Source organism: Novipirellula artificiosorum, from assembly GCF_007860135.1.
Classification (GTDB): Bacteria; Planctomycetota; Planctomycetia; order Pirellulales; family Pirellulaceae; genus Novipirellula_A; species Novipirellula_A artificiosorum.
This window is the reverse complement of the sequence record NZ_SJPV01000003.1, coordinates 479,744-537,414: the sequence shown is the minus strand read 5'-3', so window position 1 is coordinate 537,414 and position 57,671 is coordinate 479,744. Positions and strand designations below refer to the sequence as shown.

Below are 57,671 nucleotides of genomic sequence, written 5' to 3'. Positions count from 1 at the left end.
CACGCAAATCAACCTACGTGCCCGCGATTGCTCCCGTTCCATCGGGATCGCGCACGACGAGCTTGACTACTACAAGCAAAGCTGCGGCGCAGGACGCGAGATGGCCAAGCTCATCTCCGATCCTTCCGTTGGTCAGCGCTAGGGCGAGAGCCTAAGCATCGCGGGATCAATTACTAACGTAGTGGACGAGGCCACGAGTCCTGTAACACGGGACTCGTGGCCTCGTCCACTACCAAAGTCGTCACTTGTTGTTCACGCGATGCTAAGCATCGAGCTGAAAAACAGGTGCCGCCTTTTGCACGGGACGTTCGATCCTAAAGAAACGATCCTAAAGAAACTTGGTCAAATGGTACTTTCGTGCCAGCTCCTTCCGCTGCTCGTCGGGTAAAGATGTGATGTAGCGTTTCCAACCTGGACAAAAACGAGCGTGAAAACGCCACAGTCGTCCGAGAAGGGAGGCTGGGTTCTTGTCGCACTTTGATCGAAACCAGCAAGTCTCACATTGCGGTAGCGCCATGGGGGATCTCCTGTTAGAGGTCGGGATCGTATTCCGCCGCGTCTATCGATTGTCGTATTCCGGCGTTCCTGCTGCAACCTCGCTGCTGGCCCTGAGGACATTCCACCGGGGGGGATGGGATTGTGATAGACTCACGGGTATCACAGCTTCTGTTTCTCCTCGTCAAGGAACCTCACCATGCTGCTCCCGCAAACCAGGCTGCTCCAACGCTCTGCGATTCTCTCCACTTGCTTGCTCCTAACCGCGGTCTGCTCGGCTCAGTCAAACTCCAGCCGTTCAGGGGTATCGAAGATCGGCAGCGAATACATCCCGACCGACGCGGTGGTGACTGTCGTCATGACGGTTGCGGATACAATCGCCAACCCCGTCGCGGAAATGTATCCGATCGAGGTGGCGGAGGCGTGGTGCAAAGAGCACGTCGGCATCGTACCGAGCAATGTTGACCGGCTGAAGGTCGTTGCGGGGGCACCTGGACCCGGCGGGCCGATGTTGGCAATCATCGTGTCGCTGCGAAACGACGGTTCGATCGACAACGTGAATGCAAATTTGCTCGCGTCAAAAGAGCCGATCGATGTCGACGGGCACAGCGCCTATCGGTTGCGCAACCCTCCGGATACGGCAATGATGTTCCAGGACGCACGGACGCTTGTGATTGCAACGGACAACTACCTCGACGCGGTGCTGCGGGCGGCGAGCCCTGAAAGCCCGAATGGCCCGCTCGCGAAAATGGCAGCTGCGGTCAGCCACACGGGGAACGTAAGCATGTTGATGGCTGTCGAGCCCGTTCGCCCGTTGATCAAGGGGGCACTGCAAAGCAAGGCTGATCAAGTTCCCCCTCCGTTGCAGGAATTTACAAAGATTCCCGATCTGCTCGACGCAGTGCTCGTGCAGATCGACTTGGCCAACGAAGTCGACGGAGCCAAGTTGATCATGTTAGGACGAGATGACGCGTCCGCAGAGCAATTGTCGGCGATCCTTGACCGTGGTTTGCAAATGGGACGCCAGATCGGATTGGCACAAGCGAACCAACAATTGCAGGGTGACGATGCCGTGACCGAGGCTTCGCGTGCCTATGCCGATCGAATGGCCGACCGAATCCTTCAATTGCTAACTCCCGAACGCGACGGACGCAAACTGACGATCAGTGGCCCCGCAACCACAGGCATTGCCACTCAAGGCGTGCTGGTGGGGTTACTCTTGCCAGCCGTTCAAGCCGCCAGAGAAGCGGCGCGGCGTACAACGTCAGCCAACCATATGAAGCAACTTGCCCTGGCCATCCACAACCATCATTCCGTTTACAAGCGGATGCCGGGCACGATCAATGATCCCAACGGCAAGCCGCTACTGAGTTGGCGAGTGGAGATTTTACCATTTCTAGAGCACCAGGCGTTGTATGAACGATTCCATCTTGATGAGGCTTGGGATAGTCCACACAACCGCGAACTGATCACCGAGATGCCTGAAACATTCGTCAACCCTCGTCTTTCTGTCGAACCGGGTTCAACGGTCTATCGGGAACCGTCTGGAGACGAATACGTATTTTCCCCAGGAAAGGAAGTTCGTTTTCGTGACATCATGGACGGCACGGCCAATACCATCCTGTTGCTTGAAACCAATGCCGAACACGCAGCGATTTGGACACAACCGGATGGTCTGGCCATCGACCCTGACAACCCCATGTCGTTTGCAGATGGGCTACCAGGATTTCATGCGTGCCTGGCTGACGGCTCCATCAGACTTCTTACGAACGAACTTGACCCGAAGACCTTCAAAGCGATGTTGACAAAGGCAGGCAAAGAAGTGGTTCGTTTTTAGTGGGCCGTCAAGTTTGTAACGGCGAGTGGGGACGTAGTGAAATCCACTGTCCTATCACTTCGTGTCGACAGTCGACTCGTATTCCGACTCAGCTTGAATTGCGAGTAGGCGTTCGGAGTAGGGCCGGTTCCCACCGGCCAAATCACTTGAGAGTGTGGCCGGTAGGAAGCGGCCCTTCCCGAAAATTGAGCTGCGGCGGAATACTAGCCCGCTTCACGAAGGAGCCCCACGAGCGATTCGCACGATCGCTCGAGGCTAGCTTCGACCTTTGCGGCGACGTGCGGATTCGGTCAGCAGGATTTTTCGCAAACGAATGCTCTCTGGAGTCACTTCGACAAGTTCATCGTCTTCGATGTACTCGAGAGCGGCCTCAAGCGACAACTCGCGAGCCGGCTTTAGGATGACGTTCTCGTCGCTGCCGGCGGCGCGGACGTTGGTCAGTTTCTTTTCACGACAGGGATTTACGATCATGTCGTTGTCGCGAGCATTCTCGCCGACAATCATGCCTTCGTAGACTTCTGTCCCGGGGGGCACAAACATTTCGCTACGGTCTTGCAACAGAAACATTGCGTGAGGCATCGCCTTGCCTGAGGTCATCGAAACCAACACGCCGTTGGCTCGCTTGGGCACTTCCCCTTCAACGGCCCGGTAGCTGTCGAATCGGTGATGGATGATCGCGGTGCCTCGTGTGGCATTCAAAAGTCGCGTTCGCAAACCGATTAAGCCACGAGACGGAATCAGGAATCGAATCAAGCTGTACTCACCTCGTTGTGCAATCTCTTCGACTTGGCCGCGACGGTTGCCGACCAATTCCATCACCGGTCCCATCGCGTCGGTCGGCACCTCGACGCGCAGCGTCTCGAAAGGTTCATGGTTTTTGCCGTCAATCTCTTTGAAAATGACACGTGGTTTCCCAACGCTCAGTTCGAAGCCCTCGCGACGCATCGTCTCGATCAAAATCGCCAAATGCAAAACGCCCCGTCCTTTGACCGCATAGGCTTCGGTCCCCTCGATCATCTCGACGCGAAGCGCCACGTTGCGTTCGAGTTCCTTTTCAAGGCGGGCTTTCAATTGCCGTGTGGTCACGTACTTGCCTTCACGCCCGACCATCGGCGAGTTATTCACGCTGAAGACCATCTCCAACGTGGGTTCGTCGACTTTCAACCGCGGCAAAACTTCCCCTGAGTCGACGGCCGTGATCGTGTCACCAATCTCGACATTCGCCAAACCTTCGATGGCGACAATCTCTCCCGCTTCGGCTGATGCCGCAGCGGTACGGCCCAGCATGTCGAAGACATACAGATTGGCAATCTTCACCTTCTTGACGCTGTCTTTTTGATGCAGGTCAATCATCTGGCCCGCTTCCACCGTTCCGGCGGCAACTCGGCCAATCGCGATCCGCCCCACATACTCGCTCCAATCGAGTGTGGTCACCATCATTTGCAAGGGCGCTTCGTGATCGACTTCTGGCCCCGGCAGCGAATCGACCAACAAATCCAACAACGGGCGCATGTCGGAGGTCGGCTTGCTGGGGTCGGTGGTCGCGTAACCTTCCTTACTGCTGGCGAAGACATAAGCTGCCGCATCAAGTTGCTCTTCCCCCCCCAGTTCGGCCAACAATTCCAGCGCCTCGTCAAGTGCTTCGTGCGGCCGGCCATCGGGCCGATCGACCTTGTTCACCACGACAATGGGACGGCATCCCGCTTGCAGGGCTTTCTCGAGCACAAATCGCGTCTGTGGCATGGGCCCTTCGGCAGCATCGACCAACACCAAGGCGCCATCGGCCATCTTAACAACCCGTTCGACTTCGCCACCAAAATCGGCGTGACCCGGTGTGTCGATCAGGTTGATCTTTACGCCCCGGTAGGGAATGGAGATGTTTTTCGAGAGGATGGTGATCCCACGCTCTCGTTCCAAGTCATTGGAGTCAAGGATCCGCTCGCCTTTGAGCTCCGTATCACGAAATTGCCCACTTTGGCGCAACAAACAATCGACCAGCGTTGTTTTCCCATGGTCAACATGAGCGATGATTACGACGTTTCGAATGTCATCTCGACGCACAGGCTTGGTCTTTGAAGTAGGAGCAGAGAGGAGAGAAGTCGGCATGGATTGGCTTTACAGTTGCTTGCGCGCTTTTTGAAGTAATCGGAACGGTTCTTCACTATTCGATCCGTATCAAACCTGCTTTTGAGCGATTCGTCGAGCCGAAACTTTCCTGCCTCGCCATCGAGCCCCCTTGCAATGCACCTACGGGGAATCGGGACGTCGTTAGCGCCAAACGGCATGCGAATATTTAGAAGTCTTCCGGTGTACCGTTGCCAGCGGCCGTACGCTATGCAATATTCACACCCGCGACAATTCGTCCACTTTGGCACACTCGGCGTTTGATCGGAAATCGACTCCAAACGTCACGTTTGTGTTCCAGCCCTGAGCTTGCGATGGCATTGATGTCCCACCGCAAGCTTTGAACCGAACCGAGTTTGTGATTTTTTTCACAATCTGCGAAATTTGTTGGAGAGTTAGGCAATTTTGCGGTTTTGCGGTTTTGCGGTTTTGGGGGGAAGGACTCGTTGCTGCTTTACGGCTAGTCACTTGCAGACCGTTTCTCGCACTTCAAACATCCCGCGTTTCAAAGCTCATGACAACGATCAAACAGGGTTTGAACTTGCCCATCTCGGGAGCACCCGAGCAGCACGCCGAGGTTGCTAAGCACATCAACCGGGTGGCGTTAGTGGGTGATGATTATGTTGGCATGAAGCCAACGATGTTGGTTTCCGAAGGCGACCATGTTCGTCAAGGCCAAGCGGTCTTTGAGGACAAGAAGACACCGGGAGTGCTGTTTACGGCGCCGGCGTCGGGCAAGGTTGTCGAAGTCAACCGTGGAGCGAAACGCAAATTCGAGTCGATGGTGATCGAGGTCGAAGGAGACGACCGGACCGAATTCGACGGCGCAAAAGGGGCCGATCCGCTGTCTCTTGGTGGTGAACGGGTCGAACGCGAATTGCTGGCCAGCGGGCTATGGACTTCATTGCGAACTCGGCCGTTTGGCAAGGTACCTGCTCCGGCAAGCCGGCCGAATTCGATTTTTGTCCAGGCGATTGATACGAATCCCCTGGCGGCTGACCCCGCGGTCGCGATGAGCAGCCGCAAAGACCAATTCACTCTTGGGCTCCTCGCTCTGACTCAGCTCACCGAGGGCAAGGTGTTTGTCTGCACGGGCGAACAATCCGAAATTCCTGGATCCGGCATCGACGGGGTCCAGGTCGAGACGTTCACCGGCCCTCATCCTGCCGGACTGGTCGGGACGCACATTCATTTTCTCGACCCGGTCGGGCCCCATAAAACCGTTTGGTACATCAACTATCAAGATGTTTGTGCGATCGGATCTCTTTTTCAAGACGGAATCCTCGATACGCGAAGAGTCATTTCCTTGGCGGGGCCGCTTGTCAAGCAGCCGCGGCTACTGGAAACGCAATTGGGCGTCGACGTTGGCCAATTGATCGAGGGCGAAATCGAGCTCCCGGATGATGGAGGTTATCGAGCGATTTCGGGGTCGGTGCTCTACGGGCGTGCTGCGACGGGGCACTACGGGTACTTGGGCCGCTACCACAATCAAATTTCGGTGATTGCAGAAGGGACGCAACGCGAGTTCTTGGGCTGGCAGATGCCTGGCTTTGAAAAGTATTCGACGACTCGCGTCTACGCATCCGCCGCGACGCCGAATAAGAAATTTGCATTCACGACCTCGACGCACGGCAGTGTCCGAGCCATGGTGCCCCTTGGTACCTACGAGAAGGTGATGCCGCTGGACATTTTAGCGACTCAGTTATTGAGATCGTTGATCTATCGTGACACCGACGAAGCTCAGCAGTTGGGCGTCTTGGAGCTTGAAGAAGAAGACCTGTCGTTATGCACGTTCGTTTGTCCCGGGAAGTATGAATATGGTTCGCTGATACGCGAAAGTTTAACGACGATCGAGCGAGAAGGCTAAGCGAGAAGGTTAGAACGTCGCCGGGACAGGCTGTTAGGCTTTCTGGCGAAGCAACAGACAAAGACTCATCCATCCCGATTTTGGGAAAACCAATCATGAAAGCACTCCGCTACGCTCTCGACAAAGCCCATCCTTGGTTCGCCAAGGGCGCTTTACTTGAAAAGGCGTATCCTGTTTACGAAGCGCTCGACACTTTTTTGTACACACCTGGTGAAGTCGCCACGGGAAGCACACATGTTCGAGACGCGATCGATCTGAAACGAATGATGACCACCGTGGTGGTGGCGCTGATCCCTGTGACGCTGTTTGGGATGTGGAACGTGGGCTATCAAGCCAACTACGCGTTCCAAGAAATGGCCGCAGCGGGGATGGAAACGTCGGGCGATTGGCACCATATGATCCATGAAGCGATCGGATTTGGCCACAACCCAAGCAATTTCCTCGATAACTTTGTACTCGGGGCCATTCATTTCTTGCCGATCTACATCGTTTGCATGTTCGTGGGTGGCCACATCGAGATGATTTTCAGTGTCCTTCGCGGCCACGAAATCAACGAGGGCTTTTTGGTGACAGGGTTACTGTTCCCGCTCACCCTGCCACCAACGATCCCGCTTTGGCAAGTCGCCTTGGGGATTGCCTTTGGGGTCATTGTGGCAAAGGAGGTGTTCGGCGGTACCGGACGAAACTTCCTCAACGTGGCACTGACCAGCCGAGCGTTTCTGTACTTCGCCTACTCAGGTGAGATCAGTGGCGACAAGGTCTGGACGGCGATGGATGGGTTCAGCGGTGCAACGGCGCTAGGTCAAATGGCCAACGCCGTCCCCAGTGAAACCATCGCAAATCCGGCGATCGCTTCGCTGGGCTCCATCAGCTACTCCTGGGGTGCATCGGAACCGATTAGTTGGATGAGCGCTTTCTTGGGGACGATCCAAGGATGTGTCGGTGAAACCAGCACGTTGCTCTGTCTTGTCGGGGCTGCCATTTTGATTGCTGCTGGGGTGGGTTCTTGGAAGATCATGCTGGGTGTGCTCGGTGGCGTTTTCGTCACGGCATCGCTGCTGAACGGCGTCAACCCTGGGACCAATCCGATGATGGGTGTTCCGTTCTACTGGCACTTCGTTCTGGGCGGCTTGGCATTTGGATTGGTTTATATGGCAACCGATCCGGTCAGCGCATCGATGACCGAAAAGGGAAAATGGATTTACGGTGGATTGATCGGATTCATGACCATTTTGATCCGCGTGATCAATCCCGCGTTCCCCGAAGGGATCATGTTAGCGATCTTGTTCGGAAATGTATTCGCTCCATTGATCGATTACTTTGTGGTTTACTTTAACGTTCGACGGAGGGTCGCACGCTATGCAACAACGTGATTCAGTTTTCTACACGATTGCCGTCGCTGCGGTCTTGTGCGTGGTCTGCTCCTTAGCGGTTAGCGCTGCGGCGGTTCGGCTGCGACCGAAACAGGAAGCCAACAAGCTGCTCGATCGCCAACGCAACATTCTCGATGCGTCGGGTTTGGCGATGGGCGAGTTTGGGTTGCCCGCAAATCGGCTTTCCCGCGGCCAAGTCGCGGATCTGTATTCGCGAGTTAGCGAAGCATTGGTGGACCTTAGCACCGGTAAATACAACACCGAGTTGAACATCGAAGAGTACGATCCTCGTGAAGCGGTTGATAAACCGGAAATGAGCATTGCGATCGAAGACCCCGAATATGATCTCGGGGAACAACGCCGCGAAAAAGTCGCTCGCGTGTTCTTTGTCAAGAAGCCAGGCGACGATCGAATTCAACAAGTGGTGCTACCGGTTTACGGCAAAGGACTTTGGTCGACGCTTTACGGCTACCTTGCTTTAAAGAGCGATCTAAGAACGATCGAGGGTCTGACTTTTTATGAGCATGGCGAGACCCCGGGTCTTGGCGGCGAAGTGGACAACCCAGCTTGGAAATCCGAATGGTCGGGTCAGAAGCTTTACGACGAGAGCGGCAAACCAGCCTCCTTGGTGTTTAAGGGCCCGGCACCTCCGGAAAACCCCTATGCAGTCGATGGATTGTCCGGTGCAACCATTACCAGTCGTGGGGTCACCAATTTGATTCGCTACTGGGCAAGTGATGATGGATACGGGCCTTTTCTCGGCCAATTGAAAGAGCAAATCGCAGCCGAGTCGGCTGACAGCAAGCCTGATCAGGGAGACAAATAGCCATGGCATCCCCGAAAATCAAACAAGTCCTGTTTGGACCGGTCATCGACAACAATCCAATTGCACTTCAAATCCTGGGGATCTGTAGTGCCTTGGCAGTAACGACGAAGATGGAAACGTCGATCGTGATGGCAGTCGCGGTCATCTTCGTGACCGCATTTAGTAACTTGGCGGTCAGTGCAATTCGCCACTACATTCCCAGCAGCATTCGGATCATCGTACAAATGACGGTGATCGCATCTTTGGTCATCGTGGTTGATCAATTCTTGAAGGCTTACCTGTTCGACATCAGCAAACAATTGTCGGTCTTTGTTGGACTGATCATTACCAACTGCATCGTGATGGGTCGAGCAGAAGGGTTTGCGATGAAGAATGGCCCCGCCATCAGCTTTTTGGATGGGATTGGCAACGGCATCGGATACGGCATGGTATTGCTTGTCGTTGCATTTTTCCGAGAGTTGTTTGGTAGCGGTACCCTGTTCGGAATCGAAATCCTGCCGCTGACGCGGAACGGTGGTTGGTACAACCCGAACAACTTGATGTTACTCCCTCCGAGTGCGTTCTTCCTGATCGGTTTCTTGATCTGGGCCATTCGCGCTTTCAAGCCTGAACAAATCGAAGAGGCTTAATTCCATGGTTGAACACTATCTCAGCATTCTGATCACAGCGATCTTTATTGAGAATCTCGCATTATCGTTTTTTCTCGGCATGTGTACGTTCTTAGCGATCAGCAAGAATGTCAAAACGGCCATCGGGCTCGGCATCGCCGTGATTGTGATCCAAGCCATCACGGTGCCGGCCAATCAGCTGATTTACTCGTTTCTGCTGAAGAAAGGGGCCTTGGTATGGGCGAATAGCCTGATCGATCCGTCAACGATCGATTTTTCCACGGTCAATTTGGAATTCCTCAGTTTCATCAGCTACATCGGAGTCATCGCGGCGATGGTTCAGATTTTGGAGATGACGCTCGATAAGTTCTTCCCACCGCTCTACAACGCCTTAGGGATTTTCTTGCCCCTGATCACGGTGAACTGCGCCATTCTGGGCGGGTCGTTGTTCATGGAGCAGCGGAAATACGACTTTGTTGAAGCCTGTTTCTACGGGCTTGGCAGCGGCGTCGGTTGGGCGCTAGCGATTGCCGCTTTGGCTGGCATTCGTGAGAAGATGAAGTACAGCGACGTGCCTCCGCCACTTCGTGGACTTGGCATTACGTTCATTACCGTCGGCTTGATGGCGTTAGCTTTCATGTCGTTTGGCGGTATACAACTTTAGTGAACCGTTTGGACTTGGTGGCGGCGTTCTGTTGAAGTTTCGCCCGCCCGTCCAACGTTAACCGAACATTTATCCGATTTTCATGACGAGTTTTCACTGATGGGTTCCACCGTCTTCCTTGGCGTCGCGATGTTCACGATTGTGGTGCTCGCACTCGTGTTGGTCATTCTGCTTGCAAAGTCCTTCTTGGTCGCTTCGGGACCGGTCAAGATCATGATCAACCATCAGAAAGAAGTTGAAGTTCCAGCCGGCGGCAAACTGCTTGGGGCGCTCGCCGAAGCGGGTGTGTTTGTTTCGAGTGCATGCGGCGGTGGTGGCACCTGTGCTCAGTGTAAGGTCAAGATCGAATCCGGGGGCGGTGAAATCCTAGCGACCGAGAAAGGCCATATCAGCAAAAAAGAAGCGTCCGAAGGTGAACGGTTGAGCTGTCAAGTTGCAGTCAAACAAGACATGGTCGTCGAAGTGCCACCGGAGGCCTTTGATACACAGAAGTGGGAGTGCACCGTCCGCAGCAATCATAATGTTGCGACGTTCATCAAAGAATTCGTCTTAGAGCTTCCCGAAGGCGCCGAAGTGGACTTCAAAGCAGGTGGCTACATTCAAATTGAATGCCCGCCTCATGTTGTGAACTACAAGGACTTCGTCATCGAGGACCGGTTTCGTGAAGATTGGGACAAATACGACGTCTGGCGTTACGTGTCCAAGGTAGACGAACCGGTCGTGCGTGCCTATTCGATGGCCAACTATCCGGGTGAGAAAGGCATCATCATGCTGAACGTCCGCGTCGCATCACCGCCGCCGCGCGCCCCCGAAGGCATTCCGCCGGGAAAAATGAGCAGTTGGATTTTCGGTTTGAAGCCAGGTGATAAGGCAACGATCAGCGGACCGTATGGCGAGTTCTTCATCAAAGACACCGAATCGGAAATGGTTTACATCGGTGGCGGTGCGGGAATGGCTCCGCTGCGAAGCCACATTTTTGAGCTGTTCAAGCGTCAAAAAACAAATCGTAAAGTGTCTTACTGGTACGGTGGCCGGTCGTCTCGTGAATTGTTCTACGTGGATCATTTCCGCGAAATCGAAAAAGAGTTCCCGAACTTCAAATTCAACATCGCGCTGTCGGAACCTTTGCCCGAAGACAACTGGACCGGATACCGAGGATTCATTCACCAAGTGCTTTTGGAGAACTACCTTAGCACACACCCGGCCCCAGAAGACATTGAGTACTACATTTGTGGTCCACCCATGATGAATCAAGCTGTGTTCAAGATGCTTGATGATCTGGGCGTCGAACCAGAGAACATTGCCTATGACGATTTTGGTGGTTAGACCATGTCCAGCCTAACGGTCGTTCGAAAGCTTTCGTTGGCTGCGTGTTTGCTTCTGTCCCTTGTGACAGCGATTGCCAAGGCCGAGCCGCCAAAAATCTTGACCCTTCGTGGCCGGACCATGGGGACAACCTACATGGTCAAGGTCTTTGACCCGCCGGCATGGAAAGCGGACATCGCCGCAGAGATCGATGCCGAACTGCGATCGGTCAATGCGCAAATGTCGACCTACCTCAAGTCGTCGGAGTTGAGCCGCTTTAATAGCTGGGATTCAACCGATTGGTTCCCAGTGAGTTCGCAGACGGCGGAGGTCGTTGAGGCGGCAATCGACGTATCCAAGGCGACCGAAGGGGCGTTTGATGTGACGGTCGGGCCGCTCGTCAACCTTTGGAGTTTTGGGCCGGACCCCAAGACACGCGCCGTCCCCGACGCTGCGACGATCGCCACGCTTCGTGAATCGGTTGGCTATCAAAACTTATCGGTTCGGACCAATCCGCCCGCATTGAAAAAAGCAACGCCTTCGCTGAAGGTCGATTTGTCGTCGATCGCCAAAGGGCACGGCGTTGACCGAGTCATTAACGTCCTGAAGGATGCTGGAGCAAGGAATGTTTTCGTTGAGATTGGCGGTGAAGTGCGAACCATCGGTGATAAGGGCGGTGTCGCGTGGAAAGTCGGCATCGAAAACCCAGCGACCGCGGGTCTTTCGAACAATGGATTGTCTTTGGCGGCGGCACATCCGTTAACCGATGAAGCAATGGCAACGTCGGGGGATTACCGCATTTTCTTTGAGGTCGAGGGGAAACGCTACTCACACACGATCGACCCTCGGTCCGGCCGACCTATCGAACACGATTTGGCTTCGGTCTCTGTGATCGCTAAAACCTGCATGAAAGCCGATGCCTGGGCCACCGCAATCAATGTTTTGGGCGCGGATGCGGGATTGTCGGCAGCCCAATCGCAGGGTTTGGACGTGTTGATGATCCGCCGTGAGGGTCGTCGGTTTAGTCGCGTCGGCACCGGGTCACTCGCAAAGTACGCTGTCGAAGATCCCGTTTCGGAGATCGAAGATTCCGCCTTGGGAGCCCAGGAAATGAGGCCATGGCTTCAGCGTTTGATGCCAACGTTGATCGTCACGATGATCGGGTTCGGTATCATTATCTCAGCGATGGCAGTCGGTGTAATCTTCGGCGGCAAATCGATCAGCGGATCGTGCGGCGGCCTCGGTGGCAAGAAGAACGAAGACGGCAGCGTCAGTTGTTCGCTTTGCAGCAATCCATCCGATGCCTGCAAGGAACTCCGCGATAAAATGGAAACGGAAACACAAAACGGCTGAGGCGTTTTCCTCAAGACAAGACACGACACGTGAGCAATTTGATCCATGACCTTGAACGTAAACGAATACTTTGACGGCAACGTGAAATCGATCGGTTTTGAAAACTCCGAAGGTCGCGTGACTGCGGGGGTGATGGCAGCCGGCGACTATGAGTTTGGCACCAGCGAGAAGGAACGCATGAAGGTCGTTTGCGGAGAACTGGGGGTCAAATTGCCGGGCGAAGCCGGTTTTAAGTCCTTTCCGACGGGAACGGAATTCCGAGTTGCCGCGAACCAGAAGTTTCAACTGCAAGTGAAGCAACCCACCGCCTACTTGTGCTTCTACGGCTAGCTCGCGGCGAAAAAATCCGTCGCTGCTGCCTTGAGAAACGGTTCACTCGATCGCCGCGAGGACCTCGGATGCCGCGATGATCGTCTGATCGATCATCGCCTCGGTGTGCGTTTGGCTGAAGAACAGGGCTTCAAATTGGCTGCAGGGCATGTAGATTCCCCTCTCGATCATGCCCCAAAAATACTGTGCGAACTTGGCTCGATCGCTGCGATCCGCATCGTCCCAGTTGTTGATGGGATGCTTGTTAAAGAACAAGGTCATCATGCTGCCGACCTGTTGCACCTGGTGCTCGATCCCGGCGTCGCTAGCCGCCTTGCCTAAGCCCTCGGCCAATCGGTTTCCGAGTCGCTCGAGTTGCTCGTAAGGCGGGTTCTGTTTCAACAGCCGCAAGGTCGTGCTTCCGGCCGCAACCGCAACAGGGTTGCCACTCAGCGTGCCAGCTTGAAAGATCTTTCCGGCCGGAAGGACTTGGTCCATGATCGACGCACGGCCACCGTAAGCCCCAAGCGGCATCCCACCACCAACGATCTTTCCAAGGGTGGTCATGTCCGGCGTGATCCCAAAACGCTGCTGCGCCCCGCCATAGGCAACACGAAATCCGGTCATCACCTCGTCAAAGATCAACACGGTCCCAGCGGTTTCGGTCAAAGATCTCGCTGCAGCCAGAAAGTCTTGCGTCGGGATCACACAGCCCATGTTGCCGACCACCGGTTCCAAGATCAGCGCCGCGATGTTTTGGCCGTGTTGCTGGAAGGTTTCCGTTAGTCCTTGAACATCGTTGTAGGACAACAAAATGGTATCCCGTGTGGCGCCGTCGGTCACACCGGGCGAATCGGGAACGCCAAGGGTCGCAGCACTGCTGCCAGCCGCCACCAATAAGCTGTCGACATGGCCGTGGTAGTTTCCAGCGAACTTGATGATCTTCTCTCTTCCCGTCACCCCCCGCGCCACTCGGATAGCACTCATCGTTGCCTCGGTGCCACTGTTGACCAAACGGACTCGTTCAATACTCGGCACCGCTTCGATAATTTGCTCAGCCAGCCCCGATTCGGCCTCCGTCGGCGCCCCATAGCTGGTCCCGCGCCTTGTGGCCGCCACAATCGCCTCAACCACTTCCGGATGAGCGTGACCGAGAATCATGGGGCCCCAGGAACCGATGTAATCGAGGTAGCGTCGTCCATCGAGATCGAACAAATGGGGGCCCGCAGCACGTTCGATGAACAGTGGCGACCCCCCCACCGCTCCAAAAGCTCGAGCCGGGCTGTTGACGCCGCCGGGCATCAACGAGCAAGCACGCTCGAATGCGGCGACGCTTTTCGGGCCGATTGCGGGTTGGACGTTCGGTGTGGATTTTGAAGCGGACAAGGTGGCAGTGATCCAAATTAAGTTTGACGCAAAGACGACACAACCAAATAGCCTACGAAAAACGACGACGATCGCAAAGACGGACGCACCTTGACGTGCCGAGGACGAATTCTCTATATCCATCGTCGGACAAATTCTTGCTAACCGGCGATCCTTTTGTCTGCGAGCGTCAACTTGCTCCATGCTGCGATGACGCTCCGTAAATCGTTGCTTATTTTACCCTCCAATAGGATTCTCTATGTTTCGAGTCTTACTATTTTCTGCCATCGTTGCCCTCTCGCCCGCATTGGCTCCCGCGGTGTCCGCAGCGGACGAGGTTGTTCGCTATCAGTTGACCGAGTGGAAAGCCAAGCACATTCACGATGAAAAGAAAGCGGACACGATCGCGAAAACACTTAAAAAACTCGGCTGCGAATTAAAACGCGAGGAGCACAGTGGCCACATTGACGTCAAGTATCGATGCCCTAAATGGCACGAATTGAAGTTGGACACGCACGACGAAGCTCACAAGTGGGAAACCTGGCTGAAAGAATATGGGTTCAAAACTGAGCACCAACATTGACCTCTGCATTCACCACCGCCCGATTGGCACTCAAAGCCGCATCCGTCGCAACCCGATTCGCGGGCGAATTGGCTCAAAATGTCCAACACGCAACGGGTTTCGACGACCTGCTTCGAGCTCCGTCGTCGGAACCGGTCAGTGAGGGCAAATTGCAAACGATGATCGAGAATGTCGGCAACACGATTCGATCGTGTTTGTCGGCAGCCGGAATCGACGTGAACCCACCGGTCGAGGTCAGTGTCGGCGAAGATGCGAAGTTGCGAGTTTCCAACGGTCACCCAAGGGCGGCGGAAATCGAGAAGCTATTGACGGAGGAACCAAGGATCGCGGACCAGCTTCGACAGATTCAAGCGGTTTCGAGCGTCGATCGGATCGTCGTCGCACCAGCGAATTTGCCCCACTCTTGACGGCAACGCCCCATCAAGCGAATATAAAGGTTGAGTTCGGAGGATAAGCGAATTGGCAAGCAGGTTGATTCGAAATCAATTGCCCCTTATGGGGTTGCGGGTTCGAGTCCCGTGTCCTCCGCTACAACAAAAACACCTTCAAAAACTTCGTGTTTTTGGAGGTGTTTTTTCGTTGGCTCCTTGCTGCCTGCGACGATGGTGCCGAAACGAGACTCTTGGCACCGATTGGAAGGTTGGTTAATCCGTTGGGGCGTGCGTCAAATAAGTTTCGGCACTCCGTTTACCGCGAGGGACGTTCGGTAAATAAGTTTCGGAATTCTATTTACCGCGAAGCGGTTAAATTCCAGAGCCCAGGGTCGACGCGCAGCGGCGCACTCTGGGGGCCACTGTCGACATCGCAGACCGAGAGATTCCCAGCCCGAATTGCTCCTTAGCCGGATTTCGAACCTTTATTGCTTCGCCGTCGTCCTGAGGTGCCTCAGCACCTCCTTGCGGCCACGCTGGATTTGCTGGCTCATCAGCTTCCGGGCTTTCTCGTGATTTCGTTGTCGGAGCGCATCAATGAGTTGGCGTTTCCCTGAAATCGTCGTCAGCGCCACATCAGATGTCAAAAGCTGAGGGTCATCGCGCTGGGCGTCGAAAATCTGACCGATTGCCCGCTGCTCTCGAGCAACTTTCGCCAGTAGTTGATTTCGAGCAGCCTCAAACACGAGCTGGTGGAAACTTCGCTCGGTGTCCAACCACGCGTTCATTTGTATTTTGGTTGCGTGCTGCTTTGGCCTCTTGGAGATTTGTTGGGCGATCTCTTCGGCTTTGCTCAGAATTGACTCCAATTCGTCCAGCTGATGGTCGGTGATGTACCGCGCGGCCTCGCCAGCTGCACAGCTTTCCAGTGCGTCGCGCAAAACGTAGAGATCGTCGATATCCTGAGGATCGGTCTTTCGGACGAACGCGCCGCTGCCCGGGACATGGTCGACAAATCCTTCGCTGGCCAAACGATGAATGGCCTCACGAACGGGTATCACGCTAACGCCAATCTCGCTGGCCAGAACACGATTGACCAATCGCTTCCCCGGCGGCAGGTCGTGGCTCGCGAGTTTACCCCGGATGTAATCGTACGATTTTTCGGCGAGTGTTTGTTCCATGTCGAATTCGTTGAAGGCTTGCAAGGCGGACTGGGCACCTTTATGTTATAACATCGGATAACACGGATCGCAATTGGGTTCGCTTCAGTCGGCGAACTGGGCCACGTAAATCTTAGGATCCTAACCCATGAAACGCCTTTATCTTCTGGCCTTCACCGGCCTTGCATGTTGTTGCATCAATGGATCAGCTGATGAACCAACTTCCACGCGAATCGTTTTCCAGATGCGAGTCATCCCTGAGGGTGTTCCTCTCGAAGGTCATGCGAAAGACGCGAAGGCGTACGGATATCGAATTCCGTCTTTGGTGGTCACGAAAAAGGGAAGCATTTTAGCGTTCACGGAACGGCGACTCGGCCTGCACGATCATGCTCAAAATGACATCGTCCTGAAACGCAGCACCGACAACGGCAAGTCATGGAGCGATGAGATCGTTGCCTTTGAAGATGGCATGCATTCGATCAACGATCCGTTGACGGTGCAACTTGACAATGGTCGCATTTTATTGATGTTCGCCCGTTTTCCTTACGGCAGGCACGCGAGAAACGCAGGTTGGATCAAGGTGGCTGATCTCGGATACGACGACCCGACGACGAACGTCCTGACCTTCCTTTGTCACAGCGACGACGATGGTTTGACTTGGAGCAAGCCAGTTGACATCAGTCGACAAGTCAAACCACCGCACCTCGTCAATGTGAACACTCCCGGCGCGATGATTCAATTGTCGAAAGGGCCACACAAGGGCAGAGTGATTACGGGACTTTGGGGAGCGTTGCCAGAAGAAATCGACGGAGAGCGTCAGTGGCAGGTTGTCGTCGCGTACAGCGATGACAACGGGGAAACGTGGAAGCGAACCGAACCGCTAAAGGACGAAAGTGGCAAAGGATTTCCGAACGAATGTCAGGTCGCCGAAGCCGCCAATGGCGATATCGTTTTGATCAGTCGCAATCAGGAGGGCGTGAATTTTCGCAAAAAGGCAATCAGTCGTGACGGCGGCGCAACATGGGGCCCACTGAACATCGATCAAGGCTTGCCCTCGGTCGCGTGTATGGGTTCTGTGGTTAAGGGGCCCGTGAAGGCGGACGGATCCTGGGATTTGTGGGCGTCGTTCCCCTCGAACACGGGTCGCGAAAACGGACAGATCGTGGTCTCGAAGGACAACGGCCAGACTTGGCAGATCGTGAAGGTCATTCCTGGAGCATTTGCCTATTCGGTTCTGCAGGTCTCAGCAGATCAAACCTGTCTGCTCTGCTTTTACGAAGCTGCCAACAGGGAAGAAAGACTGATTGTCATTCCCTTCAGTGTATTGATGTAGCACAGGCTGCCAGCCTGTGATTGCTAACAGTTGTTTCAGTAGTATGATGCACTCTTGCAGCCTGCACTACGAGGTAAAACCATGGAGATCATTCACAAGCGAGCGTTGCCGCATTGGTATGTCTCCGGTGCGGCTTATTTCGTTACCTATCGAATTGCGGGCACGCTTCCGATCTCCGTGATTAAGGAATTGAGAGAACGTAAACAGCAACTCCTCGCTAGGCCACCGGATTGCCCCGACGACGGATACCGCGGGTACGTTAACAAACTCCTGTTCGCTGCATACGAAAAACATCTGGATCAGATGTCGGATATCGACTGGCTACGAGATCCCCGAATCGCTTCGATACTGCGACAAAATCTGTACCATCACGATAGCAGCAAATACCATCTTCACGCCTACTGTATTATGCCTAACCACGTCCACGTCTTGTTCACGCCGTGTCCGCTCGAATTAGTGAAGCATTCTAATGAAGAAGAACACACGGTCGGGGAGACTCCCGACGCCGGCAGCCCCTTGTCGAGAATCATGCACAGTCTGAAAAGCTATACAGCAAATCAAGCCAACAAAGTGATGAAACGTACCGGCACGTTCTGGCAACCGGAATCCTACGATCATTGGGTCCGAGATGACGAGGAATTGGAACGGATTGTGTTTTACATTCGCGGCAATCCCGTGAGTGCCGGCTTGGTGACTCGTCACCAGGACTGGTATTGGAGTTCATGTCACGACCGATTGCTGCTCGATGGCGACACATCGGCATGGCTTCCGTAGCACAGGCTGCCAGCCTGTGATTGCAGGCTGGCAGCCTGCACTACGATACTCGTCTACAACTTGAGACCAACCCATCACATGCTGAATTCACTCGCAATTCAAGGACTCCGATGACGACAACCACTTTAAGCGGACTCATCGCAGCAACCTATACGCCACTTAATGATGGGGGTGACGTAAACCTTAGCGCCATCCCACAGATGGTCGACTATTTGCTTTCCCAAGGAGTCTCGGGTCTGTACGTCTGCGGAAGCACGGGCGAAGGAATGTCGCTAACGAGTGATGAGCGCCGAGCCGTGGCAAGTGCGTACGTGGAAGCGACAGCGAAACATATCCCCGTGATTGTGCAAGTGGGGCACAACAGTGTGCATGAGGCGTGTCAGCTTGCCGAACACGCTCAGGCAATTGGTGCGGACGTGATCTCGGCAACCTGTCCGTCCTACTTTAAAGTTGCTGACGTGGCGATGCTTGTTGAGACGATGGCCGAAGTCGCGGGAGGCGCACCCGACCTGCCGTTTTACTACTATCACATTCCCGCATTGACGGGATCGGCGATTGATATGGGCGAGTTCCTGTTGAAGGGGGGCGAGCGAATCCCAAACTTAGCCGGCTTGAAATACACCGATACCAAACTGTTCGAGTTTCAGCATTGCCTTGAACTCCAGGATGGGCGTTTCGATGTGGTTTGGGGATGTGACGAAATGTTGCTGGGAGCGCTCGCGACAGGGGCTCGCGCGGGCATTGGCAGCACGTACAACATCGCGGCACCTCTGTACCGCCGAATCATCGAAGCATTCAATCAAGGCGATATCGAGCGAGCGAGGCATTGGCAATCACGATCGATCGAGATGATTCGGGCAATCGGCCGGTATCCGTTTCATCCAGCGATGAAGGCCATTCTTGAAATGCGTGGATTGAGCGTCGGTGGATGTCGATTGCCACAAGGACGTTTGTCCATGGCGGAAACAAAGTCGTTGCGGGCTGATTTGGAAGCGATTGGGTTCAACGAACTTCAGGCCGCCAACCTGCCACTGGCCGAATGACCACAACGACTTGCAGGCTGGCAGCCTGCGCTACGATCGAAAAGACCATGAAACGTTTTGTGCCTATCTTGTTGCTGCTGACAGCCGTCATCTCGTCGCCAATCGCGACGGCTCAAGAATTGCTGTCATGGAGCGAGCTTCCGCCAGTACCGGATGAGCTTGGTTTTGCCGGTCCGTTTGTCGGTGTTCACAACGACGCCTTGATCGTCGCTGGCGGAGCGAACTTCCCCAAGCCGGTCTGGGACAACGAAAAAGTTTGGCATGATCGTGTCTTTGTCCTCACAAGAAGTGGGGACGGCTACGCATGGAAAGATGGCGGCACGCTCGGCCGTGCGGTCGCTTATGGGGCCTCCGTCTCGACCAATGACGGTGTGGTTTGCATCGGTGGGAACGACTCCCAGGAAACCTGTGATGACGTGTTCATGCTCAGTTGGGATGCCGAGTCCGAGCGAATCATGACGACAGAGTATCCTTCGTTGCCATCGCCGTGCGCGTTTTCAGCCGCGACGATGATCGGTGATGTGATCTATGTGGCAGGCGGTCAAAGCGGTCCGTCACTCGAAACAGCGATGACGAATTTTTGGTCCCTTGACCTCTCGCAAATGGCAAGCAAACGTGAATTCGTCTGGAAGGAGTTGCCGACTTGGCCGGGACCGACGCGGGCGTTGAACCTGACCGTCAGCCAGCACAATGGGTACAACGACTGCGTGTACGTCATCAGTGGCAGGCGCCAGGAGGGGCCGGCGGTGGAGCAATCCAGCTTCGAGTTTCTGCGTGACGTCTGGGAGTTCAATCCGAATACGGGCCAATGGCGACAACGAAGCGACGCTCCGCGATGCGTGATGGCGGGTACGAGTATCAAGTTCGGCCAAAGTCACGTCTTTGTGCTCGGCGGGGCGACGGAAGAACGGTTCTTCCAAAGCGACGAACTGAAGGACAACCATCCGGGCTTTGTCAAAGAATCGCTCGCCTACCACACCATCACCGACACTTGGGCTGCAGCTGGCGCGATTCCCGCCAACCACGTTACGACCACCGCTGTGCAGTGGGGTGACGACATCATCGTCCCGACCGGCGAAGTCCGGCCGCGCGTCCGCACGCCGAACGTGTACCGCGTTTTGGTCAATCGAGCAGAACGAGATTTTGGGAAGGTCAACTATGTCGTGTTGTTCGCCTACCTGCTGTCGATGGTCGGCGTCGGAGCTTACGTGGCAAGAAAGAATAAGAATACCGACGACTACTTTCGCGGTGGCGGTCACCTGCCCTGGTGGGCGGCCGGGTGCAGCATCTTCGCAACGATGCTCAGTTCGCTGACCTTCACTGGCATTCCGTCAAAAGCGTATGCACAGGATTGGGTGTACTCCATCGGCAACTTCACGATTCCGCTGGTTGCCATCATCGCGGTTTACGTCGCCATGCCGTTCTTTCGCCGCATCGACGCCACCAGTGCGTATGAGTATCTGGAGAAACGATTTAGTCGACCGGTAAGGCTGTTCGGAAGTGCCAGCTTCACGCTATTTCATCTCTTCCGCATGGCGGTCGTCATGTCGCTTACCGGATTAGCGTTGTCGGTCGCGACGCCGCTGACACCGAGTCAATCGGTTCTACTGATGGGCGTTCTAAGCATCTTGTACTGCACGATGGGCGGTGTCGAGGCGGTGATCTGGACCGACACGATTCAGACGTTCGTGCTACTTGGCGGAGCCGTCGTTGCGTTTGTCTTACTCGTGATGGGGACGGACGGCGGTGCAAGCGGGTTTGTGTCCGCAGCGAACGCGTCCGACAAGTTCCAGATCGCAAACCATCATCTGAGTCCAACCAGTGCGCAAATCGCATTGTGGGTGATCGTCGTCGGCGCGATTGGCCAGAACCTTTCGTCCTACACAGCCGATCAAGCGGTCGTGCAACGCTATATGACAACCGCCGATCAGAGAATGGCGGCTCGTTCCATCTGGACAAACGCCGTGCTGACGGTACCCGCGACGTTGCTGTTTTTCGGAATCGGCACGGCGCTGTTTGCGTTCTATCAGTCGAACCCCGACCGACTCGACCCCACGATCACCACCGATCAGGTGTTTCCCTACTTCATTGCACATGAAATGCCCATTGGCTTGGCGGGGCTGATTGTTGCAGGCGTCTTTGCAGCCGCACAATCGACCGTTTCGACAAGCATGAATTCCACCGCAACGGCCTTGGTGACCGACTTCCTTCGCCCCTTTGACCTCTGCAACTCCGACGGCAGTTATCTCAGCGCGGCTCGCGGCCTGACGTTTTTAATGGGCGTGATTGGAACGCTGCTGGGGTTGGTATTCGTCAATCCCGACATCAAATCGCTGTTCGATACCTTTTTGGTCGTGATCGGGTTGTTCATGGGAGTGCTCGGCGGGCTCTTCGTCTTGGGCGGCACGACGACACGCGCCAATTCCACCGGAGCCATGGTCGGCGCATTGGTGGGTGCAACCGTGATGTTCAGCCTCTGGAAGTTCACCGCAATCAACGGATACCTGTACACGTCGTGTGGAATCACCACCTGTTTCGTCGTCGGCTATCTAACGAGCCTGGCCACTCCAAAGCCAAACCGCGACCTTACAGGGCTGACCCTTCACACTTTGCAGAAACCTGAGGGCGGCACGGCCGCAGCGAAGTGAGCTACCGCTCGGAGTGGTGCCCGCCCGCTCCCGTTGGTCGCTAGAATCATGTTCCGAGAACAAGAAAATCAGTGATAGCTGATGTAGCTCAGGCTGTCAGAGTATGAATTGTCACCTCTCATTGCAAAACGGCCAGCCTGCACGACGACACCAATGACTTCAATGGACGACAACCGCCGAAACGAATTACGGGCCACCTATCGTGATGGGCTGCTGCACGACACGCTGCCATTTTGGATCAAGCACGGTTTGGATCGCGAAGATGGTGGCTTCATGATGTCACTGGATCGTGACGGCGCTGTGATCGACACCGACAAAGGCGTCTGGCAACAAGGCCGATTCACTTGGCTGCTGGGTGAGCTCTACAACAACGTCGAGCAACGTGATGAATGGCTGGATCTAGCCAAGCACGGTGCTCGATTCCTTGATGAATGCTGTTTCGATCCATCCGATGACCGCATGTGGTTCCACGTCACGAAAGAAGGAAAACCCATTCGCAAACGCCGCTATGCGTTTTCGGAAAGCTTCGCATCCATTGCCTACGGCGAACTCTTCAAAGCAACCGGTGACGAACATTACGCTGTCAAGGCAAGGCGAACGTTTCAACGATTTATCGATCACAATCTTGATCCTCAGGGCGTTGTTCCAAAATTCACATCGACAAGGCCAACACGAGGGATCGGTTTCCCGATGATCACCATCGCCACCGCGCAAGAGCTTCGCGAGTCGATCGGCCTAGCCGACGCCAACAGATGGATCGACCGCAGTATCGACGACATCCGCCGCTTCCACATCAAGGAAGACATTCAATGCGTAATGGAGACGGTGAGCCCAAACGGCGACATCATCAACCACTTCGACGGCCGCATGCTCAACCCCGGTCACGCGATCGAAGGCGCATGGTTCATCATGCGGGAAGGGAAACTTCGAGGTGACGATCGACTTATCCAAACCGGCTGCCAGATGCTCGATTGGATGTGGCAGCGAGGCTGGGACACGGAGTATGGAGGCATCCTGTACTTTGTCGATGTATACGGCCTGCCGGTTCAGGAATACTGGCACGACATGAAGTTCTGGTGGCCACAAAACGAGACCATCATTGCCACACTGCTTGCCCATGAACTCACCGGTGATTCCAAGTACGCGGACTGGCACAGAAGGATCCACGACTGGACCTACGCACATTTCCCTGACGCAGAGCACGGCGAGTGGTTCGGCTACCTTCACCGGGACGGCCGCATCAGTTCCCAATTGAAAGGCAACGTCTGGAAAGGTCCCTTTCACTTGCCACGCATGCAACTGACTTGTTGGCAGCTACTGGCAGCTTCCGAAAGCATCACCCCGTACTCACCCAGGCCCGGAGCCCAATGATGAGACTCGCCTCGACGTTCACCTTGTGGGTGCTTTGCAGCCTCTCGGCGGCGGTTTCCGCTGTTGAAGAAGAGCCTAAGCCACTACTCTTCGCCAACTACTACGCCTGGTACCACAATGGCAGTCATCCCGACCACCCTTGGGCCGGGTGGACGCGAAAGGAGTCGGAACAGAACTCGAGGGCGCTCGCCGAGCAGCGTCCCGGCCTGCCGCCACGATCCTCGGCCGCCTATCCGCTGGTTGGGCTCTACGACAGCGCCGACCCAGAGGTAGCCGAGTGGCACGTTCGACTCGCGCAGGCGGCCGGCATCGACGCGTTCCTCGTCGATTGGTGGGGGCGACATCTCGATCGGGACAAGAACATTGATGAGGGGATACTCGTCGCCGCCGAGAAGCATTCGTTTAAGTTTGCGCTGCTCGACGAACGCTCTCAGTTTCACTCCGATTGGGAGTGGTACAAACAAGCGGCCGTCGAGACACTGACGCGTTACAAGGACAGCCCCGCCTACCTGAGGATCGATGGCAGACCGGTTTACTATCTCTACCAAGTAGCATCAACGGCGACGCTCACGCCCGAGAAGTTTGTCGATTTGAAGCGACACGTCGAAAGTCGGGTGGGTCCGGTCTACTGGATCGTCGACAAGATTGCCCATCAACACGCCGCCCAGCGTGCCGGCGATGCGGACAAAGAGAAGCACATCCCCGCCGACTGGCTGGCAACGCCGGGGATCGATGCGTTTGGATTCTACAGCACCTTCAGTCATTTCCGCGCGCACCGCTACGAAGATCTCGCGGGTAAGTACAAGTACTTGACGGATCAGGCCCATGATGCCGGTAAGAAAATGCTGCTTCCCGTCCACCCAGGTCACAACAATTCTCGGTTTCGAGAGGATCCCTACGTCATGCCCCGCCTCGACGGACAGACGTTGCGAAACTATCTAAGAGCCGCCAGCGATGCGGGTGCCGACTTCCTGATGGTGACCAGTTGGAACGAGTGGCCCGAGACCACGGTCGTCGAGCCATCGAGCAACTGGCCTGACCCCTATCACTACCTGCGCATCCTGGCAGAGTGGAAAGAAAAGGCGTTCCACGTGCCGCCTGCCCCGCTGGAGCAACGAGGGGAGAGTGATAGCCAACGCTTGGCCAACCAGACTTGGCGAAGCGTTTCTCCTGACCCCGACGCCCTGCCTTCCCATCTGCAGACGGTGGTGGCTGACACGCACGAGGCATCACTCCAGGTTCGTGAGCACGCACTGCGCAAAACGATCGCCAAGGATTCCTGCTGGCCGCAGGGTGCCTGGGGCGACACGATGTGGGCCCTCGCCGCTTTGTCGCTAAACGAGAAGGTAGACGATGCCAATGAACGACTGTTGAAACGGGCAACAGATTACGTCAATCTGAAACGCCAAAATGTGGCGACATCGGCGTTTACTCCGGAACAGGCTAAGGAAACACCCTGGGCCTACTTCGCCCTGACCGACTATGTCAGAATCCTCTGCCTATTCCACGCCAAGAGTGTGCATTATCCCGGCCGCCTTCACCCCGAGACGGAAGCCACAATGAAAGAGGCCCTCTGGTTCTGGGCCAAGGCCGATAGCAAAGTAGCGGACGCGTCTCTGGAAAACCTATTCGTCCTGCGCGGCACCGAGAACCACGACCTGACACGGCGTCCCAACGATTACCTTGTCGCTTCGATCTTAAAGGACGACCCGCTCTTCGGCGACCGACTTTTCGACGACGGCCACAACGCAGCGGAACATGCCGCTGCGTACGAGGCGTTCTTCCGTGAGTGGCCGCGCCAACGGGCAATAGCAGGTTTGTGGTTCGAAGTCGGGTCGGACACCTACCAGAAGTACTCCTGGCCGGCTCTCATGAACCTGCATGAACTCGCGCCAGATCCCGTCGTCAGAAAACGGTTCGGCATGCTGCTAGACCTCGCTTTCATCGAAGAAGCACAGATCTCCGTTCAGGGCCGTCGCGGCGGGGGTCGCAGCCGAGCCAGCTACGGTGAGAACAATTTTGAATCCTACAAGAATCTTCTCTATGCGCCCGATGGCGCTCACGCCGAATCGAGTCATTCAAAGGCGCTGGAGTCGTGCCGCTACCAATTGCCCGCGGCGGCGATCCTGTTGCGTAAGGTCGAGCTTCCTGCTCGGTCGAGTTTTCAAATCACAAACCGTGTACTCGGTGAACTTGCACCGGGTGGTGCCGACGAGGGCGAAGGCACTCGGTACTGTGCAGACTCGGCATTAGTGAATTACGCCCATCGGACACCGCATTACCTGATGGGCAGTACCCTGCAGAACCCGGCGCTGAGCATGCCAAACCCGAAAGCCGGTAAGCCAACGCTGAAATACGGCGGGATATCCCGACAGAAACGGTGGTGTGGGATCCTCTTTGAGGACCCCGCAAACGATGAAGTCAGCGCCGTCTATCCGGTCATTGAAAAAACGCGCGGCGGCCGCCCGCAGCACTCGCATTGGAGCGTCCAGCATGAGAATGTCCTTTTGATTCAACGCATCGCACCTGAGACTGCCCATCGCATAGGGTCCTACAGCACGGGTAAAATCAAGATCCGTTTCCAGGGCCAGAACTTAGAAAAGAGGGAACAAGACGGCTGGATCTTTGCCAACAACGGAAAGGCATTTGTGGGCGTGAAGTTTCTGGACGGCGATTACGGTTGGGACGAAGCGAATGTGGAGGCGGCACCCATTAACTTCAACGGATCCACCGACAAGTCACGCATCCTGTTTCATGCCGGTGACATCACGACTCACGGATCCTTTGAAGAATTCCGTGCCGACCTGCTCGCCAACCGCCTTGTCGTGACCAAGGACAAGGTGGAGTATTGTTTTCGAGCCTCGGAAAAATACGTCGAAAGTTCACTGTTCGATGGCGATCACCTCGAGCGATTCCGATTGCCACGAATCGACGGAGAGCCCATCAACCTGCGTCCTCCGATGACCTATCAAAGTCCCTATCTGAACGGAGCGTTCGGCAGCGACCGAATCGTCGTGACGGTCGGCCCCGTGAAACAGATCCTGGATTTCTCAATGTAGAAGCAACGTTTACTGGATGCTGCCGGTCCACGATCAGGCGGTCGACCAACGTATCGACCACTTCCATCTCGATAGGGTTCCGCGCTCGTGCTCCGAAATCGATGCAAGTATTAAGCTCTTCGCTGCGGACGTGGCGAGTCAATGGGCGATGCAGGCATAGGAGTTGCACGCACTTTCTCACTGGCGTTCTCGACGATTACACGAACAGGCTAGGATCAAGAACGATCCTGTTTCGTGGTTGATTGTTCGCCCGCGTCATCATCACGATCGTGCGTATCTGTCACACGGAAGATCGACAGAGTGCCATAACGCACGGAACGTGATGATGTTCTTCGCACGGTGATCTTTTTTTGGGGGGGGGACAGAAGATGAAGGGTCGATCACTCTGGGGAAAAAATCGTTCGATATCTTTGCTTCATCGAACACGATTAGTTCAACGGCGAAAGCTCAATTCGCGCCATTTGCTAATGGAGCAGCTTGAGGATCGTCGAGTCTTGGCAACCTGGTCCGCCGACATTGCTGCCGATACGACCTGGGACAACGATGAGGTTCACCTCGTCGCTGAGGACATCACCGTCCTAGATGGGGTCACGCTGACGATCGAACCAGGCACGATCGTGCAGTTCTATAACGGTCTGTCCGTGCAGGGAACCCTGATTGCGATCGGCACCGAATCGGACAGAATTCTGTTTACTGCCGACGTTGACGATACCGGATTCGATGGTGAATTAGGTACACCCGATGATGTGGAACCCGGCGGTACCGCTGGAGGATATCCAGGCTATTGGGAACCGATTCACTTCATGCCTGGCAGCACCGGCAACATGATGCAGTTTGTCGAATCACGGTACGGGGGGTATGGTCGCGAAGGACAGATTGTGGTCGATCAGGCGGAACTGACATTGACCGACAGCCGATTGCTAAACGGTGACACGGGGATGCGAATCACCGGCGCAAATCCGATCATCTCGAATGTTCATGTCGAAGGGCATGTGCGAGAAGCCTTTGTCATGGACCTGGCGTCGAACCCAGACTTTTCCGCGGTCACGACGGAGTCAAATGGCCTCAATGGCGCTGGGCTGACCGGCGGTGAATTGCCCGGAGACACAACCTGGGACGACCCTGCGATTGTCTAGTCGCTCTATTCCGAAGTGACTGTTCCTGAGAATACGACCTTGACCATCGGAGCAGGTCAAATCATCAAGATGAGGTCAGGCGGGATCACGGTCCACGGACGGATGATCGCGGAGGGAACGGCAAGCGACCCGATCATGTTCGCGTCCTACCGTGACGACTCGATCGGGGGCGACACGAATGGAAATGGCCCCAGCGGTCCAGGCGATGCGGACTGGGGCGACATCGAGTTCACAAGCACAAGCACAGGCAGTGTGCTGAACCATGTCGAGCTACGCAGCGGCAGCTTTCGGGGCAGCTATCATCAATTGAGCGTCAATGGAGGCGAGTTGACGCTGAGCAATTCGGTCATCCGCAATGGTGCCCGGGGAATTCAGATCCTGAATAGCGATCCGGTGATCACCAACATCACGCTACAGAATCACAAGTACGAAGCGGTAACCATGGATCTCGAGTCCAATCCGACAATTCGAGGTTTCACCGCCGTTGGAAACGGTTCCAACGCACTCGTGCTTTTTGGCGACACCCTTCCGGCGAACACAACCTGGGATAATCCCGACGTCGTGTACCTGCCGTCCGCGCCGATCACCGTCCCCGAAGGCGTGACGCTGACAATCGATGCGGGCCAAGTCGTCAAATGGGGAAAGGTGGTTGACGCATTGACCGTCCAGGGCACCCTGGTCACTCGTGGAACGGATGAGGCCCCGGTTGTTTTTACTGCCAATGTTGACGACTCGATCGGTGGCGACAGTACTGGAAACGGACCGAGCGGAGGCTTCAGTGGTGCCTGGGGACAAATCAAATTGACCGAGACCAGCACTGGTAGTGAACTCGATGGATTGCATCTTCGTTACGGCGGATACGGGTCAAACAGCCATCAATTGTTCGTCGATGGAAGCGAACTCACGCTAACCAACAGCGTGCTGTTTGGTGGAAATCGGGGACTACAGGTTTCCAACAGCGATCCGACAATCCGCAACGTCCAATTCCAGAATCAAAAGTACAATGCTGCCCGCATCGACTTGATGTCGAATCCTGATTTTGAAAATATTTCCTTCGACAACAATGCCACTAACGGAGTGGAAATGCTGGGCGGCAGTCTGCCTGCCGATACGAACTGGGATGATCCGGAAGTGGTCTATGTCATGACCGGGGACATCACCGTTCCAACGGGTGTTACGCTCAATGTGGCGGCGGGGCAAATTGTCAAAGCGAGTGGAACGACCAAGGTGATCGTCGAGGGTGCGTTGCAGGCCAATGGAACGATCGACGAACATGTGATCTTCACGTCGTATTGGGATGACTCGGCCGGCGGCGACAGCGACAATTCCGGACCCACCGCTGGCTCGCAGTCGGATTGGCAAAGGATCGAAATCGCTTCCGGAGGCAACGCCATTCTGAATGGTTTTGAAGCACGTTATGGTGGCCGCGGGTGGGACGGCCCGGCCGCGTTGATCTTCGTCAATGGCGGTGAGGCAACGATCAAAGACAGCGTTATTCGCGAGTCGTTCGTGCACGGGATCCTGGTGACAAACGGAACGGCGAACCTCTCCAACTGTCTGTTGGTGCATAACCGTGTCTCAGGGATGGAGGTGATTGGAACCTCCCAGGTAATCGCGACTAACAACACGATCGACCATAGTCGCAACGGGGTCCGCCTGGGAGGAGGAGACGTTACGCTGACCAACAACGTGATAACCGGCCCCCTTGACAATAGTCCCACCGAAAAACCAGCCGGGATCTTAGTGTTTGAGGGTTCCAGTCTGGTGGCGAACTTTAACGACGTCTACTTCGCGCCGTTTCCTAACTACTCAGGCATTTCAGATCTCACCGGCACCGACGGCAATCTTTCCGTAGATCCAAAGTTCTTCAACGCGGCAACCTTGCAGTACAACTTGCGCGGCGGATCGCCGGTGATCGACGCGGGGACCAGTGATGGGGCACCGACTGCCGACTATTTCGGCAATCCGCGTTTTGACGATCCCAACGTGCCGAATCGTGGCGGCGGCGCGATGCCGTTTGTGGACATGGGGGCCATCGAACGTCAGGAAATTTCGACTTCCGATATCGACTTGGCGGTTGTTAAAGTCGAAGGACCGACCACTGGCAATCCCGATGACAGGGTCACGGTGACATGGACAGGCCGCAATGTTGGCACCGCAGTCGCGCAGGGACCCTGGCGCGACGCGGTTTATCTTTCGGTCGATCCGGTCTGGACACCGGACGACGTCTACCTCGGAGAAGTCACGATTGACACCGCCGTGCAACCCAGCGAAGAGTACTCGGTTTCGGCATCGGTCGAACTGCCCAGTGTCTTTCCAGGTGAGTATTACTTCCTGGTGCGTGCAAACTGGCAACACGAAGTGTTCGAGGCAACTGCACTGTTGAACAACCGGGGTGCTTCAACAAACACAATCGCGATGGACATTCCGGAACTTACTCTGGGTGTTGAGGAACGTGGGACCCTTGACACCTCCGGGAGCGAGAAACTGTTCAAAGTGAATGTACCAAGCGGCGAAAGCGTGAGTATTTCGTTGACGGGTGTTGAAGGGGTCTCGCAAGAACTTTACGTCAAACATGGAGATGCCCCCACACGTTATTCCTTTGATGCTCGGGGGATTCGACCGGATTCGGCCAGTCAGGTTGTTGCGGTCAACAGCATCTCACCGGGCACGTTCTACGTCCTTGTCCGAGGCGTCGAAGTTCCCGAGACATCGGCGTTCACATTGACCGCTCGTCTGGAGGAATTGGCCATCTCACGCATCACACCCGCGAGAGGAAGCAATGCCGGCCACGTTACTGTCAGCATTGAGGGTTCGCAGTTCTCGTTCGATTCGACGGTCCGTCTTATCGATCATGCGGGTACAAACATTGAGCCGGCAATGGTGTTCCGAACCGATAGCGGTCTCCTTTCCGCTACCTTTGATCTTACTGGGGCAACACCCGGTTTCGCGGACATCGAGATTGTTCAAACGGGGGGAACGTCGACGAATTCCGAGGATGCGTTCGAGATCGTAACGGGAAATCCCGGATATCTGGTCACGAATCTTTTCGTGCCTAGCCGAGTTCGCGTGGGCAGGGAGTTCGACGTCATCGTCGAGTATGCCAACGGGGGCGACACCGACATCCTCGCACCGCTGCTGGAGGTTCGCACCAGTGAACTCGCCAATTTGGGCTTTGATAGAGACGTTGGAGGATGCACCGACTGCGGTGCAAATACAAGTGCCTGGATCGTCGGAGTCAATTCGACGCAACCTGCAGGGATCCTGCCGCCCGGTTCGAATAACCGCGTCGCTCTACATGGGTTCCCGGTGAACGTAGGGAACGAGCTTGTCGAACTTCGATCAGCCGAATTCCCTGGAGGTTCAATTGACTTCGAGGCCATTGGGCCGACGATCCGTCCTACAGGAATGTCTGATAGTGAATGGAGCTCATTGTATGCCAGCATTCAGGAATCTCTTGGAAGCGATTGGACTAGCTATGCACATCGAATTGCCGAAAGAGCCACGGACCTGACACCTTCGATGGGACGCAACTACTCATTGATCGATGTGTTCGACACAGAGATTTCGTACGCGCTTTCGAAAGTCGGCAACTCGGTATCAGGAACGCTATCGACCGAATCCTCACAACCGCTCGGCAACACTCCGATTCGATTCGTCAATCCAGAGTCGGGAGCAGGCGACACCACTGTTTCGGCCTCTAATGGTGAGTTCCTATTTCCAAATCTACCGGTCGGCACATACGCGGTGGAATTTGATGGTTTTGTTGCTGCTGATCCCCGTGAAGTCGTGGTGCCGGACGGTGGCCTATCCGATTTGAGTCTTGTCGCCTCGACCGCAGCATCGATCCGTGGGAGCGTCATGCGGGCTGCAAGCGGCATCCCGGTGCCCGATGCACTTGTGACCGTGACCGATGAAGCGGGAAACGTCTTCGCGGATACAACGGGCTTCGCAGGTCAGTATGAGTTCAACTCGCTTCCTTCGGGCACGTATGACGTTTCCGTCAGCGTCGATTCATTCGTTACTGCAAAGCTCAACACCGGTCGCCTGAATGCCGGCGATCAACAACACAATAGGAACTTGATCCTCGAGAAAGGAGGATCGATCCAGGGGGCAGTTACCGGGACCAGTGGGCCGATCGAAGGTGTCAATGTCACGGTGTTCGACACAGAATACAACGCGATCACGACGACTACCTCGGATACGGGCCAGTTCACTCTGACCGGCGTGCCACCCGGTACCCTGTCAGTGATCGCTGCCACCAACGGTCTAGCTGAACTCGAGCAGATGATTCAGATCGGATCAGGTGAAATCGTCACTGGCGTCGACTTCGCAATGACCACCGGTGGAGGAGTGAAAGGAACCGTCACGCTTGCTCGCGACGGATCTGCACTGGAATATGGATTCGTCTCGATCGAGAGTCCTACTCGATCCTTTACCACACAGGCGGACTCGGAAGGGAATTTTGAATTGGATGGTCTGCCCACAGGCCAGTACACGGTATCAGTCGTAGCGACAAACTTTGTGCAAGACGAGTTGACGGTTCAAGTGAAAGCTGGCGAGGTATCGTCGATCGATGTACAGCTATTAGACTACGGTGCAATTCGTGGTAGCGCGGTTGAGGCGGCAACGGGCAATCCACTAGTTGGCGTGTCTGTCTTCTGCTCAACCAGCGCCGGAGTCGTGCAGACAACGGTCACTGACTCCAACGGTCACTACGAAGTAGCCGATCTTTCGTTCGGAACCTACACCGTTGCCCTAGGGGACATAAACGGCCCGGGACTTCAGAGTCGCGAGACCACCGTTGACGAGAACAACTCGCCGACCGTCGACTTCAGTGTATCGATAGCAGGTCGCATTTCGGGCAAGGTCTTGGCTGCGGACGGTTCCACCCCGAACGCGCGAGCAGCAGTCAACCTCGTTTCCGATGGCGCGATGTTGACGTCGACGCTCTCCAATGAAGACGGAAATTATACATTTTTCCTGACGCAACCGGGCACCTATCAAGTCGAGGTCAACACCGAGGAATTTGGCTTTATTCCTCAATCCAACATCGAGTTATCGGCAGGAACGGATATTGATGGCATCGATTTCCAAGCCGGATCTCGCGTGATTTCAGGAGTCCTCCTGGATGCCGCGACGGGAGATCCGATACAGGGTGGTCGAATCGTCGTCCGTTCGCTGGATGCTAATCTGGTCGCGCCATCGCGAATCCGCGCGGCAACCGATTCATCGGGGAATTTCCAGGTTATCGGATTAACGACTGGGACTTATCGACTGACCGCTGGCGCTGACCATTTCGGTCGGACGTCGGTGGACATTGACGTCGGTGCCGAGGATCCAGCGGCTTTAAGCCTTGAGTTAGGCCCCCAAACGCGTCTTCGCGGAACAATCCGTGATGCCACGACAAACCAAGTCATTGCCGAAGCGTCCGTGTTCTTGATCGACCGAACGAACTCGTCAATCGTTGGGATCACAATTTCGGACGCGGATGGCGAATTTGAGGTATTCGATGTACCGGTCGGCGATTTCGAGGCCATCATCGTCGCAGATGGACACGAAACTCTCATCACATCGGTTTCCGTCGCGACTGGCCAGCAGCATGACAACATCCAACTCAATCCATCAACGATTCAAATAAGGGGTAAAGTGACCAACGGGGTTTTCCCATTGGCGAACGTGGACATCTCCGCAGTCGATCCAGAGTCTCGCCTTCTCGGTACGGCCACCACCAACTCGGATGGAACATTCACACTGAATTCGCTTCCACCAGGTCCGATTTCACTGACAGCTTCAGCGGGTGGGTACTTCCCCTCCGCCTCGATTGAGATGGTTGCATCAAGGCATACAACGCTGGTTGGGCAGGACTTCGTTCTTACGCCCGCCGTAATCTCTGCGTACCCGGAGCCGTCCTCGGCTGCGGGCTTCGAGAGCCATGCATCGATGTCGATGCCGTCGGCCTCAACCTTTGCGGTTGAGTCGTCGCTGTCGGCGGCCAACGCGACTGAAGCCGGATTTGGTGACACGGGCGGTTGGTGGTCTGCGCTTCTGAATAAACTCAAAGGCCTCAGACGCTCTGACAATCAAATCAAGGAAGAAGACCTTTTCGGGAAGCTCAGCAATCCCAATTGTCGCGAGGAGGCAAAACGTGCGCTCGCACTGGTTCGCGCAACGGAGAACCGGTATTCGGATTGGGAATTCGTAACCAACGTGATCACAAGTCCGTCGACGATCATTGCTGATATTGGGCCGGCGGTGTTCCAAGTGACGATTGCAGCCGGAAAAATTGCCCAGCTCTATCTTGATTTCAAGATTTCCGCTGCCAAGGCGGGAGTGCAGGCGTTCTGGAAGATCGCGGACGACGTGTTGGCGGGGGCCGAAGCTCTCCACTCAGCGGGGACCAACGCACAAAAACTCATTAACGATGACGAGTCCAAGTTAGAGGACGTCGTCAATAACATGAATTCGTTGACCACGTTTCTTTCCGGAAAGGCCGCCGACTTTTTTGCGGAAGAAGCCAAGTTCAAAGAAGAACAATATGGCAGTCTTGATGTAGAAGTGACGCGATCAAAAACATTTGAGACCTTCATGCGAACGCTCGGGCGAATGGTAAAAGGCCTTCAGGCTTATGAAGAATCGAAGAAGGCATGGGAGGAATCCACCAAGGCTTTCGCTCGACTTGCCAAACAAGGCGATCGTTTTGATGCAGCGCAACTTGCCTACATCAAGGCGGTTGTAAGTTCCCGCCATGCAGTCGAGGCTTTGGACAAATGCTTGCAGGACAAGCCGGGATCCATCAAGCCACCCGGATCCCGCCAGCGTGATTCAGATGGGGTTGGCATTGGAAGTGCGAACGATCCAAACGACAAGATTGGCCCCAGCGCATTTGATGCGGTCGGATTCATTCAAGATGGCACCTTGAACTATGAAATTCAATTCGAGAATGATCCGAATGTTGGCGCGACACTGCCGGCGCAAGAGGTTTTTGTCACTGATACTCTGGACAAAGACCTGAATCTGGCAGATGTCGAATTCACTGGATTCGGCTTCAGTAACTTCAATTTGGACGTGCCACCTGGACTGTCATACTACGAAACGGTGATTGATCTTCGTCCACATGGAATCGATTTGCTCGTTGCGGTGACGCTCGATGTAAAGGTCGAGACTCGAGACTTATCGGCAACGTTTCGCTCACTCGACCCGCTGACGGGGTTGGCCCCTGACAGCATCGATGCCGGTTTCCTTCCCGTGAATGACAAGCAGCTCCATAACGGTGAAGGGTATTTCCGCTATCGAGTCCGACCGATGCCGGATTTGCCGACGGGTACCGAGATCCGCAATCAGGCATCGATCGTGTTCGATATCAACGAACCAATCTTGACGCCCGAGACGCTGCACACGATCGATCGTGTCGCGCCCACTAGTTCCGTTTCTGCGTTGGACGATATAGTCCGCACTGCCGAGTTCACTGTTTCTTGGTCGGGCGAAGATGACGAGAATGGTTCAGGGATTGGCGCGTACAACCTCTACGTCTCAAAAGATGAAGGTCCTTTCACAATGTTGCTCGAAGAAACTGCGGCGACCAGTCATCAATTCACGGGTGAATCCGGCAGTCGTTACGCGTTCGCATCGATCGCTAGAGACAACGTCGGACATGTCGAATTGAAACAACTCATCGCCGAAGCGATTACGACAATCATTCTAAACGCTTGGGTGAACCACAAGAACATCTATGACGTGGATGACAATGGCAAGGTGACTGCCGCTGATGCATTGTGGATCATCAACGAGTTGACCGATCGCGTTGTTCACGATCCTCATACGAAGTTACTGTTATTAGAGCGCCCCGCTGGGTACGAAGACCGATACCTGGACGTCGAAGAAGACGGAATGCTAACGGCACTCGATGCATTGAGAGTCATCAATGAGCTGGCAAATATTATCGTTCCGATGGATCCAAGTGGCGAGGAAATCCTAACGCCAATTGATACGCTGAGTTTCCATTTGCGAGAAAAACCGGAAGTTGCTCTTCAAATAGATGATGTTGCTTCGATTGATCAAACAACAAACCGAAAAATCGCTTCGCCCAGCGAACTTCTCTCGGACGGTGTCATAACACTCTGCATCGATGAGTTCAGTGAGAAAGACCTAGTGCGGGACAGCAGACAGTCGCCTAGCTCCGAGCTTGATTCGAGCATTGAGCTACTTGCCAGCGATGTCGCGAATCAATGGGCTAAGCTGGCATAGCCGTTGCAGATCTTCTTGTAACAATCGAGGGGAAAACATCATGAAACGTCAACTTCTTGGGGGTCAACCCTTTTCCAGAAAGCCCTGGTCGCGAGCAGGTCATGCTCGTCGCAGAAGGCCCGAATCGCGACGTCTGCTGATGGAGCAGTTAGAGGACCGTCGAGTCTTGGCGGTGGTGTGGGCTACGGATATCGAGGTCGACACGACCTGGACGAATGACGAAGTTCAACACGTCACCGCGGATATCGCCGTAAAGGAGGGTGTGACATTGACGATCGAACCAGGCACGATGGTTCAGTTTGCTGGACTCGGTCTCAGCGTTAAGGGAACAATGATTGCAGTTGGCACCGAGGCCGAGCCAATCTTGTTCACGTCGGATCGAGACGACATGGGCTTTGACGGAGTCCTTGGTACGGCGGATGACGTCAACACCACCGGCAACGCAGCAGAAGGCGCTTGGCAAGGTGCATGGCGAAATATCGCATTCGCATCAACAAGCACTGGCAGCAAAATGGATCACGTCGAAGTCCGCGGCGGCGGTTCGGACTTTGTCGGACAGATTGTCGTCAACGGAGGCGAGTTGTCATTGACGAACAGCCGAGTACGTATCGGTAACGTTGGAATGAGGATTGACGATGCGGATTCCACGGTTGCGAATACATCGTTCGAAAACCACCGCTTCGCGGCAATGTCGATGGATTTGGATTCACAGCCAGACATCAGCAACATCACATTCACCGACAATGCACTCAATGGAGTCCAGGTTGATGCAGGTGAGTTGTCCGCAGATCGTGTATGGGACAACTCGGACGTCGTCTATCGATTGGCGGGTCGTGTTACGGTTCCCCAAGACATGACTTTGACGCTCGCGGCTGGGCAGATAATCAAGATGGGCGGCCATGATTCTAATCTGATTATCAATGGTCGCCTGTTGGCCGATGGTACTTCATCAGCGCCGGTGATTGTGACGTCGACTCGAGACGACTCAGCCGGTGGCGATACGGATAACAATGGTCCGTCGGGCGGATCGACTCCCGATTGGGGATATATCGAGTTTACCAGTACCAGTACGGGAAACGTGCTCGACCACTTCGAATCGAGATACGGAGGAGGCGGCGAAGAAGATGCATATCAGTTGTTTGTCAACGGCGGTGAACTCACACTGTCGAATTCAGTCGTCCGCCACGGAACGCGAGGGATGCGGATTGTGAACAGCGATCCTGTCATCACCAACACAGCGTTCTTGAACAACGCTTACCTCGCCGCAAGTATGGATCTCACGTCGAATCCAACGTTCCAAGGAATTACAACGACGGGGAACCGTTGGAACGCACTTCTAATCGATGGGGGTGTGATCTCGGGAGATCGCACGTGGGATGATCCGGATATGGTCTACATGCCCATGGGGGCAATCACGATTTCCGAGGGATCCACGCTGACGCTGGGCGCCGGACAGATTGTCAAGCCATTCGGGTTAAACACGGTGATTACAGTCGCGGGACGACTGTTAGCCAGCGGTACCGAGAATGCACCTGTCATCGTGACCTCCTACCGTGACGATTCGGCTGGTGGTGATACAGACAATAGTGGTCCATCAGGCGGATCGAACCCGGATTGGAGCTATATTGAGTTTACCAACACCAGCACGGGAAGCGTGCTCGACCACTTTGAATCGAGATATGGAGGTGATGGTGAAGGTAAGTATCAGTTGTTTGTGAACGGCGGTGAACTCACACTGACGAATTCGGTCCTACGTCACGGGACGCGTGGGATACGGATCGTCGAAAGCGATCCCGTCATCACCAACACTGCGTTTCTGAACAATGCATTCCTCGCCGCCAGTATGGATCTGGCATCGAATCCAATGTTCCAAGGTATTACGACTGCGGGAAATCAATGGAACTCAGTTCTTGTTGATGGTGGCACATTGCCTGGGGACACAGTATGGGATGATCCAGACATTGTTTACACACCCACAGGCGAAATCACTGTTCCGGTTGGCACAACGTTGACGCTTGCTGCGGGTCAAGTTGTCAAGATGGGGTTTGCTGGTAGCCGCATTGGGGTTGATGGCACGCTTCTCGCCAATGGAACGGAAGACGCCCCGGTGATCTTCACCTCTCTCACTGACGATTCCGCAGGTGGCGATACGAACGACAACGGACCTTCAGGCGGGTGGAGCCGGAGTTGGCAACAAATCGAATTCACTGACACCAGTACGGGAAGTGAACTCAATCATATCGAGCTGAGGTACGGTGGAGCGGCCGATGCGGGGAGGACCCAGTACCAATTGTACGTCAACGGAGGAGAACTCACCCTGAACGATGCCGTGATCCGGGGCGGAATGCATGGGATGCGAATCGTTGAGAGTGATCCCGTCATCAACAACATCACATTTTTGAATAACGAGTTTCATGCCGCCAGCATGGACCTGAAATCAAATCCAACCATTCGGGGAGACATCCGGGTGGATGGAAATCGGTTGAATGGGTTACTGGTTGATGCCGGCACAATCGATTCGGATGCGACCTGGGACGATCCGGGGATCGCCTATGTACCGACCGGTCGAATCACGGTGGCGGAAGACGTCACGCTAACAATCGCCCCAGGGCAAGTCATCAAATTCCTTGCGGGTGAACCGATTGAAGTCGGCGGTCGCATGCTCGCGCAAGGCACCAGCGATGAGCACATCGTTTTCACGTCCGTCGTCGACGATTCCGTCTTGGGCGACACCAATGACAATGGTCCGAGCGGAGGCTGGGCCGGCGTGTGTGCGGGATTGAGCTTTCTGGCCACCAACACAGAGAGTCATTTGGATTATGCTGAGATTCGCTTCGGCGGATCCGGTGATCTGCGCGCAAATGTTGCCGTCGGTGGCGGACAACTGTTGTTTACGAATAGTGTCACCCGTCATTCGGCCGAACATGGTCTGTTGACGCACAACACCGGTCACCTGAAAATCAACAACAGCATTTCACGCGACAACTTGTTTGGAGTCTTCGCAATCGGAGACTCCACGGTTGTGGCGACGAACAACAATTTTGACGCTAACAGGTTCGGCGTGTATGCCAATGCTGCAACCGTGGATCTGACCAACAATCTGATTACCAACAACACGAACCACGGCATCTTTCTCGCGGAAAATGCGACGATCAACGCCGCTTTCAACAACGTGTTCAACCCTGGTGCCGTGAACTACGGTGGCTTAGAAGACCGGACCGGCACCGATGGCAATCTCTCGGCAGATCCTCGTTACTTCAGTCATCCGAATCGCCAATACCAGTTGCGCGGCGGTTCACCCGTGATCGATTCGGGGACGAGCGACGATGCGCCGATGGTGGATGCCGTTGGCAATCCACGATTCGATGATCCGAACATGATCAACCGTGGTGCGGGAGCGAAGCCTTACGTTGACCTTGGCGCGTTGGAACGACAAGAGACTTCCACGTCGGACGTCGATCTGATGGTCGTCTCAGTCGCCGGACCGGCGAGCGGATTGCAGGACGAGGTGGTGACAGTGTCGTGGACGGGTCGCAATCACGGAATCGCTCCTGCGATCGGACCATGGCGAGACGCCGTGTATCTGTCGGCCGACCCAGTGTGGACACCCGACGATCTGCTTCTCGGCGAAGCGAGTTATGCCGGGACACTCGATGCGGGAGTTGAGTATTCATTGTCAAAGGCTGTAACGCTTCCCGGTGTGGTACCGGGAGACTACTATTTCCTAGTGCGAGCCAATTGGCAGCATGAGGTTTTTGAAGCAACCGCACTGCTAAACAACACTGGCGCTTCGACAGACACCGTGCAAATGGATGTGCCTGAGTTGACGTTGGGAATCGCAAAAACCGGAACGCTCGCAGGAACCGGCGATGCCAAGCTCTTCAAGGTCAATCTGACAAGTGGCGAAAGTCTTTCGGTAAATCTTGACGGCGATGAGAACGCAGTAAACGAGCTCTACCTCAAGTATGGCGATGCCCCGACACCGCAGGTCTTTGACGCTCGCGGAGTCCGGGTAGACTCCGCGGACCAAGTTGTTGCGATCAACAATACAAACTCCGGAATGTACTACGTCTCAGTCATCGGAACAGATGTCAGTTCACCACAGACGTTTACCGTCACAGCAGATCTCGCATCGCTGGGGATTTCAACGATTTCTCCGCAGCGCGGCAGCAACACGGGGCAGACGACGATCGTCGTTAGCGGGTCGCAGTTCGCATCCGACGCATCGGTGCGATTGATCGATAGCCAAGGCACCCAAATCGAGGCGTTCGACAACTTTTTCAGTGATAGCGGATTGATCTCCGGTACATTCGATCTCGCCGGGGCGACGTTGGGTCCGGCGGATGTTCAAGTTGTCCAACCGGATGGCACAACCACTGTGTTAGAAGATGCGTTTGAGGTGATTGCCGGCGTTCCTGGTCAGCTTGAGGTCAGCTTGGTCGCGCCACAGCGAATGCGTCTGGGCCGAGGCTTCGAAATTCTGATCGACTACGAAAACCGTGGCGACACCGATCTGATCGCTCCCATTCTGACATTGACCTCGACTGGAATCGACGAACTGCTCATCAGCCCGGATTCCGAAGGCTCAACGCGCTTGGACTTGATCGCAACCAATGACGAGGGTCCCGCTGGAATCCTTCCACCCGGCGCCAAATCACAAATCACGGTTTACGGATTGTCTACCGACGCAGGCACAGAAACCTTTGAGCTAAGCCAACAGCTTACGTCTGACTGGACGATTCCCTGGGACACTCTCAAGCCGACGCTAAAGCCAGAGAAAATGGCCGATGCCGAGTTTGAGTTGTTCTTCAATCAGCTTCGGGCACAAATTGGCGAAACCGGAGAAGGCTATGCTGAAAGGCTCGCTCACCACACGACCTTGTTGCCTCAGAAAATGGGCGACAACTTTGTTCTTGCGGATGTTTTCGGTCTGGAATCTCTGCAAGCTCGCGCCGAATTGACAACCTCCGTTCATGGTCGTTTGCTGTTTCAAGAGTCAGGGCTTCCCGCGGGAGATGTTGCTCTGACCCTATTTGACCAGATCAACCTTGTTGGGCACGGTGCGGTGTCGCTGACCGACGGAACTTTCATCTTTCCAGACGTTCACTCAGGTAGCTACTCGCTGGTCGCCGACGGCGTCAATCTTTCGACACCGGTCAATGTTGATGTCGATGGCGTGGATATTCTGATAGGTGATGTCACGGTCTCAACCGGAAGTTCGGTAACGGGAACCCTTTTCGAATCGGACGGATCACCCGCCAGAAATGTCCTTGTGTCGGCTTACTCCGAGACAGCAGGCTTCTATGGCACCGAGACCGATTCAAACGGAGTCTACCAACTTGTCGGTTTGCCAAACTCCGAATATGAAATCACGGCGGGCGGCGACAACTTCAGCCGAGTGCGCCGTGAAGACATCGTGGTGAGCGAGAACCAGCAACTGCGAAACGTCAATTTGATTGTTGAATCAGCAGCGTCGATCAGCGGAGTTGTCAAAACAGCGACGGGTCAACCCGTCGAAGATGCAATCGTCGTTGCCATGTCGAGTCAGCGTGAGGGAAACTCAACGAGGACGACCAGCGACGGAAGCTACCAGATTTCCGGTCTTGCTGCGGAAACCTACACTATCTCGGTCAGTGCGTCAGGTTTCGTTCCTTCACAAGTCGACGGACTGGACGTTGATAGCGGCCAAACACTGACGAACATCGCCGTCAGCCTGAATCCGGAATCCGTCGTCAGCGGAGTCATTACCGATGCCGATACCGGCAACCCGATCAGGTTTGCGGGGATCGTTCTACTCGATGGTGACGACGTCATCACTGCGGCTCAAGCGAATTCAGATGGCCAGTATGAAATGGCAAAAGTTCCCGCGGGGAGTTTTCGGTTGCTGTTTACGGCTAACGGTTACCTCGACAGAACCGTAAACATCGTTGTCGGCGAAGAGGAATCGCTGACCCACTCGCAAAGCCTTCTCAAAGCGGGGACCGTTGCCGGATCGGTGAAGGACTCATCCGGACAACCGATTCCAGGCGTTTTGCTTCTGGCGAGTCGCGAGGGTGAAGCAGATGCCTTTGTGACCACGAATGCAGTCGGCCAATATGAGTTCCGTGATATGCTTCACGGCACGTATCGCGTTCACGTTCAGTCGGCCGGCGTTCACTCCATCGAGTCGCGTGAGTTGACACTCACCGAGGCCTCTCCAACCGCAACACAAGACTTCACCTTCACGACAGCAGGAATGGTATCGGGGACGGTTTTACAAGCTGACGGTGTGATGCCGATCGAAGGAGCGTACGTCAAGCTCTTTCGTGACAATCGCGAAATCGACAGCGTTCTAGCTGACGAGAATGGTCAGTACTCGTTTGTCCTTCTTGACGCGGCAACCTACACGATCGCAGCAACCACACCCGATCTAACGTTCTCCTCAATGAACAATGTCGACATCAGCGGTGGATCGCACCATGAACACATCGACTTTGTCCCAGGAACTCAAACGCTACAGGGAGTGTTGCGAGACGCGACGACGGGTGACCCACTTGCCAATGCGAGTGTCCTCGTCAATGACGAGCTACTGGGAATTGCAGGGATGCTTCCGGTCGTCTCCACGAACGCAGCAGGCGAATTTCGTATCGAGGGCTTAGCAGCAGGACGATACGAGATCACTGCATATTCCGATCAGCACGCGACGCTTCAACAAACGATTGACGTGTCACCCGATGTCACAGCACCGTTGGACTTACCGATGGGTCCCGGTCATTCGATCAGTGGCACGATCGTCGATTTGCAGTTTGGCCGCCCGATCGCCGACGCATCGGTGAGCATCTATCGAAAGACCGATGGAAAACGCATCGCCTTGGTCGCAACGGATGAATGCGGTAACTACAACGCTGCAAACTTGGAACCAGGCGACTACGACATCGCAACTCATGCGGACAGTCGTCAACTGGACCTCGACTCCGTCAGTCTATCGGGACCAAACACCCGCCATCATGTCGCACTCGATACGGCGAGTACATCGCTTCGTGTCAATTTGCAGTTCGGTGGCGCGTCGGTCAAATCGGGAAAAGTGGTGGTTCGCGATGACGTTGGACGGATTTTCAACATCACTCCTGCCAGTGGCGAACCCTTTGTCGTCATCCAAGGCTTGCCGCCGGGTGATGATTATGAAGTCGAGGTGATCACACCGGGTGGATTTGCTCCTCCTACTAACGCGGAATCCAGCCCTCAGGGCGGGACCGTCGATATCAACATCACGCCAACGAGCGTTGGAGGATCAAAGACCAACGTGAGCACGCCTCCACCCACCTCTCCGGATGGGGAAGGCTACCTGACAAGACTGACGACGCCCGATGATCTTCGGAAGCAACTTCTCGATTCGGAGATACCTTCGGCACATCCCAAATGTCGCCAGCAATTGATCGAAGCGGTCCGAGCGTTTGACCACGCGCGGAACAGCGACTCGGCAGTCGAAACCGCGATGGAAGGAAAAAATCCAACCTGGGCGGGTATCAACGCCGATTCAGGTGTTTATTGGGCAACGCGTGCTGTCGTTGCCGGAAAGGTCGCAAGTCTTGTTTTCAACACAGCAACCACTTTAAAATCACTTGCGACACTCGATCTTAACAAAGTTGCGTCGTCACAGGAAAAGATAGAAGCAATCAAACTATTGGTAAGGCAGGCGATCGACGTCGGCGGTGACCTCTATTCGTCGCTTCAAAACACAGGGGAACAATCTCGAGCGGGGCAACCCGACACCAGTGGCGCCAGAGCGATTGGAATCGCTGCACGAGTGAATGCTTGGTTGACCTTGATCGGACAGGTGGCTGAGCAATTTGACAAGCTAAGCAGAGTCGCCAAGCAGGCGGGGATACCCACGGGCATTTTCGGTCCAGCCATCCAATTGTTTGAAATTCGTCAAGCCGTCATTGACGCGATTGACGAACCCAAGAAAGCGGACGAAGCCAGGGAACATCGTACTCAGTCGATTGATCGCTCTTTGGGACAACGGTCCTTCACCCTGATGCGTTACTGGATTGCACTGCAACGCCTGGAAGACTGCAACAAAATGCACCAGAACGAACCCGGTACGCTGATTGCCCCAAGCAGTGTACTCGTTCGAGTCAACACTCAAAATCAACGCGACTACGATCCCAACGATAAGATTGGGCGTAGCGGTTTTGGTGCTGCGGGTTTCATGCAACCCCGATTGCTGAATTACGAAATCCTTTTTGAAAATGACCCCGACTCTGGTGCAACGCTTTCCGCGGAAACGGTTGTGATCACCGATTCGATTGATGAGAATCTGGATCTGTCCCGATTTGAGTTCACCTCGTTCGGATTCCGCAACTTTGAATTCGACGTTCCCGCAGGTCTTTCACACTACGAGACAACGATAGACCTACGTCCCGATGGGATCGACTTGTTGGTGCCGGTGGAACTGGATCTTGATCTCGACACGCGCACGATGACAGCCAGTTTTGCGTCGCTTGACCCACTGACCGGATTGGTTCCCGATGATATCGATGCGGGTTTCCTGCCGGTTAACGACAAGACCTTGCACAACGGCGAAGGCTTTCTTCGTTATCGAGTGCAGCCGAAGAATCAGCTCCCATCAGGCACCGAAATCAGAAATCAGGCTTCGATTGTCTTCGGTGTCAACGATCCGATCCTGACGCCCGAGACGGTCCATACAATCGACCGGGGCGCACCCGCCAGTTCCGTTTCTGCTTTGGACGAGGTTGTCCGCACTGCGGAGTTTACTGTCTCTTGGTCAGGAGAAGATGACGAGAATGGTTCTGGGATTGGCGACTACAACCTCTACGTCTCACAAGATCAAGGCCCATTCACGATGTTGCTGGCCAATACGGAGGCGACCAGTTACCAGTTCACGGGCGAACCAGGTAGTCGCTACGCATTCGCAAGTGTCGCAATGGATAACGTCGGACATGTCGAGTCGAAATCGCTCGTCGCGGAAGCCGCGACCGAAGTCGCCCTGAACTCCTGGGTCAACCACAGGAACATCTACGATGTGGATAACAACGGCAAGGTAACAGCATTCGATGCGTTGTTGGTCATCAACGAATTGACCGATCGCATCGTTCATGACCCTCATACCAAGTTGCTGATGTTGCGGCAACCCGAAGGTTATCAAGACCGCTACCTGGACGTCGAAGAAGACTGGATGCTAACGGCACTCGATGCACTACGGGTCATCAACCAGTTGTCGAACCTTGCTGTTCCGGTTGGCCCCAGCAATGTTGGTGGCGAAGCGTTCCTGATCCCAATCGATGCGCCCATCCCCTTCCTGAAAGCAGAACCGGAGGCGGACCCGCGACTCCACGAAGTTGCTTGGATTGCCATGGAACCGAAGCCAACAAGCACATTGTCCACTGAGTGGGTCTCGGACGGCTTTGCCACATCCCGACTCGATTTACCTGATTCGACCGTCTCGGTTCGGGACAGCGAACCGTCGCCTGCGTCCGAACTTGACTCGAGCATTGAGCTCCTTGCTACCGATGTAGCGAATCAATGGGTAAGGAGGGCAGTTAGCCGTTAACGATTCGAATCCGCTGCCAAATCGATCTCGGGAGGGTGCTCGATGTTAAATCTTGATTGGATTTGATCCAAGTTGATTACATAAACGCTGCCAAATCCCATCATCACGAAGTTTCCGCCGCCCGCGGTTAGATACCTGGCGTCGTAGCCCTCCGGCACAAGCAACGTGGCACAGTGTTTCTGATCTGAGACACGGTAAATGAGCAGATCGCGTGTTGCCCGCTCGACGTTGTTCTTAATGTACCGCAATGACTCGACCATGAAGTCTTCGGTGAGGACGATTTGACTCGCCTCCCTTCCGGTGGGTTCCGTTTGCCATGTCTCTCTGATTCGCAAAGGATTGAAGCGGATTCGCAACTGCTCAATACGTTGGGATTGGCTACCTCGTCGAGAGCTAAGGAACCAACACTGTGGTCCGCTCGACGTTTGCAAAGGCCCAACCAGCTGCCTACGGCTCAAACCGACGATCGGAAACACCTCTTCCGTGACAAATTTGGTATCCGCCAATTCCGTCCGCAGCAGGAGATGGTGTGTTTGCGTCAGGAGAACGTTTCCGTCAAGGAACAATATGGATCGCTCCGGTACGATGTCCGACCATGGGTCGTCCGTCCCGACGAGCCGTTTCGGAATTGCATGGGCGACAAGTTGGTTGGTTTTCGCATTGAAAACCCAGACAGCGTTATTCGCGATTTGAATGACATACACGAGTGGTGAAGTTTCGCTCGCAATCGCGGCTTCCGCTCGGTAAAGATCCTCTCCATTGGGGGAACTCGTTCCAAACTCGTGTCTCAGCGGTTGGGGCACTTCCAAGAGTCTGCCGGACGAAAGATCGTCGCCCTCGTAAACAATTATCGATCCATCGGCAAGAGTGAACACGAATCCTTCGCTGCAACGGTCAATGTCGACCAGATGGGGTGGTCCAATCGGATGAAATTCCCCTGTTACGAGATCAAGCAATTCGGGTTGCCGAGTCTGATGGTATCGGTGTGCATCGTTGTCGATGACAAAAACCTGCGATCGAGTCGGTCCAGGCACGAAGCGATTCTTGACGAGGATCCAATCGTCTTGGGTTGAAAAATAGTGTGTACCCTTTTGTGGATCGCTCGCGACGGTTTTCCAAGGATCAAATCGGGAGGTCGCTTGATCGACGGACGGTGGCATCGGGCGGACAAGCAAGTCAGCCGGCTTAGCGAGCTCCGGCACAATGTAGTCCGAGCGAGCGGTTTCAATACCATTGGATGCACGTTCGATTTCTCTGAGTTTCTGGCGACGGTGATACGCGGCCTTCACACGATCGCTGTGGTACAGAATGAGACATGACGAGAGGATCACAATCAAGCCAGCCATCGTTAGCAGCACTCCCGCAACGCCTTGAGCGTACGCACCGCGATAGCGTCCTTTTCCGAATACCAGAGCTGTGATGGACAAGACCCCGCCAACCAAAACGAGCGAGGCAAATCCCATCAACGAAGTCGCGGCAGACGGGAAAGGGGTCAGTGGTAACGTCAGCAGAATCACAGCTGGAATGACCAACAGCGGAATCAGCCAGCCAAAGCACATGCATGCCTTCACTGCGATTGACGCCTTCGGCAATTGCTTGCTTTCAGAGTTCAACTGTCAGTATTCTTGATGGGTTGAGAAAAGGGATGATAACCATTGATCGACGCAACGGAATTCGTTTCCAGCAGAACGATTTCCTCGTCCCTGTGGTAGCCCCCAAAATTGGCAGTACAAGGAAACCCAAGGGATCGAGCCACCGCGCCACTCGATAGAGGAGGCATTTGGACCATCCCACTTCACCCTGCTTGACAAAGCGCTGCGCCGCAAGGCTCCAAGGCAACGACCGGCTGGCCATCATCACGCTGGGTTCTCGCGGCGCGTTCGTGCTGTCAGAATCGTTCTTAGGACGGTTCCCCGCAATGAAGGCAGACGCCGTTGAACCCACGGCTCCGAGGATACGTTCAAAGGAGCGATCGCGACTTGGGGTGCCGGAGGTTGGCAGTTTGAAGATGCAGTAGCGTTTGCCAAACTGGTCGCAGCTATTTCCGTTACCCGGCTCGATACGCGGGCATCCGCACTAACACTCGAAGAACTGGAGAGACTGGAATGCTGAGAAAAACGTTCATTGTTGCGCTGACCTTGCTTCACGCACTCGGCGCTTCAGCAGCTGAACATCGCCCCAACGTCGTCTTTTTCCTGGTGGACGATCTCGGTTGGCGCGACTTGGGATGCTACGGCAGTCCTCTTTACGAGACACCACACATCGATCGGTTCGCAGAAAAAAGCGTGAGGTTCACTCAGGCCTATGCTGCTTGCCATGTCTGTTCTCCGACACGCGCCAGTATCCTGACGGGGAAGTACCCGGCTCGGCTGCATCTGACCGATTGGTTGCCCGGTCGAAAAGACTATCCCTTTCAGAAACTGAAGAACGCAGAAATTCATCAACACCTGCCTCTGGAAGAAGTGACGCTTGCCGAGACACTCAAACAAAACGGCTATTGTACGGCGCACATTGGAAAATGGCATTTGGGCGAATATCCTTACGGACCGCTGCAGCAGGGCTTCGATATTCAGATCCCTCGTTGGAACAAGGGTTGGCCTAACGCTGGCTACCACGCACCGTTTCAGTTAGATGGCCTTGACGACAAACAGCGCGAATACCTGACAGATCGGCTGACCGATAAGGCCGAGGAGTTCATTGAGGCACACGTGGATCAACCGTTCTTTCTCTATTTGTCGCACTTTGCGGTTCACGATCCGATTCAGGGGCGAGAAGACCTGGTTGCCAAGTACCAAAAGAAGCTCGAAAAGACAACGTTTGCCGCGGGGCCCGCGTTCATTCTGGAAGGCAACCCAGACGAAGAGAGTCCGCTGTCGCGGGAAGAACTCGGAGCCCGTCTAAGGAGACCAGCGTGGTCAGGCTACAAGGTCTTGCCAGACCGCACCGTGAAGATCAAGCAACATCAGGACAACGTTGCGTTTGCCGCCATGGTGGAGTCGGTCGATGAGAGCCTTGGACGCGTGCTGGCAAAATTGGAGGCGTTGAACCTCGATAACAAGACCGTTGTGATCCTGTTCTCGGACAATGGCGGCATGTCCGCGGCGAACTTCGGAAATCCCGACCGGATCATTGCGAGAGGCCAATTGGACAAGGCCTTCTCGACATCGAACCTGCCGCTGCGCGGGGCCAAAGGCTGGCTTTACGAAGGTGGTATTCGCGAACCGCTGATCGTCCACTGGCCGCACAAGGGTCGGCGGGGAACCGTATGCGACGCGCCGGTGATCAGCACCGACTTCTATCCAACGATCCTGGAGATGGTGGGCCTGCCGCTTCGGGCCACGCAGCACGCAGATGGAGTGAGCATTTTGCCGTTGCTCCAAGGGGCCAAGACGCTCGACCGGGAAGCGATCTATTGGCACTTCCCGCACTACAGCAATCATGGAATGCAAAGCCCCGGCGGAGCGGTACGTGCCGGCGACTACAAGCTGCTTGAGTATTTTGAAAACGGTACAGTGCAATTGTTCGATCTGAGCAAAGATGTTGGCGAACAGAATGACCTATCCCAAGCGATGCCCGAGAAAGTGACCCAGTTGCGTAGGATGCTTCACGACTGGAGAACAGAAGTATCCGCCCGATCGATGCAACCCAATCAGGAATATGCAGACACAAACGATCCATAAAACCAGCTGAGGGACCGTTGGGGCCATCGATGGACAGACACGCTCCGTGGTGTGATCTCCATCCATCACGGTGACGAGTTGGAGTTTTTGGCGATGCGACTTTCAAGCCATCGCTTGAGTCGAAACGTCCTGGGAAGTATGCTGTCGGGCCACGGCAATGGCGCCAATTCCCACCTCCCAGCCCACCAAAGTGAAATCATGCACGATAACGACCGCAGTGATTCTCCTCAAATCCCTCGCCGTGCGGTACTTAAAGGCGCTGGCACGGCAGCAGCAACCGCTGTGGCCGCGCCGTACGTGATCCCGTCGGCTGCGTTGGCGGCACCTGGACGCGATGGTGCCAACGACCGTTTAACCCTTGCCCAAACCTTACATCATCGACCCTCTGACATGACCGCTCTGCCCCGCCTCAGCTTCCTTTGCCTCGTGACGCTACTATTGACCGCAACACTATTGACCGCAACGACGACCGCACAGCAGCCGGATCCCAACATCATCGTGATCATGGTCGACGACATGGGGTGGTCCGACATCGGATGCTATGGCTCCGAGATCAAAACCCCCAATATCGACCGTCTCGCCACGGAGGGGATGCTGTTCACTCAGTTTTATAACAATGCCAAATGCACAACAACGCGGGCGTCCCTGCTGACGGGACTCTATCCTCGAAACGGAGGACGCGGGCAGGACGAACTGATCACGAAAAACATGCTGACCCTCGGCGAAGCCATGCGTCATGCCGGCTACGCAACGGGCTTATCAGGCAAATGGCACAATGGAAAGGCAGCGGGAACGCGCCCCTTCGAGCGGGGCTTTGATGAAGCCTATGGGCTGTGGGATGGATGTTGCAATTTTTTCAATCCCAAGTTACCCGACCCTGAGTTCAAAGGAGGCAAGGTTCGGGCTTTTGGTCATAACGACCGCGATCTCAGTGCCGACGACTTCCCCGAGGACTATTACACCACGGACGCCTTCACCGATCACGCGATTAAAACGGTCAAAGCCCACGTTGCGTCGGGAAAGCCCTTTTTTCACTACCTGCCTTATACTGCCCCGCATTACCCGTTGCACGCTAAGCCCGAAGACATCGCAAAATACAAAGGCAAGTACGCCGACGGCTGGGATGTTTTGCGTCAGAAACGACTCACCCGACAGAAGGAACTTGGTCTCGTCGACGAAAACTGGGAAGTTGTCGAACGTGACGATCTCGCACAGCCCTGGGAGACTGCCAAAGAGATTGACGAGGGTTGGCAGCAACTGCGGATGGAGGTTTACGCAGCCATGATCGATTCGGTCGATCAGAACATCGGCAGACTACTCGATACACTTGATGAGCTTGGTGTCGCGGACAACACCCTCGTTTTATTCCTTGCCGATAACGGCGGCTGCGCCGAAACTCCCGGCGGCAATGACCCGAACCAAATCCCGGGCCCCAAAGATTTTTATGCTCACGTGGGGCCAGGTTGGGCCACTGCATCGAACACCCCCTTTCGCCGTTACAAGCAATATTGTCACGAGGGAGGTATCGCGACGCCGCTGCTTGCCCGTTGGCCTGGTGCAATCGAACCCGGATCCCGCTGCGAACAAGTCGGACACATCATTGACTTCCTTCCCACCTTCCTCGACATCGCCGGTGCGGACTACCCCGACGAACATCCGGCGTTTGGAGAGCAGACGATTCCCCTGGACGGCAAAACATTGTTGCCGATTCTAAAAGGCCAGCAGCGCAAGCCTCACCCTTACCTCTACTGGCACTGGTCAACCAATCGTGCGGTCCGCAAGGGTGATTGGAAGCTGGCCTGGGATCGGCACGCGAAAACGTGGGAACTCTACGACCTTAGCACCGACCGGACCGAAGCCCATGACCTAGCGTCCCAGAACCCCGAACTCGTTACCGAGTTGACCGAGACGTGGAATGCTTGGGCGAAAATGACCGACGTCAAAGTCAAAAAGTAGCACTCTCAAATTGAGCATCGACTTGACCGTTATTGATCAAGAAAGGTGGTCCATCCGGGTTCACTCTCGACCGAGCCCACGATCAATCCGGATGGACCGACTGAAACAGCTCCAAATCCAGAATCTCGAAGCTGTCCACTCTTCGGGCCCGTTTACTCCGCTCCCATGAACTCGCCACATCAAGGACGATTGCGGAACACTTGCAAGAAACGCGATGCTGACGAAGGTGCGGTCGAAGACTCGAGCTCGAAACCGTATTCCGTCATCTCTCGCACAACCGTCTCCGGTGCAATGCTTCGTCGGTGGCTGGCCTCCCGATGAGAGAGTTCCTCGTCAGCTTTCCGGTCGAGGACATAGATACGGCCTTCGTCAGTCAGATGTTGACGAAGGGATGGCAACAGCACGTCACCGTGGAAAAGCAAATGGTAAGTGTCGAGAAAATAGACCGCATCAAGTGGATCGGAGGACAACTTCGGATCCCCCTTCTCCGTCAGCACACTCAGCAGCTCCAGCCCCGGGGGGACTTCGGGCCGCTCGTCCTTTTGCGTCGCCCATTCCTCAAGCACGATGTCGACGGCCTCACCCTGGCACTTCTGCATCAGAGGCTTGATCAGCCTTCGCCCCTCCCCAAGTGCAACAAAAGCGATCCGAGATTGCGACCTCTCACTTGTTGACAACAAGTCATTCAAGATCGTCCCATCGATCGGAGGCATGGGGTCTGGGTCGCCACCACGGAAATCCACATCATTCGGTCGCTGCATGATGATCACAAACGTGTCGTCCTTGGCGTACCACTCTTGTTCGCCAAAACCGACAAATTCAAAACCTACTTCGCGGGCTTCTCGAACGAACGTCGTTTCAGCCAACCAATAGTGTTTCTTCTCACGATCCGCCCGCGGCACCCAATCGACGAGCGTTCCCTTGTGTCGGTCAACGACGACATAGTACCCCCCCGGCTTCAACGCGTGCCAGATGTTTCGCAACATCTCGCGGGGCTTGGCCAAATGGTGATACACGTAGTGCATGAACGCCATGTCGACGGAGTCCTCCGGCAGATTCGGCGTATCGGACTGTCCAAGCACAGGGTGAACCTGTGTCAGATCGCGTGAAGCTGCTTCTTGCTTGAGTTTCTTGACCGAGTCTTCGGTGATCTCCACCGAAAGGACGCCGCCCTGAGTGCCAACGATATCAGCAAAGACCCAGCTATCGTTTCCCTTCCCAGCACCGATGTCTGCAATCGTTGCTCCGGGGCGAATTTCCAGACGATCTGCTAACTCATGGAGCGATGCGACCCGCTGTTGCGAATCGTCTCTTCGTTTTGCAGCGGCCTTTCGTTTTGCAGCGGCTTGTTCCGGTTCTGTTTTCTGGGTGGATTCCTGCGCGGACACGAGTGAAAATAGCAGCAGTCCGCAGACCAAGACGTCGAGCATTCGCTTCAATTGCATCATCATCGGTTGCACTTTATGGAGGGATGTTATAGGAGGGGAGTGTTTGGGGACCTTTCATTGTACGCTGCCCCCGACTTCCGTATCAATTAGTTACAGGGCATGCATTCACGCTGGCATGACTTGACGACGTTGCCGCTTGTGGCAGGATGGCTCCGGTAGGGCCCTTCGGGTGGATGATGCAGCACCCTGGGTTCAGTAGGTTATCATCGTTTGACAAGTCCGCTTCCGCGTGTATCCAGCATCGTGCTTCACACGCCATCGTCCAATTGGCTATTGTTGGGATTACTCCGAATGACGCGACCACGATGAATCCATCCTCTATCAAGTCTACAAAGACGAATCCGAAGAGGGTGTTACCTGAACACCAGTTTCCAAAGTGGGTCGCGAAACAAATAGGCAGCGGGTTCAAGCGAATGGTGCGTCTCGCTAGGCCGCCTCAGTACGAATTGCTGGCGAGGTTTTCGTATGACCTTGGTACTTGTGTCCGATCATCCGTCGATATCGTTCGCGGTTTAGAACTCTGTCTCAAAGCTCTCCGCAGAACTCGACTTGGTGCTTGTTGGTCGGGTGCGGTTGAATTGGTCCGCAGTGGATCATCGCTGGCCCAAGCGCTACGCGGTGGTGAGGATCTTTTACCTCCGTTCTTTCTACCCGTAATTAATGCGGGCGAGCAAACGGGGCGTTTGGCTGAGGCCCTTGGGTTTCTGCAAAGACATTGCAAATTGTTGGCCGGTCCGGCTTCGGCGCTGCGTAAACTGTGGGTGTATCCCATTGCGATTCTGTCGATGGGGTCCATCGTGAAGGTCATCTTGACGATGTATTTGGCGTCCTTTGCTGCGGCGACACGCATAGGGATCCAAGAAACGCTTTCATGGCTTCAGCTTGGTTTGATCGTCGTGGTGATGATGACGACGCCCGTGCGAGTTTTCATGGATCAAGTGCGATTATCGATTCCATGGATCGGCGAGTTGGAAAGAGAGATCGTGTTGCACCGATTCTTTCGTGTTCTGGCACTACTGTACTCGGTTGGCGGACAACGAGTTGAAGCCATGATCCGAACGGCGGTCGAAACGGTCACTAACCATGCTGCGAAATCAGAATTGTTAAAAGCTGCAGAGTCGATCGAGCAAGGACATACCCTTACCGATGCGTTCGGTCACTTGACGATCCTGACACCTGATGAAAAAGGAACGATTGAGGCCGGAGATCTGTCGGGCACTTTGGAGCAAGCGTTTGATCGCATCTCGGATCAAACCGGTGCGAGCATGCTGTGCAAGTTAGAATGGATTCAGCCAATGTTGATGCGAATCCTAGCATACGTCGTGATGTTTTCCATCGTCGGCACGCTTTTGAGTTTAATTCGCGAAGCAACGTTATGAACGTCGAACAAACTCGTTCGGCTTGAACCGTTGGTACGCAGCACTGCGTCCTTTGCGAGAGTTTTGGTTTGATGGGCGGCTACCGCGGAGAACGTTCGATAAATAAGTTGCGTACTACGGCCTTCTCTTTACTCCACCGCTTGTTGCGCTCGCCCCCTCCCGCAGGGGTGGATGGATACCTAAACACTGCATTAGCCACAGCTTTAAAACTGCACGACTTCCAAGCGGGAGCGTGAAATCCGAAAGTTGTTTTTGGATTGTCCCAAGCGGTTTGATTCCACAGCCCAGAGCCGACGCGGCGCGGCACACCCTGGGTCGACGATCCGGCCAGCGTTTTCCTGCGCCGCTGGTGTTCTACAAAGACACGAACACCAAGGGAGCAGGCACAGTCGTTATTGGGAGCATAGCCGCTTTCATTCGCTTTAACGGAGTGACTCAGAAGGCCCCTTGCACTCGAAGCGATATTGCCCAGCGGACAAGGTCTCCGCAGGGCGATCATCAGGAAAGACAACGGTCGCGGTGGTGTTAGGAGGTACGGTGACGGTCAGTTCCACCTTATCCCCCACGTGTTGCCAACCACTCGCTGCCTTGCCGTAACCGGTTTCCAGTTCGGCACTGGCGGAAGTCAGGGGGCCTCCAAGGATCGGCCGAACAAAGAAGTGCTTGTAGCCGGGGTGCGCAGGATCAGGTGAAAGACCGGCAATTCGTTCATACATCCACTGTCCGACGGCACCGTAGGCGTAGTGATTAAAGGAATTCATCCCCACGTCACCAAAGCCATCGGTGTGGCTATAGCTGTTCCATCGTTCCCACATCGTCGTCGCTCCCTGGTTGATGGAGTAGAACCACGACGGATAAGTCTCTTTGAACAGGACAGAGAACGCTACATCCGAATGTCCCGATTGATCGAGTACTTGGGTGATAAACGGCGTGCCGAGGAAGCCGGTGCGTAGATGACCGTCCGCTTCGCCAATCAGCCGGACCAAATGGTTGGCCGCTTGCGTCTGCAGCTCTGCGGGGATCAGGTCGAACGCAATCGCAAGGATGTAGGCTGTCTGAGTCTCGGGTGCATTTTGCAGTTTCCCATTGGAATCGAAGAAGTGATTCGCAAAAGCCTGCTTTGCCGCAGCAGCTTCCTGGCCATATTTGTCGCCATCGGAACTCTTGCCCAGAGCGCGAGCAGAATCTGCGAGAATTTGAACACTGTTTGCGTAGAACAGGGTTGCGAGTACCACATGGGGCGTGTCGCCCTTGTTGTCGGAAGCATACGGTTGGAGCCAGTCCCCAAAACCCTCCACTTTTTCAACGACACCCCCTTTGACGTGTTCGCGGTACCAGCCGACGAGTCGCTCCATCATGTCATAGTTCTCGAGCAAGATCTCCTTATCACTGGTACGAAGATAGACTTGCCAGGGAATGATCGTGGCCGCGTCCACCCAGCCTGGACTGCCGCCACGATTCTTCAATATATCGGGAATCACGTGAGGAATGCGACCATCGCTAAACTGGTCGTCACGCATCGATCGCAACCAGCTTTTCCAGAACGCATGGCAATCGTAGTTGAACATCGCGGTCGGGCAGAATGCTTGGGCATCGCCGGTCCATCCGCAACGCTCGTCGCGTTGTGGGCAGTCGGTTGGGATATCCAGGAAGTTACCTCGCTGCCCCCAATCGATATTGCGTTGCAACTGGTTTAGTTTTTCGTGCGACGATTCAAACGAGCCCGTTCGTTTCAGATCGGAATGCAGGACCAGCCCCTTGACCCAGTCTGCGGTGGGCGTCGATCCCTGGGGCAAGCCCGACAGCTCCACATATCGAAAACCGTGAAACGTGAATGTCGGCTTCCAGGTGATCCTTCCCGACTCTGCCGCGGTGTAGAAGTCAATCGACTTGGCGGAACGATAATTGTCAGTGTACATCGTGCCGTCTTGATTCAGCATTTCAGCGAATCGGATGGTTACCGTTTCGTTCTTCTCGACAGGCAGATTGAGTTCAGGCCAACCGACCATGTTTTGGCCCAGATCGAACACAAACCGCCCTGGCTCTGGCTCGGTGATCGTCTGAGTGGACAAGGTCTCGGTCATTCGCACGGGTGCGAACGGCTTGGGCGTCAAACGGGGCGTTTCCAGTTTTGCAACCGTCGCCACGTTGCTCCAATCTGAATCGTCAAAGCCGATCTCGTTCCAACCCGGCATCGATTGACGCGCATCAAAGGTTTCACCGTCGTAAATACTTGATGCGACAATCGGCCCGCCGAGTGTCGCTTGCCATGCGTCATCCGAAGCAATGGTTTGCACACGGCCATCTTCAAACGTGATCTCGAGCTGCAGAAGCAATTCGGGAACTTCGCCATAGATGTTTCTTTGTTTCTGCCAACCGATACGTCCCGCGTACCATCCGTAACCCAACATCGCCCCCAGGGCATTCTCACCTTGTTTCAACTGCGCGGTGACATCATACGTTTGGGTATCAATCCGGTTACCGTAGGATGTCCAACCGGGAGTGAAGGCGTCGTTACCCACTTTTTCGCCGTTCAGATAAACCTCGTAAAGTCCGCGAGCCGTCGCATAGAGGCGTGCCCGTGCAATTGTTGTCGCGACAGGAAACTCCCGTCTTAGATAGGCAACCTTTTCTTCGTCACTATCAACTTCCGATGCCGATCGGATCCATTGCGCGTTCCAGTCCTTTGAAGTCAGGAGCCCCATCTCGAATTCGGCAGCAGCACTCCAATCAGAATCATTGCCATCTTGGTCCCGGAAACGGATGCGCCAACTGAGTTGTTGGCGTGACAGCAGAGGGGAACCACCGTAAGGAACGAAGACAGATTGATCCGACTCGACCCATCCGCTGTCCCAAACCGTTTTCTCGGCCAGCGTGTCACGAACTTCGATCTGGTAGCTCGTCTGGCGTTCGGTGCCTACGGGCAGTTTCCAGGAAAACGTCGGCATCGCATCATGGAAACCTAACGGCTCCACGAACCCCTCGCCGACGACCAGATGCTCCGGCATTGCCGCCTCGCAAAAGGCAATGTGACAGCCGGTCAATTGCACAAGTAGTATCCCAGTCAATACTCTTAATTTCATTGGTCAACTCAAGTTGGGGGAGTAAAATCCAGAGGACGTTACGCGAAACAATTGAAAAAGGTGGAAGACCACAATGTAGGGCTCGCCGCCTGCAGCGACGGACAGCCCTCTCAACAAGGTCTCCGTCGCCAATAAACCGATATTATGTTTCCTCTCGAAGCCTAATCCTGCGTTTGTGTGCTAGTTTCCATCCGGTTTGCAATCATCGATCGAACAGGGCGGGATTTATGCGCAGGTGCAATTGAGGTGATCGGAATTTACCTCGGCATGCAAGCAGAAACCTCAACAATAGTGCCAGCCATTAGTACAAAAGTGCCAAAGCGTCTGGCCGGAAGTCGGGTGGAGACTCCTCCTCTGCCGACGCCTATCACTGCATGAAGTCCCCCTACCCTAGCCTGACGAATCGGTGGGGGATTGGAGACCGATGGAAAGTATCACCGATTCGAAAGGGGGCGTAGGGAGCAAGTCAATTGGGAGCCAAGAAACCCTCTCCCTCGCTGCGCTCGACCTCTCCCAAAGGGGCGAGGTACACCCACCGATCTCCCTCGCTGCGCTCGACCTCTCCCTTTGGGCTCGTTGTACCACATAAGTTAGACGCTTGAAAAATTTTTTGCACCTGGCCCAAAAGCGTTCCATGCGTTGGACAGGTCGTAGGATCTCTGGATTCCAACCCAAAGCGTTTGCGTCCCAGGATCGTTCTTTGGTCGATCGATGAAGCCGC

General features: G+C 54.9%; 30 protein-coding genes and 1 tRNA gene (1 of these 31 cut by a window edge). 25 read left to right on the top strand and 6 right to left on the bottom strand.

What is annotated here, in order from left to right:
- Window positions 1–142 carry the 3' portion of an alpha/beta hydrolase gene (locus Poly41_RS11800; protein WP_231615610.1) on the top strand. Its footprint begins 923 nt before the window's first position, so 142 of the gene's 1,065 nt are visible here — the last part of the coding sequence; its start codon lies off the left edge, out of view; it ends in the stop codon at window positions 140–142.
- A gap of 552 nt (window positions 143–694) precedes the next feature.
- The gene (locus Poly41_RS11790) at window positions 695–2,332 is read left to right on the top strand and encodes a DUF1559 domain-containing protein (RefSeq protein WP_146526357.1); all 1,638 of its coding nucleotides are present in this window, start codon (window positions 695–697) and stop codon (window positions 2,330–2,332) included.
- Window positions 2,333–2,587: 255 nt separating this feature from the next.
- Here the strand turns inward: Poly41_RS11790 and typA are convergent, their stop codons facing one another.
- Entirely contained in the window at window positions 2,588–4,393 is a 1,806-nt protein-coding gene (gene typA, locus Poly41_RS11785; RefSeq protein ID WP_261344893.1) for a translational GTPase TypA, read from the bottom strand.
- A 577-nt stretch (window positions 4,394–4,970) separates the two neighbouring features.
- Here typA and Poly41_RS11780 point away from each other — a divergent pair.
- The 8 genes from Poly41_RS11780 to ppnP all read left to right on the top strand — a co-directional run bounded on the left by Poly41_RS11780 (window position 4,971) and on the right by ppnP (window position 12,782).
- Window positions 4,971–6,323: a Na(+)-translocating NADH-quinone reductase subunit A gene (locus tag Poly41_RS11780; RefSeq protein ID WP_146526355.1), complete on the top strand. Its 1,353-nt coding sequence runs from the start codon at window positions 4,971–4,973 to the stop codon at window positions 6,321–6,323.
- Between the two features lie 95 nt (window positions 6,324–6,418).
- The gene (locus Poly41_RS11775) at window positions 6,419–7,696 is read left to right on the top strand and encodes an NADH:ubiquinone reductase (Na(+)-transporting) subunit B (RefSeq protein ID WP_146526354.1); all 1,278 of its coding nucleotides are present in this window, start codon (window positions 6,419–6,421) and stop codon (window positions 7,694–7,696) included.
- Complete coding sequence (locus tag Poly41_RS11770; protein WP_146526353.1) at window positions 7,683–8,522, top strand: Na(+)-translocating NADH-quinone reductase subunit C; 840 nt, start codon at window positions 7,683–7,685, stop codon at window positions 8,520–8,522. The genes Poly41_RS11775 and Poly41_RS11770 overlap by 14 nt, the downstream gene beginning before the upstream one ends.
- Window positions 8,523–8,524: 2 nt before the next feature.
- Window positions 8,525–9,151 carry an NADH:ubiquinone reductase (Na(+)-transporting) subunit D gene (locus Poly41_RS11765; RefSeq protein WP_146526352.1) on the top strand — a complete coding sequence of 209 codons (627 nt, stop codon included), beginning with the start codon at window positions 8,525–8,527 and terminating at the stop codon, window positions 9,149–9,151.
- Window positions 9,152–9,155: 4 nt separating this feature from the next.
- Window positions 9,156–9,794 carry an NADH:ubiquinone reductase (Na(+)-transporting) subunit E gene (gene nqrE / locus Poly41_RS11760; RefSeq protein WP_146526351.1) on the top strand — a complete coding sequence of 213 codons (639 nt, stop codon included), beginning with the start codon at window positions 9,156–9,158 and terminating at the stop codon, window positions 9,792–9,794.
- A gap of 99 nt (window positions 9,795–9,893) precedes the next feature.
- Complete coding sequence (nqrF, locus tag Poly41_RS11755) at window positions 9,894–11,120, top strand: NADH:ubiquinone reductase (Na(+)-transporting) subunit F (protein WP_146526350.1); 1,227 nt, start codon at window positions 9,894–9,896, stop codon at window positions 11,118–11,120.
- A 3-nt stretch (window positions 11,121–11,123) separates the two neighbouring features.
- A complete protein-coding gene (locus Poly41_RS11750; RefSeq protein ID WP_231615609.1) occupies window positions 11,124–12,452 on the top strand; it encodes an FAD:protein FMN transferase in 1,329 nt (442 codons plus the stop codon).
- Between the two features lie 45 nt (window positions 12,453–12,497).
- Window positions 12,498–12,782 (top strand): pyrimidine/purine nucleoside phosphorylase, encoded by a 285-nt coding sequence (gene ppnP, locus Poly41_RS11745; protein WP_231615608.1) that lies wholly within the window; start codon window positions 12,498–12,500, stop codon window positions 12,780–12,782.
- 42 nt (window positions 12,783–12,824) lie between these two features.
- Here ppnP and hemL read toward each other — a convergent pair whose 3' ends face one another.
- The gene (gene hemL, locus Poly41_RS11740) at window positions 12,825–14,147 is read right to left on the bottom strand and encodes a glutamate-1-semialdehyde 2,1-aminomutase (protein WP_146526531.1); all 1,323 of its coding nucleotides are present in this window, start codon (window positions 14,145–14,147) and stop codon (window positions 12,825–12,827) included.
- 238 nt (window positions 14,148–14,385) lie between these two features.
- On the opposite strand from hemL, the gene Poly41_RS11735 reads away from it, so the two are divergent.
- From Poly41_RS11735 to Poly41_RS11725, 3 genes are all read left to right on the top strand, one after another.
- Window positions 14,386–14,709: a hypothetical protein gene (locus Poly41_RS11735; RefSeq protein ID WP_146526349.1), complete on the top strand. Its 324-nt coding sequence runs from the start codon at window positions 14,386–14,388 to the stop codon at window positions 14,707–14,709.
- The gene (locus Poly41_RS11730) at window positions 14,706–15,116 is read left to right on the top strand and encodes a hypothetical protein (protein WP_146526348.1); all 411 of its coding nucleotides are present in this window, start codon (window positions 14,706–14,708) and stop codon (window positions 15,114–15,116) included. Before Poly41_RS11735 ends, Poly41_RS11730 begins: the two co-directional genes overlap by 4 nt.
- A 38-nt stretch (window positions 15,117–15,154) precedes the next feature.
- A tRNA-Ser gene (locus Poly41_RS11725) sits at window positions 15,155–15,237 on the top strand.
- Window positions 15,238–15,565: 328 nt separating this feature from the next.
- On the opposite strand, the gene Poly41_RS11720 is transcribed toward Poly41_RS11725, so the two are convergent.
- Window positions 15,566–16,261 (bottom strand): GntR family transcriptional regulator, encoded by a 696-nt coding sequence (locus Poly41_RS11720; RefSeq protein ID WP_146526347.1) that lies wholly within the window; start codon window positions 16,259–16,261, stop codon window positions 15,566–15,568.
- Between the two features lie 127 nt (window positions 16,262–16,388).
- Here Poly41_RS11720 and Poly41_RS11715 point away from each other — a divergent pair, with 127 nt between their 5' ends.
- From Poly41_RS11715 to Poly41_RS11675, 9 genes are all read left to right on the top strand, one after another.
- Window positions 16,389–17,573 carry a sialidase family protein gene (locus Poly41_RS11715; protein WP_146526346.1) on the top strand — a complete coding sequence of 395 codons (1,185 nt, stop codon included), beginning with the start codon at window positions 16,389–16,391 and terminating at the stop codon, window positions 17,571–17,573.
- 81 nt (window positions 17,574–17,654) lie between these two features.
- On the top strand, window positions 17,655–18,347 hold the full coding sequence (locus tag Poly41_RS11710) for a transposase (protein WP_146526345.1): 693 nt from the start codon (window positions 17,655–17,657) through the stop codon (window positions 18,345–18,347).
- A gap of 110 nt (window positions 18,348–18,457) precedes the next feature.
- The gene (locus Poly41_RS11705) at window positions 18,458–19,390 is read left to right on the top strand and encodes a dihydrodipicolinate synthase family protein (RefSeq protein WP_146526344.1); all 933 of its coding nucleotides are present in this window, start codon (window positions 18,458–18,460) and stop codon (window positions 19,388–19,390) included.
- A gap of 47 nt (window positions 19,391–19,437) precedes the next feature.
- A complete protein-coding gene (locus Poly41_RS11700) occupies window positions 19,438–22,038 on the top strand; it encodes a sodium:solute symporter family transporter (protein ID WP_231615607.1) in 2,601 nt (866 codons plus the stop codon).
- 162 nt (window positions 22,039–22,200) lie between these two features.
- Complete coding sequence (locus tag Poly41_RS11695) at window positions 22,201–23,409, top strand: AGE family epimerase/isomerase (RefSeq protein WP_146526342.1); 1,209 nt, start codon at window positions 22,201–22,203, stop codon at window positions 23,407–23,409.
- Entirely contained in the window at window positions 23,406–26,468 is a 3,063-nt protein-coding gene (locus tag Poly41_RS11690) for a glycoside hydrolase family 99-like domain-containing protein (RefSeq protein WP_146526341.1), read from the top strand. The genes Poly41_RS11695 and Poly41_RS11690 overlap by 4 nt, the downstream gene beginning before the upstream one ends.
- A gap of 494 nt (window positions 26,469–26,962) precedes the next feature.
- Entirely contained in the window at window positions 26,963–27,604 is a 642-nt protein-coding gene (locus Poly41_RS11685; RefSeq protein ID WP_146526340.1) for a hypothetical protein, read from the top strand.
- A 39-nt stretch (window positions 27,605–27,643) separates the two neighbouring features.
- Window positions 27,644–35,851, top strand: a complete 8,208-nt coding sequence (locus Poly41_RS11680; protein ID WP_146526339.1) for a carboxypeptidase regulatory-like domain-containing protein — start codon at window positions 27,644–27,646, stop codon at window positions 35,849–35,851.
- Between the two features lie 40 nt (window positions 35,852–35,891).
- Complete coding sequence (locus Poly41_RS11675) at window positions 35,892–45,404, top strand: carboxypeptidase regulatory-like domain-containing protein (RefSeq protein ID WP_197231237.1); 9,513 nt, start codon at window positions 35,892–35,894, stop codon at window positions 45,402–45,404.
- Here Poly41_RS11675 and Poly41_RS11670 read toward each other — a convergent pair.
- Window positions 45,401–47,017 (bottom strand): DUF308 domain-containing protein, encoded by a 1,617-nt coding sequence (locus Poly41_RS11670; RefSeq protein WP_146526337.1) that lies wholly within the window; start codon window positions 47,015–47,017, stop codon window positions 45,401–45,403. The two genes, Poly41_RS11675 and Poly41_RS11670, sit on opposite strands and share 4 nt — an antisense overlap.
- 492 nt (window positions 47,018–47,509) lie before the next feature.
- On the opposite strand from Poly41_RS11670, the gene Poly41_RS11665 reads away from it, so the two are divergent.
- Together Poly41_RS11665 and Poly41_RS11660 are read left to right on the top strand one after the other, a co-directional pair.
- The gene (locus tag Poly41_RS11665) at window positions 47,510–49,084 is read left to right on the top strand and encodes a sulfatase (protein WP_146526336.1); all 1,575 of its coding nucleotides are present in this window, start codon (window positions 47,510–47,512) and stop codon (window positions 49,082–49,084) included.
- A 198-nt stretch (window positions 49,085–49,282) separates the two neighbouring features.
- A complete protein-coding gene (locus Poly41_RS11660; protein WP_231615605.1) occupies window positions 49,283–51,040 on the top strand; it encodes an arylsulfatase in 1,758 nt (585 codons plus the stop codon).
- Between the two features lie 179 nt (window positions 51,041–51,219).
- Here the strand turns inward: Poly41_RS11660 and Poly41_RS11655 are convergent, their stop codons facing one another.
- On the bottom strand, window positions 51,220–52,491 hold the full coding sequence (locus Poly41_RS11655) for a class I SAM-dependent methyltransferase (protein WP_146526335.1): 1,272 nt from the start codon (window positions 52,489–52,491) through the stop codon (window positions 51,220–51,222).
- A gap of 302 nt (window positions 52,492–52,793) precedes the next feature.
- Between Poly41_RS11655 and Poly41_RS11650 the strand changes: the two genes are divergently transcribed.
- The gene (locus Poly41_RS11650; RefSeq protein WP_197231236.1) at window positions 52,794–53,867 is read left to right on the top strand and encodes a type II secretion system F family protein; all 1,074 of its coding nucleotides are present in this window, start codon (window positions 52,794–52,796) and stop codon (window positions 53,865–53,867) included.
- 422 nt (window positions 53,868–54,289) lie between these two features.
- On the opposite strand, the gene Poly41_RS11645 is transcribed toward Poly41_RS11650, so the two are convergent.
- Window positions 54,290–56,950, bottom strand: a complete 2,661-nt coding sequence (locus Poly41_RS11645) for a glycoside hydrolase family 78 protein (protein ID WP_146526333.1) — start codon at window positions 56,948–56,950, stop codon at window positions 54,290–54,292.
- Window positions 56,951–57,671: the final 721 nt, after the last annotated feature.

Bases quoted from the DNA above. Each gene is read 5' to 3' on its own strand.
- Poly41_RS11790 (WP_146526357.1), top strand. From the start codon at position 695: ATGCTGCTCCCGCAAACCAGGCTGCTCCAACGCTCTGCGATTCTCTCC.
- Poly41_RS11780 (WP_146526355.1), top strand. From the start codon at position 4,971: ATGACAACGATCAAACAGGGTTTGAACTTGCCCATCTCGGGAGCACCC.
- Poly41_RS11775 (WP_146526354.1), top strand. From the start codon at position 6,419: ATGAAAGCACTCCGCTACGCTCTCGACAAAGCCCATCCTTGGTTCGCC.
- Poly41_RS11770 (WP_146526353.1), top strand. From the start codon at position 7,683: ATGCAACAACGTGATTCAGTTTTCTACACGATTGCCGTCGCTGCGGTC.
- Poly41_RS11765 (WP_146526352.1), top strand. From the start codon at position 8,525: ATGGCATCCCCGAAAATCAAACAAGTCCTGTTTGGACCGGTCATCGAC.
- nqrE (WP_146526351.1), top strand. From the start codon at position 9,156: ATGGTTGAACACTATCTCAGCATTCTGATCACAGCGATCTTTATTGAG.
- nqrF (WP_146526350.1), top strand. From the start codon at position 9,894: ATGGGTTCCACCGTCTTCCTTGGCGTCGCGATGTTCACGATTGTGGTG.
- Poly41_RS11750 (WP_231615609.1), top strand. From the start codon at position 11,124: ATGTCCAGCCTAACGGTCGTTCGAAAGCTTTCGTTGGCTGCGTGTTTG.
- ppnP (WP_231615608.1), top strand. From the start codon at position 12,498: ATGACCTTGAACGTAAACGAATACTTTGACGGCAACGTGAAATCGATC.
- Poly41_RS11735 (WP_146526349.1), top strand. From the start codon at position 14,386: ATGTTTCGAGTCTTACTATTTTCTGCCATCGTTGCCCTCTCGCCCGCA.
- Poly41_RS11720 (WP_146526347.1), bottom strand. From the start codon at position 16,261: ATGGAACAAACACTCGCCGAAAAATCGTACGATTACATCCGGGGTAAA.
- Poly41_RS11715 (WP_146526346.1), top strand. From the start codon at position 16,389: ATGAAACGCCTTTATCTTCTGGCCTTCACCGGCCTTGCATGTTGTTGC.
- Poly41_RS11710 (WP_146526345.1), top strand. From the start codon at position 17,655: ATGGAGATCATTCACAAGCGAGCGTTGCCGCATTGGTATGTCTCCGGT.
- Poly41_RS11705 (WP_146526344.1), top strand. From the start codon at position 18,458: ATGACGACAACCACTTTAAGCGGACTCATCGCAGCAACCTATACGCCA.
- Poly41_RS11700 (WP_231615607.1), top strand. From the start codon at position 19,438: ATGAAACGTTTTGTGCCTATCTTGTTGCTGCTGACAGCCGTCATCTCG.
- Poly41_RS11695 (WP_146526342.1), top strand. From the start codon at position 22,201: ATGGACGACAACCGCCGAAACGAATTACGGGCCACCTATCGTGATGGG.
- Poly41_RS11690 (WP_146526341.1), top strand. From the start codon at position 23,406: ATGATGAGACTCGCCTCGACGTTCACCTTGTGGGTGCTTTGCAGCCTC.
- Poly41_RS11675 (WP_197231237.1), top strand. From the start codon at position 35,892: ATGAAACGTCAACTTCTTGGGGGTCAACCCTTTTCCAGAAAGCCCTGG.
- Poly41_RS11665 (WP_146526336.1), top strand. From the start codon at position 47,510: ATGCTGAGAAAAACGTTCATTGTTGCGCTGACCTTGCTTCACGCACTC.
- Poly41_RS11660 (WP_231615605.1), top strand. From the start codon at position 49,283: ATGCACGATAACGACCGCAGTGATTCTCCTCAAATCCCTCGCCGTGCG.
- Poly41_RS11655 (WP_146526335.1), bottom strand. From the start codon at position 52,491: ATGATGATGCAATTGAAGCGAATGCTCGACGTCTTGGTCTGCGGACTG.
- Poly41_RS11650 (WP_197231236.1), top strand. From the start codon at position 52,794: ATGAATCCATCCTCTATCAAGTCTACAAAGACGAATCCGAAGAGGGTG.
- Poly41_RS11645 (WP_146526333.1), bottom strand. From the start codon at position 56,950: ATGAAATTAAGAGTATTGACTGGGATACTACTTGTGCAATTGACCGGC.